The following is a 54,928-nucleotide window of genomic DNA, read 5'->3' on the forward strand; positions in this document are numbered from 1 at the left end:
TGCGGTTTTGCCCATCGTTTGCATGGCTGGTTGGCCGAGCATGGTGGGCGTACGTTGTTCCCGCCTGTTGAAGTGGACAGCGCCGATCCAGCAGCCCTGCAACACTGGCAGCAGCAACTGGAACAATTGACTGGCTCCGTGCCTTCAGCGCACTGGCAGGCACCGGTCTTCGAAAACTGGACGCTGGCGCGGCGCGAGCATTTGAATCCGGGCAGCAGTGGTTCGAAGGTCTACCTGCTGGACCTGGCAGCGCCGACGTCAGCGAGCTGGCAGGCGGGTGATCTGGTCGAGGTGATGCCGCGCAATGCGGCGCAGGTCATTGAGCCCTTTCTCGCCGGGCTGGGTGTCGATCCTGGCGCTTCGGTAACTGTGGATGGCTTGCAGGAGCCGCTCGTGCAGGCGTTAGCGACTCGCCAACTGCCGCACAATCGTGCGCATCTGGTGGGCCTGCACGCGCAGGCGCTGATCGATGCGCTGGTGCCGGTATCTGCTCGTGAGTATTCGATTGCTTCGATTCCGGAAGACAGGCGTCTGCAACTCATCGTGCGTCAGGAAGTTCATCCTGACGGCAGTCTGGGGCTGAGCTCCGGCTGGCTGACCACCCATGCCGACCCCGACAGCGCGATCAGCCTGCGTTTGCGCCGCAACAGCAGCTTCCATTTGCCTGTCGATTCCGTCCCGCTGATCTTGCTGGGCAATGGCACGGGGCTGGCCGGTTTGCGCAGTCTGCTCAAGTCTCGCATTGCCCAAGGCCAAGTGCGTAACTGGCTGCTGTTCGGCGAGCGTAACCGCGCCCACGATTTTCATTGTGGCGCTGAGCTTGAGGGTTGGCTGGAGGCTGGTCATCTGACTCGTCTGGATCTGGCCTTCTCACGTGACCAGGCGGAGAAAATCTACGTGCAGGATCGCTTGCGCGAAGCGGCCGATGAACTGCGTCTATGGCTCGACGAAGGGGCTGCGATTTACATCTGTGGCAGCTTGCTGGGTATGGCGGCGGGCGTGGATCAGGTGTTGAACGAGGTGCTGGGCGAGCAGGCGGTCGGCGAATTGATCGAGGAAGGGCGTTATCGGCGGGATGTGTATTAAGCATCGCACGATAGTTGAGGGTATCGTTCCTCACGCTCCAGCGTGGGAATGCCTTGGGTGACGCTCTGCGTCACAAATCTGCGCCGCACCGCACACTCAAAACCGGACGCAGAGCGTCCAGAACTGCGTTGTGGGCACGATAGTCTTCTAGCTTCTAGCTTAAGCCGCTACAAATTGCTCGGCATAGTGGCAGGCCACCTGACGGTTATCCACCAGACGCAGCTCCGGTACGTCTGTTGCGCAACGTTCCGTCGCGTAAGGGCAGCGCTTGTGGAAGGCGCAGCCGCTTGGCGGGTTGAGCGGGTTGGGCAGCTCGCCGACGATCTTGATCTTCGGTTTGAGCGGGTCCGGGTGGATGGTCGGGGTCGCTGACAACAGTGCCTGAGTGTAAGGGTGCAGCGGACGGTTGTAGATCTCTTCCTTGGGACCCATTTCCGCAGGCCGGCCCAGGTACATCACCAATACCGTATCGGCGACATGACGCACCACCGACAGGTTGTGGGAGATGAACACGTAGGCGGTGTTGAATTCCTGCTGCAAATCCATGAAAAGGTTCAGCACCTGGGCCTGAATCGACACGTCCAGCGCCGAAGTCGGTTCGTCCGCGACCAGCACTTTGGGCTGCAGCATCATGGCCCGCGCCAGCGCGATACGCTGACGCTGACCGCCGGAAAACATGTGCGGGTAGCGCTGATAGTGCTCGGGGCGCAAACCGACCTGAGCCATCATCGCCTGCACTTTTTCCCGACGTTCTGCCGCCGACAGTTTGGTGTTGATCAACAGCGGCTCGCCGAGCTGGTCACCGACTTTCTGGCGTGGGTTGAGCGACGCGTAAGGGCTCTGAAATACCATCTGCACGTCTTTGCGCAACTGCTTGCGCTCGGACTTGCTGGCACCGGCCACTTCCTGACCGGCGATTTTCAGCGAACCCGATGAAGGCTCTTCAATCAGTGTCAGCGCGCGGGCCAGCGTCGACTTGCCACAGCCGGACTCGCCGACCACAGCCAGGGTCTTGCCGGCTTCCAGTTCGAAGGACACACCGTTTAGCGCGCGCACCAGCGCTGTGCCTTTGAACAGGCCTCGGGAGACTTCGTAGTGACGGGTAAGGTCGCGGGCGGTAAGTACGACGCTCATTACGCCACCTCCTGATTCAAGGGATAGAAGCAGCGCGCCAGGCTATGGGCCTTGGGGTCCAGGCCAGGACGTTCGGTCCGGCAGTTGTCGCGCACATACGGGCAGCGCGGTGACAGCAGGCAACCCTGTGGCCGGTCATAGCGACCCGGAACCATGCCCGGCAGCGTGGCGAGGCGTTCGGCGCCCATGCTGTGCTCGGGAATAGCGGCCAGCAAGGCTTCGCTGTACGGGTGGGCAGGGACCTCGAACAGCCCCGGCACCTGACCGACTTCGACGGCCTGACCGGCATACATCACACAGACGCGCTGGGCGGTTTCAGCCACTACCGCCAGGTCGTGAGTGATCAGCACCAGCGCCATGTCCTGCTCTTTTTGCAGGCTCAGCAACAGCTCCATGATCTGCGCCTGAATGGTCACGTCCAGCGCGGTGGTCGGTTCGTCGGCGATCAGCAGTTTCGGTTCGCCGGCAATGGCCATGGCAATTGCCACACGCTGGCTCATGCCGCCCGACAGTTGATGCGGGTAGGCATTCAGGCGCGCAGCCGCGCCAGGGATTTCGACCTTTTCCAGCAGTTCCAGCGCGCGCTGGCGTGCCGCCTTGCCTGACATGTTCAGGTGCTGGCGCAGCACTTCCTCGATCTGGAAGCCCACGGTGTAACTGGGGTTCAGCGCGGTCATCGGGTCCTGGAAAACCATCGCCAGGTCTTTGCCGATGATGCGACGACGCTGCCGCGCGTTCAGCTTGAGCAGGTCCTTGCCGTCGAAGTTGAGCGCGTCGGCAGTGATGATGCCGGGCGAATCGATCAGCCCCATCAGCGCCATCATGGTCACGGATTTACCGGACCCCGATTCGCCAACGATGGCCAATACTTCGCCTTTTTCGACGCTCAGGGACAGGCCGTCCACAACAGGTACGGCCTTGGCGTCGCCGAAGCGGACGTTGAGATTCTTGATTTCAAGAAGTGACATGCGAATCTCCTCAGGCGGCGTTCTTGAGTTTCGGGTCCAGCGCATCGCGCAGACCGTCGCCCATCAGGTTGATTGCCAGCACGCTGAGCAAAATGGTCAGACCGGGCAGGCTGACGACCCACCAGGCACGTTCGATGTAGTCGCGCGCCGAGGCGAGCATGGTGCCCCACTCAGGCGTCGGCGGTTGTACGCCAAGGCCCAGGAAGCCCAGCGCTGCGGCGTCGAGAATGGCCGAGGAAAAACTCAGCGTTGCCTGAACGATCAGCGGTGCCATGCAGTTGGGCAGCACGGTGATGAACATCAGGCGTGGCAGGGTGGCACCGGCCAGACGCGCAGCCGTCACGTAGTCACGGTTCAGCTCGCCCATTACCGCAGCGCGGGTCAGACGTACGTAGGACGGCAGCGACACGATGGCGATGGCGATCACGGTGTTGATCAGGCCAGGGCCGAGAATTGCCACGATGGCTACAGCCAGCAGCAGCGATGGCAGGGCCAGCATGATGTCCATCAGGCGCATGACCGAAGGGCCTAGCACGCGCGGGAAGAAGCCCGCCAGCAAGCCCAGCAGGATGCCCGGGATCAGCGACATGACCACCGATGCCAGACCGATCAGCAGCGACAGGCGCGAACCCTGGATCAGACGCGACAGCAGATCGCGGCCCAGTTCGTCGGTGCCGAGGATGAATTGCCATTGACCGCCTTCAAGCCACACCGGAGGTGTCAGCAGGAAGTCACGGTATTGCTCGCTCGGATCATGGGGTGCAACCCACGGGGCGAACAGGGCGCAGAACACGATCAGGATCATGAACAGCAGGCCGGCAACCGCGCCTTTGTTCTTCGAGAACGCTTGCCAGAATTCTTTGTACGGGGATGGGTAAAGCAGGCTTTGATCGACTGCTACCGCAGGAGTAGGGGTGCTCATATCGATGATCTCAGCGCTGATGACGGATGCGTGGGTTGGCAAAGCCGTAGAGGATATCCACCACGAAGTTGACCAGGATCACCAGACAGGCGATCAGCAGAATGCCGTTTTGCACGACCGGATAATCCCGGGCACCGATGGCTTCGATCAGCCACTTGCCGATACCGGGCCACGAGAAGATCGTTTCGGTCAGTACCGCACCGGCCAGCAATGTGCCGATTTGCAGGCCGAATACGGTCAGCACTGGAATCAGCGCATTGCGCAGGCCGTGAACGAATACCACGCGCGCTGGCGACAGGCCTTTGGCCCGTGCAGTACGCACGTAGTCTTCACGCAGTACTTCGAGCATCGATGAGCGGGTCATCCGGGCGATTACCGCCAGCGGGATGGTGCCCAGCACGATGGCCGGAAGAATCAGGTGATGCAACGCATCGAGAAACGCGCCTTGTTCGTCACTGAGCAAGGTGTCGATCAGCATGAAGCCGGTGACTGGCGGAATGTCGTACAGCAGGTCGATTCGCCCGGAAACCGGGGTCCAGCCCAGTGTTACCGAGAAGAACATGATGAGGATCAGGCCCCACCAGAAAATCGGCATGGAATAACCGGCGAGGGAAATCCCCATGACCCCATGGTCGAACAGGGACCCTCGCTTGAGTGCGGCGATCACCCCGGCCAACAGGCCGAGAATACCCGCGAAAATCAGCGCCGCCAGCGACAACTCCAGGGTTGCCGGGAACAGCGAGGTGAATTCGCTCCAGACACTGGTACGCGTACGCAGCGATTCACCGAGGTCGCCGTGGGCGAGCTTGCCGATGTAATCGATGTACTGGGCATACAGTGGTTTATTCAGACCAAGACGTTCCATGGCCTGAGCGTGCATTTCCGGATCGACCCGGCGCTCACCCATCATGACTTCGACCGGGTCGCCCGGAATCAGGCGAATCAGGGCGAAGGTCAATAAGGTGATGCCGAAGAAAGTGGGTATCAGCAACCCCACTCGGCGGGCGATAAAACTAAACATCTTGGTGTGTACCTCATCAGCCGGTTAGGCGTGCTCCGGCGAGTCTCGGGTTATGAGCTCGCCGGATTATTTTTCTACTTCACCTGGGTAGTGGCGAAGTTGTTGGTTGTGAGCGGGCTGATTTGGTAGCCCTCCACATTTTTACGCATGGCCGTGAACATTCTGGTGTGAGCCATGCTGATCCACGGCTGATCCTTGTTGAATATTGCCTGAGCCTGCTCATAGAGCGCTGCACGCTCCTGCGGGTTCACTGTTTCGCGAGCCTTGTCGATCAGCGTCTGGAATTCGGCATTGCACCAGCGTGCATAGTTCTCGCCGTTTTTCGCCGCTTCACAACTAAGCATCGGGGTCAGGAAGTTGTCCGGGTCGCCATTGTCGCCTGCCCAGCCGGCAGACACCATGTCATGTTCGCCATTCTTGGCGCGTTTGAGCATTTCGCCCCATTCCATGACGCGAATGTCGATCTTGATGCCGATCTTTGCCAGATCGGACTGCATCATTTGCGCACCGAGCATCGGGTTAGGGTTGGTCGGACCACCACCGTTGCGGGTGAACAGGGTGAACGTAGTGCCCTCCGGAACACCTGCTTCCTTCAGCAAGGCGCGTGCCTTGTCGAGGTCACCCGGCGGATTCTTCAGGCTGTTGTTGTAACCCAGCAGGGTTGGCGGATACGGGTTGACCGCTACCAACGCATTGCCCTTGCCGAACACCGCGTTGACATAAGCGTTCTTGTCGAACGTCATGTCAATGGCTTTGCGGACGCGCACGTCGCTCAGGTACTTGTGCGTGGTGTTGATAGCGATGTAGCCGGTGGTCATGGCCTCCATTTCATCGATTTTCAGATTCGGGTCTTTCTTGATGCTCGGGACATCGTCCGGCTTTGGATACAGCGCGATCTGACATTCGTTGGCCTTGAGTTTCTGCAGGCGCACGTTGTTGTCGGTGGCGATGGCCAGAATCAGTGCTTCGGCAGGCGGCTTGCCGCGGAAGTAATCCGGGTTGGCCTTGAAGCGTACCTGCGCATCCTTGGCATAGCGCTGGAAGATGAACGGGCCGGTGCCGATTGGCTTGCTGTTTAGATCGTTGGTCTTGTCGGCTTTCAACAACTGGTCGGCATATTCCGCCGGGTAGATAGAGGCAAACGCCATGGCCAGGTCGGCCAGGAATGGCGCTTCGCGACGGGTCAGGGTGAACTTGACGGTGTAGTCGTCAGTTTTCTCGACGCTTTTCAGCAGCTCTTTGAAGCCCATGCTTTCAAAGTAGGGGAAGCCGACGCTCGACTTGTCATGCCACGGGTGTTTCGGGTCCAGCTGACGCTGAAAACTCCAGAGCACATCGTCGGCATTCATGTCGCGGGTCGGTTTGAAGTAGTCGGTGGTGTGGAACTTGACGCCTTTGCGCAGGTGGAAAGTGTAGGTCAGACCGTCCTCGCTGATGTCCCAGGATTCAGCCAGCGCTGGAATAACTTCCGTAGTGCCGGGTTTGAAATCCGCCAGGCGATTGAATACGGTTTCAGCCACGGCGTCGGCCGTCACGGCTGTTGTGTATTGCACCATGTCGAAGCCTTCGGGGCTGGCTTCGGTGCAGACCACTAGGGGTTTTGCCGAAACACTGACGGCGACGCTGAGCAGGGCCAGGGCGATCGAGTTGCGTAGCGATAACAGTTTCATTGTGAACCCTCCATAGAGTTGACGCCGATGGTGATGTTCTGGCGCAAGGCTGTTGCCTTGCACCAGAACGGTTTTCAGCGAATCAAAGAATGTTGAACGGAACGGTGGTCACCAGACGGAATTCGTTGATGTTGCCATCAGCCTGATTCTCGCTGGCGCGGTGTGTGGTGTAAGTGGCGCGGATGGCAGTGGCCTTGAGCGGGCCGGACTGCACGGAGTACGACGTACCGATACCGTATTCGTAGTGAGTCTCGCCGTCCATTGCGTTTACGCCGCTCGCTGTCCGAACGCCATTGATTGTCTGGACGTCGCCGTAGACGTTGCCTTTATATTTGGTACCGTCGATGTCCCAGCCGCGCGCCTGGTAAATGTTGAACTTCAGGCCCGGCACGCCATATTCGGCCATGTTCAGTACGTAGGCGATCTGCAGGGATTTCTCGTTCGGGCCGTTGAAGTCCGAGAGCAGGGAGTTGGCCAGGAAGATTGCGTTGGTGTCGTGCGCATAGTCGAAATACTCATCGCCAGACACTTGCTGATAGGCAAGGCTGATGCTGTGAGCGTTATGCGTACCGGTGAACGACAGGCTGTAGGTATCGTTGTCGATAGGGCCCTGTTTGCTTTGACCGGAGTCCTTGGTCTTGTAGTAGTTCAGGTTGGTGCTGAGCGCCAGTGCCTTGCTGTCACCCAGTTCGTGGGTGAAGCCGAAGTAGTACTGGTGCCAGAAATCTTCCAGATTCGATGCATAAAAGCTGGTAGTCAGGCTGTCGGTCGGCTTGTAGTCAGCGCCGAACATGTCCAGGCGGTCGGCGGTCTGGCTGCGATCACCGTACTCGGAGCGGAACTTGTCCAGACTCTGTTCCATACGTGGCGATACGCGGTCGAAGCTACCGGCTTGAAACGACAGGTTGTTGAGCTCGTCGCTCTGTACGGCAACACCCTGGAAGCTGGAAGGCAGTGCGCGGTTGCCAATGAAGGCGATGACCGGGGTGTTAACCGATTGGCGACCCATGGTCAGGACCGTGTTGGAGACTCGCGCCTTGACGTTGCCCAGGCCCATTTTGCTCCACTGACCGACTGCATCGCCGTCACGGTGGGCCAGGGTCCGGTTGGAACTGCCTGCAAAGTCATCGGTGTCACGGTCCAGCGCAATGGCGTTGTACAGTGCCAGCTCGGTGGCGAAACCTACAACACCCTGCGTGTAGCCCGAGGTGTAGTTGACGATGGTGCCCTGCTGCCAGTTGATACGACGCGAGGTCTGCTCAGCGATGCCGTTGTCGTTGTAGCGGAAAACCTCGCCACGACGCTTCAGTTCGTTGGCGTACCAGTTGCGGGTCGTGCCGGTCAGGTGTTGATCTTCGATAAAGCCGTTGGCGTCGGCCTGTGCGTTCTTGGAGCTCAGCTCGGTCGGTATGAACGCCTGGCTGGCTGGTTCTGCCTGAACCAGTGCGCCGAACGACGAGAGAGATAAGGCCAATAACGCAGTACTTGTTGTTTTCACGATGTGCAGCTCCCTTTATCACTTTTTTATATGCCAGTTCTTAAGCCTGGCTTTTGGTGGTGCAGGGCTTTGGGCCCTGCGTTGTTATCGGTATAAACGCGCAAGTGTTGGCTCTCGCCGTGACACAAGACGGCGAGGGCATGCGGAGTTTCTGATCAGTCGGCGATGCTGACGCCTGAAAAGTTGTTGCGACCAAACGGGCTGACGTGGAAGTCCCTGACCTCGGCGCGCAACGGCTGATTGACCGTCGAGTGGGCAATCGGTGTTATCGGCACCTGTTCCTTGAGGTAGCGTTGCGCCTGTTTGTACAGGTCGGTGCGCTGCTCGCGGTCGGTGACAGCGACGGCGGCCTTGACCAGCTGGTCGTATTTTTCGTCGCACCACATCGAGTAGTTGTTACCGCCAATGGCGGCGCAGCTGTACAGCGTGCCCAGCCAGTTGTCCGGGTCACCGTTGTCGCCGGTCCAGCCGATCAGCGAGATATCGTGCTCACCGTTCTTGGTGCGCTTGAGGTATTCACCCCATTCGTAACTGACGATCTTGACCTTGATGCCGACCTTGGCCCAGTCGGCCTGAAGCATTTCGGCCATCAGTTTGGCGTTGGGGTTGTAAGGACGCTGGACCGGCATGGCCCAGAGGGTCAGTTCGGTGCCTTCCTTGACGCCAGCCGCGCGCAACAGGGTTTTGGCTTTTTCCGGGTCGTAAGGTGCGTCCTTGATGCTGTCATCGTAGGACCACTGGGTCGGCGGCATGGCATTGACTGCCAGCTGCCCTGCGCCCTGATAAACCGCATTGATGATTGCCTTCTTGTTGACGGCCATGTCCAGCGCCTGGCGCACTTCCAGCTTGCCTAGCGGCTCGTGGCGTACGTTGTAGGAGATGTAACCAAGGTTGAAGCCCGGCTTCTCGATGATCTGCAGGCTTTTGTCTTCCTTGAGGCTGGCAAGGTCTGCCGGGCGCGGGTTGACCGAGACCTGGCACTCGTTGGCCTTGAGCTTCTGCATGCGGGCAGAGGCGTCGGTCACGATGGCGAAAATCAACTGGTCGATCTTCACCCGGCTCGGGTCCCAGAACTCCTTGTTGCCCTTGTAACGAATCTGCGAGTCTTTCTGATAGCGCTGGAACACGAAAGGCCCCGTGCCAATCGGTTGCTGGTTGATGTCGCGCACATCACCCTTGGCCATCAGTTGTTCGGCGTATTCGGCGGAGAGGATGCCGGCGAAGTTCATGGCGATGTTCTGGATGAACGCTGCATCGACCGTATTGAGGGTGAACACCACGGTCAGCGGGTCGGTCTTCTCGATGGACTTGATCTTTTTGTTCAGGCCCATACTGGTGAAGTAGGGGAACTCGGTCGGGTAAGCGACACGGAACGGATGATCGGGCTTGAGCATGCGATTGAAGGTGAACAGCACATCGTCGGCGTTGAAGTCACGGCTGGGCTTGAAGTTCTTGTTGCTGTGGAACTTCACGCCCTCGCGCAGGTGAAACGTGTAGACCAGGCCGTCTTCCGAGATGTCCCAGGAAGTCGCCAGCGCTGGAACCACGGTGGTGTCGCCTTGCTTGAATTCGGTGAGTCGATTGTAGATCGGCTCGGATGCATCGTTATCGGTGGAGGAGGTGTATTGCGCACCATCGAAGCCAGCCGGACTCGCTTCGGAGCAAAACACCAGATTGCTTGCCGCCTGGGCAAACGGGGCCAGTGCCAACAGTCCCAGGCACGACGTCATCGCAAGAGTTTTACGCATGATGATCCCTATCCTCGAAGGATGAGCCGAGGCTCGAATGTCTAACTGGCCCAAAGGCGTCGCCCCACGCAACTTCGCACGACATGCCCGGCGCACCTGTACACGAAGCGACGGGCTTCCTGCCATTGCCGCTGCCCTTCGACGGTAAGTCGTCAGAGGTCCGCGGTATATAGGCTCGAAGGCTGCAAAGCTCGTAGGAAATATCTTAGTGATAGTAGAAGAATGCCGTTATCGGCACTTTTTCAACCCATCGCTCGGGGCTTAATATTCAAGTAGAGCGGTTTGCTGCGCCGGATGAGCGGCGCAGCAAACTGTCACTTTTACTTGCCGCTCACGCTCACACCGTAAAAGGAGTTCAAGCCAAACGGGCTGATCTTGAAGTCCTGCACGCTGGTGCGCATGGGTTGATAGACCGTCGAGTGCGCAATAGGCGTCATTGGCACGGCGTCTTTCAGGAGGTGTTGCGCCTGTTTGTACAGCTCGGTGCGCTTGGCCTGATCGGACGTTTCCTTGGCCTGATGGATCAGCGTGTCGAACGGCTTGTCACACCATTTGGCAAAGTTGTTGCCATTCAGTGCGTCGCAGCCGAACAGGGTGCCGAGCCAGTTGTCCGGGTCACCGTTGTCACCGCTCCAGCCAATCAGCATGGCGCCGTTCTCGCCATTCTTGGCGCGCTTGATGTACTCGCCCCATTCATAGCTGACGATCTTGGCGTTGATACCGATCTTCTTCCAGTCGGACTGGAGCATCTCGGCCATCAGTTTGGCGTTGGGGTTGTAAGGACGCTGAACCGGCATCGCCCACAGTGTGATTTCGGTGCCTTCCTTGATGCCCGCTTCCTTGAGCAGCTCGCGAGCTTTCTCGGGATCGTACTTGGCATCCTTGATGGTGGTGTCATAGGACCACTGGGTCGGCGGCATGGCGTTGACCGCCAATTGACCTGCACCCTGGTAAACCGAGTCGATGATCTGCTGCTTGTTGACCGCCATGTCCAGCGCTTGGCGCACTTTCAACTGAGCCAGGGGATTTGGATGGTCTTCGCCCTTGATCTCAGGCATCACGTTGTAGGCGATGTAACCAAGGTTGAAGCCAGCCTGATCAGGCATCTTCAGGTTTTTGTCGGCCTTGAGTGGCTCAAGGTCGGCAGGACGTGGGTAAGCGGTGATCTGGCATTCGTTTTTCTTGAGCTTCTGCATGCGCACCGAGGCGTCGGTGGTGATGGCGAAGATCAGATTGTCGACCTTGACGTCTTCAGGCTTCCAATAGTCCTTGTTGCCGGTGTAACGAATATTGGAGTCTTTCTGGTAGCTCTTGAACACAAACGGACCGGTGCCGATCGGCTGCTGGTTGATCAGCTCCGGCTTGCCTTCCTTGAGCAGCTTGGCGGCGTACTCTGCGGACTGGATGGACGCGAAGCTCATGGCCATGTTCTGGATGAACGCAGCGTCGACTTTGCCAAGAGTGAACTTGACGGTGTGGTCGTCGACTTTTTCGATCTTGGTGATGTTGGTGTCCATACCCATATCAGTGAAGTACGGGAATTCGGTCGGATACGCTTTGCGGTAAGGCATGTCCTTGTCGATCATGCGATTGAACGTGAACAGCACGTCATCGGCATTGAATTCACGGGTCGGCTTGAAGTAGGGCGTGGTATGGAACTTGACGCCTTCGCGAAGGTGGAAGGTGTACGTCAGGCCATCATCAGAGATGTCCCACTTGGTTGCCAGACCGGGCACCACGGCGGTGCCGCCGCGTTCAAACTGGCTCAGGCGGTTGAAAATGGTCTCTGCTGCGGCGTCGAAGTCAGTACCTGTGGTGTATTGACCCGGATCGAATCCGGCAGGGCTGCCCTCGGAGCAGAACACCAGATTCGAAGCTGCGTGAGCGAAAGGAGCACTGGCGAGCAGGCTGGCGCCGACCAGAAACGGAATGACCGCGTGTTTGAGCATGGTTGCCTCAGTTGTTGTCATTTTGATTAGAGGGAACGACCTCGTGAGCCGATCCATCCGATACTTATGCAGGGGCCATACCCAAAGCAAGACAGTGACGCCAAAGAAGCGACAAAGAGTGGCACGATCGTACAGGAATGTCGCGAAAGTGTAATTTTCGACCCTGTTGATCGTTTGCGTGTCGTTTTTTGAAACGTTTCACGCACCGTTAAGGCGCAACCGGGTGAGAAAAATGCACCCGGTTGGAGCCATGTTGTTACTTCACTGTTCCCAGGCTGACACCATAGAAGGGTGTCAGACCGAATGGGCTGATCTTGAAGTCCTGCACTTCCTGGCGCATCGGCTGAAACACCTTCGAGTTGGCAATAGGTGTGATCGGTACCTGCTGCTTGAGAATGTGCTGGGCCTGCTGATAAAGCTTGATGCGCTCGTCGCGGTTACTGGTCAGCTTGGCCTGCTGCACCAGCTTGTCGTAGGCCGGGTCACACCACTTGGCGTAGTTGCTGCCTTTGACGGCTGCACAGCTGTACAGCACACCTAGCCAGTTGTCAGGGTCGCCGTTGTCACCGGTCCAGCCGTAGATCATCGCGTCATGCTCGCCTGCCTTGGCGCGCTTGATGTATTCGCCCCACTCGTAGCTGACGATGTTGGCCTTGATGCCGATCTTTTCCCAGTCGGACTGAATCATCTGTGCAGACATGCGCGCATTGGGGTTCGAGGCGCGCTGTACGGTCATGGCCCACAGGTCGATTTTCGTGCCCGGCGCCACGCCTGCTTCCTTGAGCAGTTGTTTGGCTTTGGTCAGGTCGTGCGGGGCGTCCTTGATGGTCGGATCGAAGCTCCACTGACCCGGCGGCAGGGCATTTTCAGCCAGCTGCCCGGCACTCTGGTAAACCGCTTTGATAATCGCTGGTTTATCGATAGCCATGTCTAGCGCCTGGCGCACCTTAAGCTGGTCCAGCGGCGGATGCGTAACGTTGTAGGCCAGGAAGCCCAGGTTGAAGCCCGGCTGGCTGAGGACCTTGAGTTTCGGGTCCTTTTTCATTTCTTCGATGTCCTGCGGACGCGGATAGCCGCTGACCTGACATTCGCCAGCCTTGAGCTTCTGCATGCGCACGGCGGCATCGCTGCTGATAGAGAAGATCAGATTGTCGATCTTCACGTCCTCGGGCTTCCAGTACTCGGTGTTGCCCGCGTAACGGATCTGCGAGTCTTTCTGGTAGCGTTTGAAGACGAACGGGCCAGTGCCGATCGGCTTCTGGTTCAACTCCTCGGCCTTGCCTTCCTTGAGCAACTGGTCGGCGTATTCGGCAGACTGGATGGACGCGAAGCTCATGGCCAGGTTTTGCACGAACGCAGCGTCAATGTTGTTCAGGGTGAACTTGACGGTCAGCGGGTCGACTTTCTCGACGCTCTTGATCGTTGTGTTCAGGCCCATATCAGTGAAGTAGGGCGACTCGGACGGGTAGGCCTTGCGGAACGGATGGTTGGCGTCGAGCAGGCGGTTGAACGTGAACAGCACGTCGTCCGCGTTGAATGCGCGAGTAGGAGTGAAGTAGTCCGTGTTGTGAAACTTCACGCCGTCGCGCAGATGAAACGTGTAGGTCAGGCCATCCGGCGAGACGTCCCAGCGAGTAGCCAGGCCTGGCTCCACTTCCGTGCCGCCACGCTTGAATTGGGTCAGGCGGTTGAAGACGGTTTCGGCCGAGGCATCGAAGTCGGTGCCGCTGGTGTACTGACTGGGGTCGAAACCGGCCGGGCTGGCTTCCGAGCAATACACTAGTGTGCTGGCCGCCTGGGCCAGAGGTGCGCAGGCCAGCAGAGCGGAGGTCAGCAGCAGCGGTTTGAAGAGTGTGTGTCCCATGGATCCCTCGCGTAGTGCTGCGTTCTCAATATCGGACGCAGAGCGTCGGTAACTGCATTCCCACGCAGAGCATGGGAGCGATAGTTGTGCTGATTGAGCTCCGGTTTCCGGGCTCGGAATAAATGATGACCGTTTCTCAGGGAATCGCGACTTCAATCACGCCATCGGCTGCAACGCTGACCTGGCTGGTGCCCGCTTCGACATCGGGTGTTGGCGCTGAGTCTTCCCGCGAGGATTTTGCCATCATCATCACCGGTGCGCGCAGATACGGCTGCGGGTAGCCCGAGGTGTTCAGGTTCAGGTTAACCAGCTTGTAACCCGTGCCGCCCAAGGCTTCTGTGACCAGTTGCGCTCGGGCCTTGAACGCAGTTACGGCGTCCTTGAGCAGGGCGTCTTCGCTGGCCTTGCGGGTCGATGGCGAGATCGAGAAGTCCATGCCGCCCATTTTCAGATCCGTCAGCAGCTCGCCGGTCAGCTTCGAAAGTACCGCAAAGTCCGCACTTTCCAGACGCAGCTCGGCGCGTTCACGCCAGCCGGTGATCTTCTGCCCTTTGTCGTCGTAAACCGGATAGCTGTTGCGGCTGCCCTGACGGATCTTCACATCCTTGACCTGCCGCGCCTGGCCCAGCGCCTTGTTCAGGGTTTCAGTGATCTGTGCCGCCAGTTTGGCCGGGTCGCTGTCCTGCGCTTCGGTATAAAGGGTGACGAGCATCAGGTCGCGCTGGACTTCCTGATTGACCTCGGCACGCAAGGAAATCTGGTTATAACGGGCTTCTTCAGCCAGAGCCGGCAGGCTGGACAGGGCAGCGGCCAGCGCGACAAGCGTGGCAGCAGGGCGAAGATTGAACATGAGAGCTCCTTGTTATCAAACGGCCTGCGACACGTGTCGCTCGGCGCAAAGTGTTCTGACTGTAGCGCTTTGGCCCGGTTCCTGCGATGCCGGGCTGCTCCGGTGTGCGGTGCGTTGACGCACTTTTCCAGTTTTGCCTCTCGCTTGGTTATACTCGCTGCGATCCGCCTGGAGCACTCATCAGGAGAGCTCATGCTCGCCCCCGTTCAAATGCTTTCAGCCACACGTCAAAACCTGTGGCGCCTGACATTCATCCGTATTCTGGTGCTGGCCGCGCAAGCCGGCTCGGTGGGTATGGCCTGGCTGTTCGACTTTCTACCACTGCCGTGGCTGCAACTGTCGATCACCCTGGGCTGCTCGCTGGTGCTGTGCGGGCTGACCGTCATCCGTCTGCGCACCTCGCTGCCGCTCACCGAGCTTGAGTACGCCTTGCAACTGGCGCTGGACCTGCTGATCCACAGTGCGTTGCTGTACTACTCGGGCGGCTCGGCCAACCCGTTCGTTTCTTATTATCTGGTGCCGCTGACCATTGCCGCCGCCACACTGCCGTGGCGTTACTCGCTGATCCTGTCCGGCTTTGCGCTGAGCATGTACACCTTGCTGATGGTGCGTTCCTACCCGCTGGAAACCGATTCCATTGCCCGGGAAAACATGCAGGTCTACGGCATGTGGCTGAGTTTTGCGCTGGCGGCTTCCGTCATCACCTTTTTCGCGGCAAAGATGGCCGAAGAGCTGCGGCGCCAGGAGCAGTTGCGTGCCGAGCGCCGGGAGGAGGGCTTGCGCGATCAACAGTTGCTTGCCGTCGCGACCCAGGCAGCAGGCGCGGCCCATGAACTGGGGACTCCACTGGCGACCATGAGCGTGCTGCTCAAGGAAATGCGCCAGGACCACAGTGACCCTGCATTGCAGGAGGACCTGTCGGTGTTGCAGGAGCAGGTCAAGCAGTGCAAACAGACCCTTCAGCAACTGGTGCGTGCCGCCGAAGCCAACCGGCGCATGGCCGTTGAACAGCAGCCTGCCACCCGCTGGCTGGACGAATCCCTTAACCGTTGGCATTTGATGCGCCCGGAAGTGAGCTACCGCTTTTACCAGCTGGGCAAGGGTGAGGTGCCGATGCTGGCCCCGCCCCCGGACCTGACCCAGGCGCTGCTCAACCTGCTCAACAACGCGGCCGACGCCTGCCCTGATGGCCTTGAAGTCAACCTGAACTGGGACAGCGCAGAAGTCTGTATCAGTATTCGTGACCATGGCGCAGGTGTGCCGCTGGCGATTGCCGAACAGATCGGCAAGCCGTTCTTTACTACCAAGGGCAAAGGTTTCGGCCTGGGTCTGTTTCTGAGCAAGGCCAGCGTCACCCGTGCGGGTGGCTCGGTAAAGCTCTACAGTCATGAAGAAGGCGGTACGCTCACCGAGCTGCGCCTGCCCCGAGATACGCGAGGAGAAGAAGCATGAGTGACGAAGACATCCAGGTCGAAGGCGAAGAGCTGCCGCACCTGTTGCTGGTCGATGACGACGCGACGTTCACCCGTGTAATGGCGAGGGCCATGAGCCGTCGTGGTTTTCGGGTGAGCACCGCAGGTTCAGCCGAGGAAGGCCTGGCGCTGGCGCAGCAGGACATTCCTGAATATGCCGCGCTGGACCTGAAAATGGATGGCGATTCAGGGTTGGTGCTGTTGCCCAAACTGCTGGAAATGGACCCGGACATGCGTGTGGTGATCCTCACCGGGTATTCGAGCATCGCCACGGCAGTTGAAGCCATCAAGCGCGGCGCGTGCAATTACCTGTGCAAACCGGCTGATGCCGATGATGTGCTGGCGGCTCTGCTGTCCGAACACGCCAACCTCGACACGCTGGTCCCCGAGAATCCGATGTCGGTGGATCGCTTGCAGTGGGAGCACATCCAGCGCGTGCTGACCGAGCACGAGGGCAATATTTCCGCTACAGCCCGGGCGCTGGGCATGCACCGCCGGACCTTGCAGCGCAAGCTGCAGAAGCGTCCGGTGCGGCGTTAATGAAGGTTTTTTCATAGTGGCCGTGTAGGCGTTTTTTTGCTTCATTGTGCTCAGGCATCGTACTTTCAAAGAGAGCGAGCCTGACCCACATGAATCGCAATGCTGAATATTCTGCCGTCAACGACACTGTGAAAGGGGCGTTTCTACGCCGCGTCTGGAAGCTGATAACGCCTTATTGGCGCAGTGAGGAAAAGGTCACCGCCTGGCTGTTGCTGGTTTCGGTGATTGCGCTGTCGCTGTTCAGCGTACAAGTGTCGGTCTTCTTCAACAGCTGGTATCGGGATTTTTACAACGCGCTGCAGAATAAGGACCTGGCTGCCTTCACCCACCTGATTCTGTACTTCAGCGGGATCGCCGCGATCGCCATTCTGGCGGCGGTCTATCGTCTGTACCTGACCCAGTTGCTGACCATCCGCTGGCGTCGCTGGCTGACTGAACAGCACTTCGCCCGTTGGCTCGCAGACAAAAACTACTATCACCTGGAGCAGGGCGGGTACACCGACAACCCCGACCAGCGTCTGTCCGAAGACCTCAACGAGTTCACCACCAGCACCCTCAGCCTCGGGCTTGGCCTGATGAGCGCGGTCGTCAGTCTTGTTTCGTTCTCGGTCATTCTCTGGGGCGTGTCGGGCAGCATCGAACTGTTCGGGGTCACCATACCCGGCTATATGTTCTGGGCGGCCTTGCTTTATGCGCTTGTCGGCAGCCTGTTGACGCACTGGATCGGCAAGCGCCTGATCCCGTTGAACAACCAACAGGAGCGCTTTGAGGCGGACCTGCGTTTTGCCTTGGTGCGCGTACGGGAAAACGCCGAAAGCATTGCCTTGTCCGAGGGCGAGCGTAATGAAAACCAGCGCCTTAGCGGGCGCTTCATGATGATCTGGAATAACTTCCGGGCATCCATGAAAGTCCAGAAGCGGCTGACCTTCTTCACATCCGGTTATTCGCAGATTGCCCTGATTTTTCCTTTCATCGTGGCTGCGCCGCGGTATTTTTCGGGCAAGATCGAGTTGGGTGATCTGATGCAGATCAATTCGGCATTTGGCAACGTGCAGGAGAACTTCAGTTGGTTCATCAGCGCCTACAGCACGCTGGCCTCATGGCGCGCCACGTGTGACCGTCTGCTGAGCTTCCGTCAGGCCATGACTGATCATGAAGCGCAGCAACCGGCCATTGAAAGGGTTAACGCTAACGACACGCTGGACCTGCGTGACCTGGAATTGAGCCTCGCAGGGGGGCGTCAACTGTTGAGTGATGCCAATCTGCATATCGGTCCGGGAGAGCGAGTGATGCTCAGTGGTCGCTCGGGCAGTGGCAAAAGCTCGTTGCTGAAGGCTCTCGGTGGTCTATGGCCGCACGGCTCGGGTCAGATTCGTGTGCCCGCAGGGACGGCGCTGTTCCTGCCGCAACGGCCTTATCTGCCCATCGGCACCTTGCGTGAGGCAATGAGTTATCCACAACCTGCGCAGCGCTACCCGGCAGAACGCTTTGCCGATGTGCTGAGCCAGTGCCGTCTGGAGCACCTGATACCGCGACTGGATGAAAGCAATCACTGGCAGCGCTTTTTGTCGCCCGGCGAGCAGCAGCGAGTGGCGTTTGCTCGCGCCTTGCTGGTCGCGCCGAACTGGCTGTATATGGATGAGGCCACCTCGGCCATGGACGAGGATGACGAGGCTGCCATGCACCGCGCAATCATTGATGGCCTGCCCGGTCTGACGCTGGTCAGTATCGGACACCGCAGCAGCCTCAAACGCTTTCATGGTCGGCATGTGCGTATCGAGAACGCAAAACTGCTCGAGCAACCGACACCTACAGCGGTTTGAGGTTGACGCTGTTGGGCGGGTGGCGCTTTTGAGGGTGTGATCATACAACCGCTGAGCTATGATTAGCCCATGTTTAGCAGTCCAGAGATCGATGTTGGATGGAAAATCAAAGCGCTCCGCCCCGCGCCCGTAGAAAACACCGCAGCCTCGCGCAGGAGTTGGTGACTGAGCTGTCCGAGCGAATTCGCAGCGGTCAGCTCAAGCGTGGCGACAAACTGCCCACCGAATCCGCAATCATGGAAGAGCAGGGCGTCAGCCGGACCGTGGTGCGCGAGGCGATTTCGCGCCTGCAAGCGTCCGGTCTGGTCGAGACGCGTCACGGGATCGGCACCTTCGTTCTCGATACGCCAAGCCCTAGTGGGTTCCGGATCGATCCGGCCACCATTGTCACTCTGCGTGATGTGCTGGCGATTCTCGAATTGCGTATCAGCCTGGAAGTAGAGTCGGCCGGGCTGGCAGCCCAGCGCCGCAGTGACGAGCAACTGGCGGCGATGCGTTCGGCGCTGGACGCGCTCAATGAAAGTGCCGCACACGCCACGGATGCGGTGGCGTCTGACTTCCAGTTCCATTTGCAGATTGCGCTATCGACCGGCAATCGCTATTTCACGGACATCATGACCCATCTGGGCACCAGCATCATCCCGCGCACACGGTTGAACTCTGCGCGTCTGGCTCATGATGATCAGCAGCATTACATGGACCGCCTGAGCCGCGAGCACGAGGAAATCTTCGACGCCATCGCCCGTCAGGACTCCGATGCGGCCCGCGCCGCCATGCGCCTGCACCTGACCAACAGCCGCGAACGCCTGCGCCACGCGCATGAAGAAGCCGAGTCTCAGCGGGCCTGACGATTAAAGAGGACGCAGAGCGTCCAGAACGGCATGCGACGCGGAGCGTCGCACGATAGTTGAGATCATCGTTCCGCGCGCTCCAGCGTGGGAATGCCTGTCGTGACGCTCTGCGTCACAAATCTACGCGGCATCGCGTGAGCCAAAAACGGCCCCGGTCCTCTCCCTCTGAAAAAACCCGAAAATCCCTGTTGAGTGATTTTATTATCAGTTGTACGATGACTTACGACATCGGCACTGACCCGGTGATCTTCTAACAATTATGTCCTCCAGGGTGTTCGAATAATGAATCCACAAGAACTGAAGTCCATCCTCTCATCCGGTCTGCTGTCTTTCCCGGTTACCGATTTCAACGCTCAGGGCGACTTCCATCGCGCGGGCTACATCAAACGTCTCGAGTGGCTGGCACCGTACGGCGCCAGCGCTCTGTTCGCTGCAGGTGGTACAGGTGAGTTTTTCTCCCTGGCCGCCAGCGAATACTCCGAAATCATCAAGACTGCCGTCGACACCTGCGCCACCAGCGTGCCAATTCTGGCCGGTGTAGGCGGTCCGACCCGTCAGGCCATCGAGTACGCTCAGGAAGCCGAGCGTCTGGGTGCCAAAGGTCTGTTGCTGCTGCCGCATTACCTGACCGAAGCCAGCCAGGACGGCGTTGCCGCCCACGTTGAAGCGGTGTGCAAGTCGGTCAAGATCGGTGTGGTTGTCTACAACCGTAACGTCTGCCGCCTGACGCCAACCCTGCTGGAACAACTGGCCGAGCGTTGCCCGAACCTGATCGGTTACAAGGATGGCCTGGGTGATATCGAGCTGATGGTTTCGATCCGCCGCCGTCTCGGCGACCGCTTCTCGTACCTGGGCGGCCTGCCGACCGCTGAAGTCTATGCCGCTGCCTACAAGGCGCTGGGCGTGCCGGTCTACTCGTCTGCTGTGTTCAACTTCGTACCGAAACTGGCGATGGACTTCTACCACGCCATCGCCCGCGACGATCATCAGGCGGTCGGTAAATACATCGACGATTTCTTCCTGCCTTACCTGGAAATCCGCAACCGCAAGGCTGGCTATGCCGTGAGTATCGTCAAGGCCGGCGCAAAAATCGCCGGCTACGACGCAGGCCCGGTGCGTGCGCCATTGACCGACCTGACCCCGGACGAGTGCGACATGCTCGCCGCGCTGATGGACAAGCAAGGCAAGCAGTAACACCCCCAGGACGTAACCGCTGAGCGATCAGCGGTTTTGTCGTTGGAATGCATGACCCTTACAGGTGGTAGCTGTCGTCGCCGCGACACTGCCAAGGGGCCTGTAATGCAACACCCAAAAACAGCTTTACCCGCGTAAAAAAATAATCAGTGGGAGCTCTACAATGCAAAAGTCCAAGCCGACGCACGTCCGCTATTTGATTCTGTTGATGCTGTTTCTGGTCACCACGATCAACTACGCCGACCGTGCCACCATCGCTATCGCTGGTTCCAGCATCCAGAAAGACCTTGGCATCACTCCGGTCACTCTGGGCTATATCTTCTCCGCATTTGGCTGGGCCTACGTGGCCGGTCAGATCCCCGGTGGCTGGCTGCTCGACCGTTTCGGGTCGAAGAAAGTCTACGCCATGAGCATTTTCACCTGGTCGCTGTTCACCCTGCTGCAAGGCTATGTGGGTGAGTTCGGCATTTCCACCGCCATTGTCGCGCTGTTCATGCTGCGCTTTCTGGTCGGGCTGGCTGAAGCGCCTTCCTTCCCGGGCAACGCCCGCATTGTCGCCGCCTGGTTCCCGACCGCCGAGCGCGGCACGGCCTCGGCGATCTTCAACTCGGCGCAATACTTCGCCACCGTTCTGTTCGCTCCGCTGATGGGCTGGATTGTTTACACCTACGGCTGGCAGCACGTGTTCGTGGTCATGGGCGCAGTCGGTATCCTGTTCTCGATGATCTGGATGAAGGTCATCTACGGTCCGCGCAATCACCCGATGATCAACGAGGCCGAGTTAGAACACATCTCCAGCAATGGTGCGCTGGTCGACCTGGATCAGGACAAGGGCAAAGGCAAGGAAAAAGCAGCCAGCAGCGGACCGAAGTGGGATTACATCCGCCAGTTGCTGACCAACCGCATGATGCTGGGTATCTACCTCAGCCAATACTGCATCAACGGCATTACCTACTTCTTCCTGACCTGGTTCCCGGTGTACCTGGTTCAGGAACGCGGCATGACCATCCTCAAGGCGGGCATCATCGCCTCGTTGCCAGCTATCTGTGGCTTCATTGGCGGCGTGCTGGGCGGAATCATCTCCGACTACCTGCTGCGCAAGGGCCACTCGCTGACCTTTGCCCGCAAGGCACCGATCATCGGTGGCCTGCTGCTGTCCACCTCGATCGTGACCTGCAACTACGTTGATATCGAATGGGTGGTGGTGGGCTTCATGGCCCTGGCATTCTTCGGCAAAGGCGTCGGTGCACTGGGCTGGGCTGTCATGTCCGATGTTTCACCCAAGCAGATTGCCGGTCTGAGCGGCGGTCTGTTCAACACCTTCGGTAACATTGCATCGATCACCACTCCGATCGTGATTGGTTACATCATCAGCAGCACCGGCTCGTTCAAATGGGCACTGGTGTTCGTGGGCGCCAACGCGCTGCTGGCGGTAATCAGTTACATTTTCATTGTGGGTGAAATCAAGCGTGTGGAATTGAAAGAGCCGCCTGCCAAGGGGCCATTGCTGAACGACTCGGTCAGCGACCTTTCCGAAGCGAAATCCTGAGGAAACCGTGATGAACCTGATTCAACATGCCGATTCGCCGCGCTATATCCGGCTGCATCCGCTGGATAACGTCGTGGTCGTGGTCAACGACCAGGGCGTGCCGGCCGGAACCGAATTCGACAACGGCCTGGTGACTGTCGATAACGTCCCGCAGAGCCACAAGGTCAGCACCGTTGACCTGGCCGTGGGCGAGGCCGTGATTCGTTATGGCCACACCATTGGCTATGCACTGCAACCGATACCGCGTGGCAGCTGGGTCAGGGAAGACCAGCTGCGCATGCCCTCGGCACCTGCGCTCGACAGCCTGCCGATGTCCGACGCGGTGCCCGAGAAACAGGCACCGCTCGAGGGTTACACCTTCGAAGGCTATCGCAACGCCGACGGCACCGTGGGTACCCGCAACATTCTTGGTATCACCACCACCGTGCAGTGTGTGACCGGCGTACTTGATCATGCGGTCAAGCGCATCCGCGACGAGCTGTTGCCCAAGTACCCGAACGTCGATGACGTGGTGGCCCTGACCCACAGCTACGGCTGCGGCGTGGCCATTACCGCCACCGATGCTTACATCCCGATTCGTACTGTGCGCAATCTGGCACGCAACCCGAACCTGGGTGGCGAGGCGCTGGTGATCAGCCTGGGCTGCGAGAAGTTGCAGGCCGGGCAGGTGATGCACGAGGGCGACAGTTCTGTGGACCTGAGCGAGCCCTGGCTGTATCGGCTTCAGGACTCCAGTCACGGCTTCAACGAAATGATTGAACAGATCATGGAGCTGGCCGAGACGCGCCTGCAGAAGCTGAACCTGCGTCGTCGTGAAACAGTACCTGCTTCGGAGTTGATCCTCGGTATGCAGTGCGGCGGCAGTGATGCGTTTTCCGGCATCACCGCCAACCCGGCGCTGGGCTACGCCTCGGACCTGTTGCTGCGTGCCGGTGCGACGGTGATGTTTTCCGAAGTAACCGAAGTGCGCGACGCCATCTATCTGCTGACATCCCGCGCGCAGGATCAGGAGGTCGCGCAGGCACTGGTACGGGAAATGGACTGGTACGACCGTTACCTGGCCAAAGGCGAGGCAGATCGCAGCGCCAACACTACGCCGGGCAACAAGAAGGGCGGGTTGTCGAACATTGTCGAGAAGTCCCTCGGGTCTATCGTCAAGTCAGGCAGCAGCGCCATCAACGGCGTGCTCGGCCCTGGTGAGCGGGTCAATGGCAAGGGGCTGATCTTCTGTGCTACGCCGGCCAGTGACTTCGTCTGCGGTACCTTGCAACTGGCTGCGGGCATGAACCTGCATGTGTTCACTACCGGACGCGGTACGCCGTATGGTCTGGCGATGGCACCGGTGGTGAAGGTCTCGACCCGCACCGAACTGGCTCAGCGCTGGCCTGACCTGATCGACATAGACGCCGGACGCATTGCGACTGGACGCGCAAGCATTGAGGATCTGGGCTGGGAGCTTTTCCACTTCTATCTGGATGTGGCCAGCGGCAAGAAAAAGACCTGGACCGAGCACTACCGGCTGCACAACGACATCACGCTGTTCAACCCGGCACCGATTACCTGACAGGAGCGTCACGAGCGGCATTCCCGCGCTGGAGCGTATGGAACGATAATTTCGCAGCTATCGTGCCGACGCTTTGCGTCGGTATGCCATTCTGGACACTCTGCGTCCGATCCAGGACATGACGCACAATCCGAAAGATTCTCTGAACTTTAGGCCGCTTTCCGGCCTCTTCTACAGTAGGGCAGCCGGTCTGGCTGCCTTCGTTGATGGTGCAGGAGATTTCAAATGGGTTGGATATCGGAAAATCATTTGTGGCTGTTTGCAGCGCTGACTGCTCTGATCGTGATTTCAGACATTTGGGCAGTCATGCGTATCCGCAAGAGCAAGACGCAATCCAGCAACAAGCTGATGTGGATCATCGTTGTTGTTGCCGTGCCGATTGTTGGCGTATTGGCCCTGCTGGTCGCTGGCCCGCGCCATGTGGACACGCCTGCCAGGCCTGAGCAGCAAAGCACCAAGTACTGACCCCGCCTTCTGGAAATACCCCACCCACGGGTGTGGGTATTTCTCTTGCAGACCGCTCATTCCCGTTTCGCAAACATTCTTTTCACAAAGATGGGCTTGTGGCTGGCAAAAATAAAAATCTCTGCAATTCTTCTGTCATGGTGGGGTGTTTACATGCTCGCCATCCAGACCCGAACAAGGAGAGAGCACATGTCGATCATTACCAAGTGGGCGTTGCAGGCGGTTGCATTGTTCGTGCTGGGCTGGGTGGCAACGACGACAGCGAATTGGAGCAACAATATGGCCAATGGTACGGGCAATGATCGCCTGGCGGAGTTGAGCGCTGGTGTCTTGAGCAGCCCGGTCCTGACTGCTTCTTCGTCGCAAAAGGTGCAAAGCGAGTAACCCGGCCTGATTGATAGTGGCGCGTTGGTACTTTTCTGCAGGCAAAAAAATGGCCCACAACGGGGTGGGCCAAATGGGATTCATCAAAGGAGTAGGGTCAATTTACGCAGCCGGACGTGAAGAGGATGTGAAACGGATGTCATGGAAACGAGAAGTGGTGTAACAGAATGAAAGGCATTGTGACGGGATGAAACAACGTTGCCAGTCGCCTGACAACGCGGTCTCGAATTATTCAGGAGCGGGTTCTGGAGCCTAGCGGGCCATTGCGCTTGAGTGTCTTTCAGGTGCTACGCGTCGTGCCAGATGAGGCAACGAATGAGGTGCATCGATCCTGGATTTCATGCGATCGGCGAATTCTCTGGCTTCCTGCCAACTCCGGCACTTGACCGGGTATTCGTCCAGTTTTACAACCCAAGCAGCCCCATGTACACCTTCTTCAATTCGGATGAGCATTGTTGGCATCTCCTGTCAGTGAGGGTAAGTCTGTGCCGGGTCATCGGCGCGAAAGCAGACGGACGAAATCCTGCGCCGAAAATCGGTATCGAGCTACAAAAAATTACAATTCCCGATGAATGCGCGCCGTTCGCAACTGAACAGGTACGGGCGGCTTTTCAGGTTTTGCCAAGCGGGCAGCCTGACGCAAAAATGTGACAGGCTGATGGGCGTCAGGATCAGAACGCCAGCTTGAAGCCGATCATGCCCAGCATGATGGCCAGGAAAGGCCGCAGCAGGTCGTCGGAAACGCGGCCCGCCATGTGGCTGCCCAGGTAAATGCCGGGCAATGAGCCCATCAGCAGCCAGCCCAGCAATTCCCAGTTCATGTTACCCATGCTCGCGTGGCCCAGACCTGCAACCAGCGTGAGAGGGACGGCGTGGGCGATTTCCGTGCCTACCAGACGCCGGGTCGGTAGCAGCGGATAGAGGATGAACAACGCCACGGTACCCAGCGCACCTGCACCAATGGAGGTCAGTGCGACCATGGTGCCGAGGATCAAACCGGTGATGACCGTTAATACGGTCAGGCTCGTACCGCTGAAAAACGAATGCCCGTCCCCGCGACCATGAGCGAAGGCCAGCAGCTTTTTCTTGAACAGAACGGCCAGGGCAGTGAGCAGCAGCACAAAGCCCAGCGCCTGCTTGATGATCGCGTTCAGGGCCTCAGGTGCGGTGTGCAGCGTGCTCAGGAACCACAGCGTCAGGAGCACGGCAGGGACGCTGCCCAGGGTCAGCAGACCGGTGACTTTCCAGTCGATGTTGTCATTCTTGCGATGTACCAGAACCCCGCCGGATTTGGTAATCGCCGCATACAGAAGGTCGGTGCCGACCGCCGTGGCCGGGTTGATGCCGAACCACAACAGAATGGGCGTCATCAGCGAGCCACCGCCGACCCCGGTCATGCCAACGATAAAACCGACTACCAACCCTGCAACTACAAACCCCAGACCACCCGCTTCCATAACCAACCCATTCAAGCAAACGCATCAGGCAAAAAGTGGCGGGCAGCATAACGGCTTGTGTTGCAAACGGTTATGAAGAAGTGTTCTAAGGTTATAACCGTTTGTCGCGGATGACGGCGGCTTCGGCGGCTTCAGTGACCGTTTGCAGGCGGCGGTCAGGGCCTAGCCAGTTCAGTACGGCGTCGGCTTCCATAGGCTTGGAAATCAGATAGCCCTGACCCTCGTCACAACCCCATTGCTTGACCAGACGGCGAATGTCGTCTGTTTCGATGCCTTCGGCCACCACGCAATAACCCAGCTTCTTGGCAAGACCGATCAGTGCCTTGACCAGACGCTGATCGGTCTTGTCGGACGCCAGATTGCGAATCAGCGACTGATCGAGCTTGACGGTGGTTGCGGGCAATTGCCGCAGGTAGTTCCAGTTGCTGTAGCCCGTACCAAAGTCATCGATCGCCACATCCATGCCCATCTGCCGCATGCGTTCCAGCTGGTGGCGCACTTCGGCCGGGTTGTGCATCAACGCGCCCTCGGTGAACTCCAGCTCAAAGCGCGTGGGGTCGATCTTGTGCTGACCCAGCAGGCGGATCATCCGGTCAGTGAAAGCCGGACCGGTGAGGTCTTCCGGGGTGACGTTGATCGCAATACGGAAATCGAAGCCCTGTTGCTGCCAGCGGGCGGCCTGCTCGATTGCGCTTGTCAGCACCCACAGACTCAGCGGACGCATGAGTGCGGTTTTCTCGGCCAGCGGTACGAATTCGGCAGGCCCGATGGGACCGAGCGTCGGGTGGTTCCAGCGCAGCAAGGCTTCTACCGAGGTGCACAGGCCGGAGGCGAGGTCGATGCGCGGCTGGTAGACCAGGCGCAGTTGATCATGCGAGTGCACCGCGCTGGTCAACGAACTGAGCAGTTTGAAAGCACGTTGCTGAGCGGCATCGAAGTGCGGCTCATACATCGCCCAGCCCAGATTCCGGTCGCGAGCATCATCGGCAGCGCTGATGACCATGCGCATCCAGTCCTGCTCTTCGGTCGGGTCGCGGTTCAGGGTGACAACCCCCAGACCTACCTGCATCTGCACCGGAATGCCCCGGCATTCCACGGGGGTCTCGAAGTCTTCGAGAATGGTCCGAAACAGATGATCAGGCACTCGGTCTCCGGCCAGCAGAAAGCCGAAGCGGGTAGGGCTGACCTTGTACAGCGAACAGGTTGGCGGCAGCAGATGCTCCAGGCGGCTCTTGATTTCGGTCACCAGGTCCTGAGAGAAGCTGTAGCCCAGAGCCTTGACAATGTCGTTCAGGAACGCAGAGGTGATCATGTCCACCACGACCAACTGATAATCAACGCTCGATGCCAGTGCCTGATGGATGTCTTCCTGCAGGCGTGAGCGGTTATACAAGCCGGTCGGCTGGTCAATGAAGCAACTGAGACGCAAGCTGACTATGCGTTTCATGACCAATGAGGCGAAACGCTTGAGCATCTGCGTCTGATGCTCGCTCATCGGTTCACGCGGCTTGGTGTCGATCACGCACAGGCTGCCCAGAGCGATGCCGTCATCGGTAATCAGCGGGGCACCCGCGTAGTAGCGAATATCGGGGTGGCCGGTCACCAGGCTATTGTTCACGAACCGGTCGTCGAGGGTCGCATCCGGAATTTCGAACAACGTGTCGGAAAGGATCGTGTAGGCACAGAACGAGACGTTGCGTGGCGTTTCCCGGGCACTCAGCCCCACTCGGGCGCGAAACCACTGACGGTGTTCATCGACAATCGAGATCAACGCAATCGGCGTCTGGAAGAAATCGGCGGTCATTGCCACGATTTCATCGAACACATCGTCGGAGGTGTCTTCAAGCACGCACAGCTCCCTGATGCGCAACAGACGTTGCGTTTCATTCAGCGGAATGGGGGCACTGGCGTTCATAAAATTCTCGATGGGTGTTCGGTGATGACTATATGACATCACGAGACTGACTTTAACAGATGAAAAAATTTCAATTACAGGCGAGGTACAGGTTGATCGGCCACAAACGGTTATTTTTGAGCGCTATCGGTCTTGCAGCCCCATAAAATAAAGGGCCTGCTCTTTTGTATTCTGAGTGTTACAAACATTGCCATTCGTCGTTTGGTTGCAAATGAGCAAAACGCTCATGGCTCGGTATGAACGAAGCACGGCTTTCACTGTGCGCTTCATTTGCGGTTTATCTGCCCAGGTACGAAAAATGAACATCAAGGTTCGACCCGCACGTACAGCAGACGCTGGCGCCATCAGTCGAGTGGTGCTGACTGCCTTGCGTACCAGCAATGCCAGGGATTACCCGGCCAGTGTGATCGAGCGCGTGCAACTGAGTTTCAGCCCGGCTGCCATTGAGCGGCTCATGCAGCAACGTCGGATGTTTGTGGCGGTGGCGGGGGAGGTGGTTGTCGGAACTGCCAGCCTGGAGGGTCAGGTGGTGCGCTCGGTGTTTGTCGACCCTGACTGGCATCGTCGGGGCATCGGGCGTTTGTTGATGGCAGAGCTGGAGCATATCGCCCGTGGGGCAGGCCTGGAGCTGCTGATTGTGCCGTCATCCTTGACCGCGCAGGAGTTTTATACAGCGCTGGGTTTCAGGTTGGTGCGAGAGCATCAGGAAGGGGAGGAGCGCACATTGATCATGGAACGGCAATTGCGCACCTGAGGCATTCCATGCCTTAAGCAGTGACTTCCTGCATTTCCTGCAGTTGGTAGTGCGCGTACAGCGTGCTGGCGATCAACGTGCAGAAGACTTTCAGGGTATCGAGCGTATCGACGTCGTCGAGTGGCGTCGGCACGTTGTCCAGACCGCACAGCGTGCCGAAAAAGTCTCCGTTGGGGAAAATGATCGGCAACGAGAAATAGCTCTGAAAACCATAGAGTTTCGGGATGGGGTGCTCTGCGTAGACCGCATCCGTGGCAACTTCGTTGATCACGATAGGACGCTTGTGCTGGCGTAACTCATTGCACAGCGTGGTTTCCAGTTTGAGCTCGTGACCGGCCTCCAGTCCGAACTTGATCTCGTCGTACACAGCACATGCCGTCCAGCTGGTTTCGGTTACTTTGGCAATTGCCGCGAATCTCAGGCCGGTCAGCCGGGTCACCAGCCTTAAAAGGCTGGAAGTGGCCTCGATCTCACTGATGACTGCCAGCTCTGCTGAAGTCAATTTGTTGTTCAAAATGCGTCACCCTGGTCATAAAAGCACTGATGCAGCCTTGGCAGTACGCCTGGCGCTGCCGATCTTGTGCAGGAAGTGATCGTGCCATACCTGATCGTGGCTTACATGAAATATTGTGTTCCTCGCCTCCAACTATTTAACGAGTTTAATGCCCTTGTCAACGTTAAGGACTTACCCAAGAGGTGTGTACTAGTACATGTGTACTATAGGGATCCCATTTTTGCGTTGATAAAATCGCAGGTTTGCCAGCGCATGGAATGCCTGAAAACACTTTGAAGGTGTATGCAGACAGTTTCCTATTTCAGCCGGATTGACCGGAACCCCTTACTGCGAGCATTGAACACCATGCACAAGACGACCCTGGGCTTCACGGTTGCCATGATTTCCACGCACTTGTATGCAGGTGGCTTTGCGCTTAACGAGCAAGGCATAAGCGGCATGGGCACAGCGTTTGCGGGTCGGGCGTCTGCCGCCGAAGATGCCGGCACGGTATACGGCAACCCGGCAGGCATGGCGCGTCTGGCCGGCCAGCAGGTCACCGGTGGCGCTACCTTTATCGATGCATCGACGGATATCAGCCGGGCGAGTGGACGTTCGAGCGGCAGCAACGATGGCGACATGGTGCCATTCAAGGCCATCCCGTTCGGTTTCTATACCCGCAGGCTGAATGAACACTGGGCCATTGGCCTTGGCGCGTACGTGCCGTTCGGCCTGGCGACGGATTACGAACGCGGTTTTCAGGGGCGCGCCTTTGCCAGCAAGAGCGATGCAAAAGTTCTGACCCTGCAACCGACATTGAGTTATGCCTTCAATGACAGGGTATCGGTGGGCTTCGGGCCGACCATCAATCAGTTTGCCGGCTCGCTGGAGTCGGACCTGACGCTTAACCCGGCCATCGCCGACAGTAATGTGAAAGTGAAGGGCAAGGATGTCGCGCTGGGCTTCAATATCGGCGTTCTGGCCAGCCTGACTGATACCACGCAGGCTGGTCTGACCTACCACTCCAAAGTGCGCTATGACCTTGATTGCCATACCGAGGTTGCCACAGGTGCCGGTACGCCAGCCCAGTTGCTGAACAGCAATCGCTATGACTGCTCGCTACAGGTCGATACTCCTGAATCCTACGAGTTGTCAGTCACTCAGAAGCTCACCGATGCCTGGACACTTTATGCGGGAACGACCTGGACGCGCTGGAGCCGCATGAAGGACCTGAGTTTCAGTACCGAGAACATCAGCCCCGCGCGCGGTGGGATACTGGCTGCGTCCTTGTCTGGCGCTATCGCAGGCGGGCTGGACTGGCACGATACCTGGGCCTATGCGCTCGGCACATCGTATCGACTGAATTCACACTGGTCGTTGCGTACCGGCATCCGTCTGGATCAGTCACCGACCAGCAATACCAATCGCTCGCCACGCACACCGACCGGCGACCGTACGATCTTCAGTGTGGGCGCGGGTTATGACGTCAGCAAAGAACTGACCCTTGATGTTGCCTACGCCTATCTTAAAGAAGAAAGTGTTGATGTCAGCCGTGCCAATGCGCTGGCCAGTTACAGCGCGCGCTATCAGAACCGCGCCAGCTTTTTGGGTGTGGGGGCGACTTACCGTTTCTGAGAAAGTTGTAAGCCTGCAGAGGCAGTACATCCGTACTGTTACTAGTACATCCGTACTATGGCTGGCCCTGGGTCGGCCACTTAAGCTAATGCGCTGAATAACACCCTGACTTGTCGATGGCAGACGACGTTTTTATAACGTCGCCGGCCGCGCGTGCGCGACCGTAAAGGTCTTGCAGTGGTGTAAACGGATCACTCACAACAGACTTGTTTTCAGAGGGAACGCGCATGGGTATTTCTCGCCATTTGGCAAACATAAGAGGGTTGGCGGCGATTACGCTAGTCATAGCAACCATGACGGCCTGTTCGACCGGTGGCAGCAACCCGCTCGATACCCTGACCGGTGATTACAAATATGCGCCTGACTATATAAGGGCCAACATCATTGCCCGAAAGTCGACCAAGGAACAGATTCGCCAGGCGTTTGGTGCGCCTTATTCGGCGCAGGACAATGTGTCCGATAACAGCTCCGAGTGGTACTACGACCGTAACGAATCAGGTCTTAACTCATTGACCAAGATGGCGGTCAAGTACTCTAACCGATATGGTTCCGGAGACGCGGCATCCACCTTGCTTCAGGGGCAATCGCGCATGGGCGATGCACAGGAAATAATGGGCGACGCAAGCACACTGAGCGGCACGCAAGCTACCGGAAGAAAAGCGTCGATTACGCGCATCTTCATCAAGTTCAAAGGCAACGTGGTTGAACGCTTCACAACGGATTGACCACAGCCTGCTGCCCAACGTCTGAAAGCAGCACATTCCAATGGCTGTCAGTACACCGCCGAACCGGCCTTGAAACTCAACAACAGCGAGCGCAGTTCGACCGGCCTCACCGGTTTTGAAAGAACGGGGATATCCGGATCGTTCAGTGTCTGCCGAACGTGCTGAAGCTCATGGCCGGTAATCACGATGGCGGGTATGCGCCTTCCCTGCAGCCCGCTCAGGTAGGCAATGCAGTCGGCGCCCGACGCCGTACGATCCAGATCGAAGTCAGTGACTACCAGATCACAGTCGACACTGATCTCGGGGATGCTGCTGAAGGTCTGGACCTCGCAGCCCCATCTGCGTAGCAACATGGCGGTGGCTTCAAGCACGTTGCGATTGTCCTCGATCAGCATGACGCGCAGACCGGAAAGCAGGCGAGTATTCCAGTTGATTTCGATGTTGTTCACCGGCTGGCTGGCGGCCACCGCTTTCAGGCCGCTGACGGTTACCGCAGTGCCACGCTCGGGCACTGAACTGATATTGACCCGCAGGTTCATGAGCCTGGCGATACGGCTGACGATACTCAGCCCCAGGCCAACACCTTCAATGTCGCGGTCACGCTTCTCGCGGACGCGATAGAACTCGTTGCACAAGTGCGGCAAGTGCTCGGAGGGTATGCCGCGGCCCCGATCATAAACACCAATGCTGACGGTGCCTTTTTGCCGGCGACAGCCAATCAGAATCGGTTTGCCCGGTGCGTATTTGAATGCATTGGAAACAAGGTTCTGCAATAGCGTGCGCAGCAAGGCGGGGTCGGTCCAGACGTGATGGTTGCCGCTGTGTACGCGAATATCCACGCCAGCCCAGGTAGCAGCCTCGCTGTTCTGCGCGGCCAGCCCGTTGAGCAGTGCATCCAGGTCGACTGATTCGGGACGCGGTGCGACTTCGCCCTGGTTGAGGGTGTAGATGTCCAGCAACGAACGAAACAGTTGTTCTACCGCACTCAACGCCCGGTCGATGTTATTCACCAGACGTTGTTCGTTATCGCCCAAAGGCGCATCGCGCAGGCAGGCGGTAAACAGGCTGATGGAGTGGATCGGCTGGCGCAGGTCATGGCTGGCCTGTGCCAGAAACCTTGACTTGGCCTGATTGGCCGCCTGGGTTTCTTCAAGGGCCATGTGCAGTCGGCCAAGCAGAAAATAGACAAACAGCGGCAGGACCAGCATGGTCAGGATCATCATGACGGCCACAGCATGGTGCTCACGCAGAAACGGCGTGAGCACGATGATGATCATCAACGAAATCATGGAAAAGCCGGTTGCCAGCAGCAAGTAGTTGCGCCCGTAGCGCATGCCATAGCCGACCGTCATGCTCAGCATCACCGAATACACCGGCAACATGGCCTCGCCGCCAACCGAGATCGTCACGATTCCCGCCAGATTATCAGTCACCAGGGCAAACAGGCGTCGTCTGCCAGAGGCACCCGGGCGCTGGGCAATGCGTATGATCAGCCCTACTGTGACGACGCCGAAGCCCATGCAATAAGCCAGGATCACAAACAGCTTGTTCTCTGACATTTCCCCCATCCCGTACGCGATCAGTGCGTAAAGGATCGAGGTGGCAATGACCGCCATGCGCAGTAGCGCCTGAGTCATTTCCAGATCTATTCGTTTGGGCAGTAATGACATGGCGGCTACCGTCTCAGTGCTGTTTGCCGGCCAGGCTGGAAAACTGTGCAGCGGCAGCCGATCGGGTGGGCACACCAAGCGCCTTGAGCAGGCTGGAGACATGAATACGCACGGTAAAGGGTGAAATACCCAGATCCCTGGCGATTTCCTTATTGGTTTTTCCGGACGCCACAAGCCCCAGTACTTCTCTTTGACGTGCGGTCAGATGGCTGATTGCGCCAGTGTCCAGATCACTCAGTAACGAACCTTCGGGCTTGTACTTGACCACCACTTCGCCATCGCGAATGGCGATGATGGATTCGGCAATTTCCAGGGGGTCTATATTTTTGCCAATGAAGCCATCCGCACCCTGAGACATGACCTGTGAGATGGTGTCCAGATCATCGACCATCGAGACCACAATGATTGAAGTGCGTTTGAACTCGCTGCGCAGGCTGCCGATGGTCTGTATCGAAGTGAGCCCCGGAAAGCGCAGGTCGAGCACCAGGGTATCGACCTCATCACCCCGGCGTGCGAGGGTGAGTACTTCATCCAGATTGCCTGCTTCTTCGATAATCGCTTCAGGTATCAGCCGCTCGATAGTACGCAGCATGCCCTCACGAAACAGTGGGTGATCGTCGGCCACGATGATTCTGCACGGCATACCTCATACTTCCCGTATTCAAGTAGCGCGCATCATACCTGATAGAACGTATTTGTATCGTTAATGAAACAAATGAAGTGCAACTTTAATGGCGGTCGAGTGCTGGCATTTTGTTATTGTTTTTTTGCCAGAAATGGCACTAGTGCTATAAAAAGGTGCAGCAGACGAATCCGCTGCCTTGCCGCCATGCCGATAGTTATGGATCCCGTTTTGCCTCATGTCTTGAAGCGCAGTACAAGATCATTCAAGTTGACTGCCAACTGCGAAAGTTCGGTACTGGCAATCAGTGTTTGCCGGGTGCCTTCACTGCTCTGTACGGCCAGATCACGGATGCTGATCAGGCTTCTGTCGACATCACGCGCTACATGCGCCTGTTGCTCGGATGCTGCAGCGATCTGCAGGTTACGGTTATTGATCTCCAGTACCGAGTCGGTGATCTGGCGCAGCGATTGCCCGGCGTCTTCTGCTGTCTTGCGAGTGCTGTGGACTTCCTGAGTACTCTTCTGCATGGACTCGACCGTGGCCGAAGAACCGGCCTGAATTGCCGAGATCATCTGTTCGACTTCCTGAGTGGACGTTTGTGTGCGATGCGCCAGCGCGCGCACTTCATCAGCCACCACGGCAAAACCACGACCTTGTTCACCGGCACGCGCGGCTTCGATGGCTGCGTTCAATGCCAGCAGGTTGGTCTGCTCGGCAATTCCGCGAATCACGCCCAACACTTTGCTGATGTCCTGCGCCTGGCCGGCCAGGGCAGTGACTTGTGCAGAGGAGCCCTCGACCAGGCCGGTCAGGTTCTGCATGGCGGTCAGGGTTTCGGTTACGCGCTGGTTGCCCAGGTCGGCGGAGAGGCTGGATTGTTGGGCAGCCTGGGAGGTAGACGTAGCATTACGAGCGACCTCTTCTACGGCAGCACTCATTTCGTTTACAGCAGTGGCGGCCTGTTCGATTTCGCTGTTCTGTTGTTGCAGTGTACGGTCGGCGCTTTCGGTGATTGACGTCATCTCGACGGCAGCGGTGCTCAGTTGGGCGGATGCTCCGGAAATCTCATGAATGGTGGTACGCAGGTTCCCCGTCATGGTGTTGAGGGCCGTCATCAAGCGTGATGCTTCGTCGCTGCCGGTAACGCCCAGTTGCCGGGTCAGGTCGCCTGAGGCGATGTCTTCTGCCAGTTTGAGAGAAGCATTGAGCGGATCGACAATACTGCGTGTCAGGGTAATCGCCAGAACCACGGTCAGAAGGGACGCTGCAATAACAACGGTCAGCAATACATTGACGCTGTGGTTGTACACGTCGGTGGCATCTTTTCCGGAGCTCACGGCTTCTTCAGCGTTGTGCCCACGCAGCGTGGTGAGTTTTTCCTGATAGGCAGTGGCGCGCTGAACCTGCTCTGAGTTCGCAAAGGAAACAGCTTTTTCATGATCGGAGCTGTCCATGGCGATGATCTGTTTCACGCCGTCGATGTAGGCCCCCATCTTGCTGTTGGCGTCTTCGAATTGCGCACGGTCGGCTTCGCCCGAAATCAGGTTTTTCCGATAGAACTCGCTGTTCGACCGGAGCGCCTCTATCGCTTCCCGGGCTTTGGCTTCTGCTGTGCTGTGCACGGCGGGATCGGTACTGGCGAGCATCCTGATGCTTTCCAGACGAGCATGAAGCAGGGCGATCTGAATGTCGTCGACGACCTGAATGCTGGGCAACGAGTTTTCTTCGATGTTCTGCTCGGCCGTGCGCAGGTGGTCGATCTGCACGTAGGAGAATCCTCCGAGGCCGATCAGCAGCAAGGTAATAACGCCAAAAAACAGGGATGCCCTGCGTGAAATATTCAGCGATCTGATGTTCATGGTTGCCTCCAGCGGCAAAACAGGCGGAGGGACAATACGTTCCTTTCCGATAACTGTTTTTCTGCTGAAGCCGTGGGAGCTTTAATTAATAGCGATGAAAGTTATTTCATGATGAATGTAATGTTGTTTAGGGTTTGTTAAGTAATGGTCTCGAAAACTTCCCGTCACACAGTGAATCCTGTCAACGGTTTACACGATTCACTGTTGTTAAAGTATTAACTCTAGTGGTGTGGTTTTTCGAGGTCTGCATTCATTGGGAGCCTGCTGGCTAAGCCGCTGACTGAGTAGCGGTCACAGGCAATATGTCCAGAAAACCGGCTATGCAGCCCATGCAGGCCATTCTTTCTTCCACATGGGGCATGTGACTGGACTCTCTGAACTCCGACGCGCGAACGTCAGGGATGTTCTCCACGTAAGGTTTCACCACGAGTGGAGTGGCTTCGTCATAAAACCCCGAAATCACCAAGGTCGGGACCTTGATGTTTTCCAGCCTGTCGACAATGGTCCAGTTCTTCAAAGTGCCGATAACGTGAAATTCGGTAGGGCCATTCATGGCGTGATACACGGTCGGGTCCGCGTCGATCTGGTCGAAGGTGCGTTTCACCTCGTCCGGCCAGGGTGTGATGCGGCATACATGACGGTCATAAAATGCCCGCGATGCTTCCAGGTACTCCGGGTCAGTCAACGTTCCCGCTTGTTCGTGCTTGAGCAATGCAGCTTGCACAGCTGCGGGCAAAGCCTCGCGCAGTCGGTTGGCCTCGCTTACCCAGGTACGCATGTCTGCCGGGGAGTTGGCGACAATCAGCGCTTTCAGGCCTTTGGGCTGGAGCACCGCATGTTCCGAAGCCAGCATGCCGCCCCACGATTGGCCCAATAACGCGTAATTGTCTTCGATGCCCAAGTGGGCAAGCAGGTTGTTCAGCTCTCTCAAGAACAGATCGACTGTCCAGAATTCGCGACTCTCATGGGGCAGGCGAGTCGATTTTCCATTACCCAACTGGTCGTAATGGATCACGGCCTGAGTGTTACTGGCGAGGTCCTTGAACGAGTCCACGTAATCATGGGTACAACCGGGGCCGCCGTGCAGAATGACCAACGGTGTACGCGGGCCTTGCAAGTTGCCGGTGACGCGATACCACGTCTGATAGTCGCCGAACGGCGCAAAACCTTCCTTGATCGTCATGTCTGCCATGTCGCCGGTCCCTGCTGGATAGTTCGGGGCACCATAGCGCTGCGCGTGGCATCTTAAAACTATAGAAAATGATAGGTTTTGGCTGATAAACCGGTCAGTGGTCGAGTAAACGGTAGTGAACGGCACGCACGACCGCCTGCACACGGTTTTTGGCCCCCAGTTTCTGCATGGCCGAATTCAGATGCAGCGTTACCGTGGCGACCGAACGGTTGAGCTGATCGGCGATTTCTCTGGCCGTCAGCCCTTCGGCAGACCAGCTCAGGCATTCACGCTCGCGGCGGGTGAGCTTGATCGCATTGCAGGAGCGCATCTTCTGGTCAAACAGCGGATAGGCGACTTCCTGAAAGGCATGAGCCAGCAGACCGAACTCGGCCAGGCTCTGCCGGGCATCTTCCAGCGCCGCGTCGCTGCTGTCGGAACACAGGCCTGTCAGGGTGGCGAAACCGCCCTTGGGCATGTGGATAGGTACTGTCACGCCACACGTCATGTGTGAGTCATGCAGATAGCGCACCACCGGCTTGTGCATGTCGGTAATAAAGGTTTGCAGAACCGTTTCGGCCTTGGGCTGGTATGACCATACGAAAGGCGAAACGCTGGCCACGGCCAGGTGTTGCACCGGGTCGATCTGGTAGTACCCCTGGCTGCACCAGAGTGCGTGCCAGTCGGCGGGGGTGTTGCGCAATGAAAGCAACGAAGGTGTGATCAGTGCTCCATCATGGGACACGGGCACCGGGCTGTAATCGTAAATCACTGCATCGAATCCTAGATCCGAGGCCAGTAACAGTGCGCAATCCATTTGCTGATCCACTGTAGATGCCGATTGCAGACGCGAATTGAAATCCGACAACCTGATATGCATGGCTTGACCTCCTTTGTCATTGAGCCGGTGTGGGGGTCTTAATATAGCAATTAGCAAGGACAGTGCCACGCCTGCGTCCAACCGGCTGTCAGTCGTGTAAAACCTATAAGAATTGCTAGCTGTTTGCCATGGCGCTGCGCGATAGGGTTGAGGCCATGAGCGACGTCCGCAAAGGTGAGGTGCGATGGGGTATGCGAGCAAGGCGGATGAGCGCAAAACAATCAAAGTCGACGGATGGTCAATGTTCGACTACAACTTCGCTCTGCCCTTTTGCGTGAAAGGGGTGGCGGCGTACTTTCCGGTCCTGCTGAATTTTCTGTCACAGCATCGGGGCGTCTGATGAATCTGGGTCGTTATCGTTTCATCCTCCAGCGTCCGTTGCAGTTGCTGCCGGTGCTGTTCGGCATCAGTCTGGTGACCTTCATTCTGGTGCGCTCGATCCCCGGCGACCCGGCGCGCATTCTGCTGGGCGCACGTTCCACACCGCAGGCACTGGCCAACATCCGCGCCCAGTACGGGCTGGATGAACCCCTGTGGACACAGTACGTGTACTTCATGAAAAACCTCTTGCAGGGCGATATGGGCAAATCGCTGCTGTACAAGATCGATGTGCTCAAACTGATCGTTACCCGGCTGGAGCCCACTGTGTTTCTGGTGTGTGGCAGCGTCCTGCTGGCTCTGCTGATCGCCGTGCCGTTGGCCACGGTCGCTGCACGCAACAAGGGCAGTTGGGGCGATAACCTGATTCGTGTCTTCACCACCACGGGGTTGGGCATGCCGGCATTCTGGCTGGGCATCATGCTGATCCTGCTGTTCAGTGTGCAGCTTGGCTGGTTTCCGGTGTCCGGTTACGGCAGTGACTGGCTGGACAAGGCCCACCACATGGTGCTGCCGTGCCTGACCATCGCCCTGGCTTTGTCCGCTGTGCTGATTCGCAACCTGCGCGCGAGCATGCTCATGGAACTGCAGGCTGATCACGTTACTGCGGCGCGGGCACGCGGCGTCAGTGAGGGCGCAGTGTTTCGTCGTCATGTATTGCCCAACTCGCTGGTGCCGTCGATCAATCTGCTGGCGGTGAACATCGGCTGGCTGATCAGCGGCACTGTCGTTATCGAAAGCCTGTTTGCCATCCCCGGCATCGGCCAGTTGCTGGTGCGCGGCATCTTCAGTCGCGATTACATGGTGGTGCAGGGGGTAGCCATGGTGCTGGCCTGTGCCACGGTAATCGTCAACTTCCTCGCTGATGTGGCCACTGTCGCGATAGACCCGAGGGTGAACATCAAATGACCGTCGCCCACGCCCACCTGCGCCCACACTGGCGTTCAAGGCTACGCCTGCGCTTGCGCAATGGCCGGCTGGCGATGCTGCTGGGTGCCTCATTGCTTGGCGTGTGGCTGCTGCTGGCGCTCTTCGCGCCGTGGCTGGCACCTTATGACCCGATTTACCAGAACACCGAACTGCGCATGCTCGCACCGCACCTCGCGCATCCGTTCGGCACCGACAATTTTGGCCGCGACATTCTGTCCAGAGTCATCTGGGCGGCACGCATCGACCTGCAGATCTGTGTGCTCGGGGTGGTTTTCCCATTCATCATCGGCACGTTTGTCGGCGCATTGTCGGGCTACATCGGCGGGCGCTTCGACAACCTGTGCATGCGCGTAATCGACATCGTTCTGGCCTTTCCGTTTCTGGTGCTGATGCTGGCGATCATTGCGATTCTCGGCCCTGGCCTGAGCAGTTTCTACATCGCCATGGCGCTGGTGGGCTGGGTGTCTTATGCACGGCTGATCCGTTCACAGATTCTGGTGCTCAAGGAAAGCGATTTCGCCCTGGCGGCCAGAAGTCTGGGGTTTGGTCACCTGCGCATTCTGTTCCGCCATCTGCTGCCCAACGCGATGTTCGGCTCGATTGTGTTTTCCATGTCTGACGCTGTTCTGGTGCTGCTCAGCGGTGCGTCGGTCAGCTACCTGGGGCTGGGTGTACAGCCACCCTTGGCGGAGTGGGGCACCATGGTCGCCGAAGGGCAGGCGTTTCTGACGTCTGCGTGGTGGATCTGCACCTTTCCGGGGCTGGCCATCGTGACGCTGGCCATGGGCTTCAGCCTGCTGGCGGACGGCGTTGCCGAAACCCTGGGGGAGCGGCAATGAGTACGCCGGTGCTGACAGTCCGCGAGATGAGCGTGATTGCGAACAATCGTGGCCGCGAGGTAACGCTGGTCGACCGGCTGTCGTTCGATCTGCAGCAGGGCGAGATTCTCGGGCTGGTCGGTGAAAGTGGCTCTGGCAAGACCATGGCTTGCCGGGCATTGATGCAACTGATGCCATCGCCGGACCTGCACGTGCGCGGTGGTTCGGTGCTGCTCAATGATGTCGACCTGTTAAAGCTGGATGCAACTGGCATGCGCTCCATGCGTGGGCGGCGGATCGGCATGATCTTTCAGAACCCCAGCAGTCATCTGGACCCACTGATGCGTATCGGCGAGCAGATTGCCGAAGGTTTTCGTCTGCATCAGGGCGCTTCGAAACGTGAGGCACGGGCGCAGGCGATTGATCTGCTGCGTCAGGTCGGCATTCCCGACCCGGCTTCGCGTGTGGATAACTTTCCCCATGAGTTTTCCGGCGGCATGCGCCAGCGCGCCATGATTGCCGTGGCGCTGGGCTGCGGGCCGCAGGTGCTGATCGCCGACGAACCGACCACCGCGCTGGACGTGACGGTGCAGGCGCAAATCCTGCGGCTGTTACTGGACCTGCGTGACCGTCACGGGCTGTCGTTGATCATGATTACCCACGACCTGGGCGTTGTAGCGCAAACCTGCGACTCCATCGCGGTGATGTACGCCGGTCGATTGTGTGAACACGGCAGCAAGCGCGACGTGCTGGCCCGCGCCCGCCATCCTTACACCCGCGGCCTGATCGACTGCCAGCCCGCCAGCAGCGCGGGCAGTGGCCTGCTGCGCACCATTCCCGGACAGCCGCCATTGCTCGATGCGCTGCCCGTCGGCTGCCGTTTTCAGGCGCGCTGCGGCCATGCGGGCGCAGGCTGCGTCGAGACGCTACCCCTGATGCGGTCGATGGGTGTTGCCCACCAAGCGGCCTGTCACTACCCGCTGGCAGACTCCCGAGAGGCCGTTTCATGAGCGGCTCCGTGCTGTTGAACGTCAACGATCTGGTGGTGCGCTTCCCGGCCCCCGGATCAGGTTTCATGGGCCTCAACAAGCGTTGGGTGCATGCCGTCAACGGTGTGTCGCTGAGCATTCGTGCAGGTGAAACGCTGGGCCTGGTGGGCGAGTCTGGCAGCGGCAAGAGCACGCTGGGGCGCGCGATTCTGCGTTTGAACGACATTACTTCCGGGCAGATCGTCTTCGATGATGTCGACATGGCCCAAGGCAGTGGTATCAGTCTGCAGCGTTTGCGCAGTGAAACAGCAATGATCTTTCAGGACCCGTCTTCCTCGCTCAACCCGCGCATGACCGTCGGTGCCACGCTGGCCGAGGTGCTGAAAGTGCAATGCAAGGTCAGCGCATCCGAGATTCCGGCGCGGGTCATCGAGTTGCTCGACATGGTCGGTCTGCGGCCAGAATTTGCCGAACGCAAACCGGGCGCCTTGAGCGGCGGACAATGTCAGCGTGTCGGTATCGCCCGCGCGCTGGCCATCGAGCCACGGCTGATCATTGCCGACGAGTGCGTGGCGGCACTGGACGTGTCGATTCAGGGGCAGATCATCAACCTGCTGCTGGAACTGCGCCAGCGTATGAACCTGGCGATTCTGTTCATTGCCCACGATCTTGCCATCGTGCGCCGCCTGTGTGACCGGGTGGCGGTGATGTACCTGGGCAAAATCGTTGAAGAGGGCCCGGTCGAAGAGGTCTTTCTCAAGCCGCGTCATCCCTATACCGCGGCGCTGATCCAGGCTATTCCGGAGATTGATCCGGATCGTCCGCTGCCCGGTGAACCCTTGCAGGGCGAGCCGCCCAGCCCCCTGAGTTTGCCCGCTGGCTGCGCCTTTCATCCGCGTTGCCGGTTTGCCAGACCGACCTGCTCCAGCGTCGCGCCACCCACCCGGCATGTCGGCGAGCAGCGCTACGACTGTGTACTTGATGAACCCGTTTTTTGATCCAGACCTACAACAAACATCTGTCCCGACACCGGCAAGGAGTTCATTTGTATGAAAGCTCGACCAATGAAAATGCTGACCGTCGCCATGCTGGCGGCCTGTTCCCTGGCAGCGGGAGTGGCGGAAGCCGCGGGCGTGCTGACCATCGGCCGTCGTGAGGACGGCACCACCTTCGACCCGATCAAAAGCGCGCAAAACATCGACAACTGGGTATTTTCCAACGTTTACGATGTGCTGATCCGGGTTGACGACAAGGGCACCAAGCTGGTGCCAGGGCTGGCCGAAAGCTGGTCGATTTCGCCCGACGGGCTGACCTATACGCTCAAGATACGCCCGGCCAAATTCTCTGATGGCTCGGAGCTGACCGCCAGCGACGCAGTATTCAGCCTGCTGCGAATCCGCGACGACAAGGGCTCGCTGTGGAGCGATTCCTACAAGATTATCGACAAAGCCGTCGCAACAGATCCGCGTACGCTGGTCATCACCCTGAAGAACCCATCGGCCTCGTTCCTCTCGCAACTGGCGTTGCCCAACGTGTCGATTCTCTCCGAGAAGGCCATGAAGACCCTGGGTGAAGAGGCCTACGCCGAAAAGCCTGTCGGTTCGGGAGCCTTCACGGTGAAAGAATGGCGGCGCGGTGACCGGGTGATTCTGGCGAAAAACCCCAACTTCTGGGAAGCGCCGAGCGTTAGTCTGGATGGTGTCGAGTGGATCTCGGTGCCGGATGACAACACCCGTATGCTGATGGTCCAGAAGGGCGAACTGGATGCAGCGATCTATGTGCCGTTCTCCCGTGTCGAAAACCTGAAGAAGAACCCTGATCTGGTGGTCCACCTGGACCCGTCCACCCGTGAAGATCATTTGTTGCTCAACCATGAGCACGGCGCATTGGCCAAGCCTGAGGTACGCCAGGCACTGGACATGGCGATCGACAAGAAATCGCTGGTCGAGGCCGCCACCTTCGGGCTGGGCACAGTAGCCAATTCCTACATTCCCAAGGGCGCGCTGTATCACTACGCCGATAACCTGCAACGCCCGTATGACCCGGTCAAGGCCAAACAGATGCTGGCGGATGCCGGTGCGGCAGACCTGAAGCTCAACTATGTGGTCAACGCTGGCAACGAAGTCGACGAGCAAATTGCGGTCATGCTGCAACAGCAACTGGCCAAGGTTGGCGTGACCACGACGCTGCAGAAAGTCGACCCGAGCCAGAGCTGGGACATGCTGATTGCCGGGGACTACGACATCTCCGTGATGTACTGGACCAACGACATCCTTGACCCGGATCAGAAAACCACCTTCGTGCTTGGCCATGACACCAACAACAACTACATGACCCGTTACAAGAACGAGAAGGTCAAGGAGCTGGTTGCTGCTGCACGGGTTGAAATGGACCCCAAAAAGCGTGAGCAGATGTACATCGACCTGCAGAAAATGGCCAAAGCCGACGTCAACTGGATCGACCTTTACTACAGCCCTTACATCAGTGTTTCACGCAAAAACGTCGAGCACTTCGGCCAGAACCCGCTAGGCCGGTTCACGCTTGAAGAAACCGTCAAGAAGTGAAGCGGGCAGGGCTGTTGTCTGGCAGACAGGAGCCCTGATTCCTCAAGCTATGATGGGCATGCGCGTTAATTTGTATCCTCAGGTTTACCTGCGCTGTGGCAGGCTCTGCGAGTGGTAAGGTTGCGGCCTTTTTGCGCTGTACCCTGCGGAGCCCTGCATGCACAACCTCACCCCCCGTACCGAATCCCCGAGCGCGCTGGCGTTCATCAAGCGCTTTTTCGCCGCTGAGGCCGCTGGCGGTCTGATCCTGATGGCGGCTGCGCTGGCAGCCCTGATCGTCGCCAACTCGCCGCTGGCCGACAGCTACTTTGCGGCGCTGCATACCGTGCTCGCCGGGATGTCGGTAGCGCACTGGATCAACGATGGCCTGATGGCAATCTTCTTCATGCTGGTGGGTTTGGAGATCAAACGCGAAATGCTGGCCGGTCAGCTTGCATCCTGGAGCCAGCGCGCCTTGCCGGGCTTCGCAGCGCTGGGCGGCATGGTGGTTCCGGCGTTGATCTACGTGGCATTCAATTGGGGCCAGTCAGACACCATTGGCGGCTGGGCCATTCCGGCAGCGACCGACATCGCATTCGCCCTGGGCGTGCTGTCATTGCTGGGCAAGCGTGTGCCGTTGTCGCTGAAGATATTCCTGTCGGCACTGGCAATTCTCGATGACCTCGGTGCTGTGCTGATTATCGCGCTGTTCTACACCAGCGATCTGTCCATTCCCATGCTGCTGGCTGCACTGGGCTCCATCGCCGTGCTCGTCGCGCTGAACCGTCTGGGCGTTAAAAAGCTGCTGCCTTACCTGATTGTCGGCGCGCTGTTGTGGTTCTTCATGCTCCAGTCCGGTATTCACGCCACCTTGGCGGGCGTAGCGCTGGCACTGTGCATTCCGCTCGGCAAACCCGATGAAGAAGCCAGCTCGCCGCTGCTGCATCTGGAAGAAAAACTGCACCCGTGGGTGGCCTTTGCCGTCGTACCGGTCTTTGGATTCGCCAATGCCGGCGTTTCACTGTCAGGCATCACTGTCGACAAACTGCTGGACCCGGTGCCGTTGGGCGTCGCGCTGGGGCTGCTGATCGGCAAACAGGTCGGCATCTTCGCCCTCGCTGCACTGGCCATCCGCGCCGGCCTGGCTCGCTTGCCGGACGGCAGCAACTGGGGTCAGCTTTATGGTGTTGCGGCGCTGTGCGGTATTGGCTTCACCATGAGCCTGTTTATCGGCGCACTGGCCTTCCCGGGTGCGCCGGAGCTGGTGGATGAGGTCAAGGTGGGCGTACTGATCGGGTCGGTGTTATCGGCGTTGCTTGGGGTTGTGGTGTTGCGCAGGTTTGGAGCGAGGGGGTGAGCGTAGGGGACGATAATCTCAACTATCGTGCGACGCTCCGCGTCGGAATGCCGGTCTGGACGCTCTGCGTCCTCTTCGCGACGTAAACCGTCGCGAACTGCATTCCCGAAGTAATGGACGTCACAGTCAATCATATAGCCAGGAGTAGATTGAGAAATGTTGAAGCTGATCAGTCAGCGCAATTGTGCGCCTTCGCTTGAGGACCCGAAACACGATGTTTACCTATTCAGCGTCGATACATCCGGAGCCGATAAACCGTTCTGTTTTGAACAGTCAATTGGCGGTGGGCACGCTGAGCGGGGTGGCTGCATATTCCTGAATCTGGACGGGCTTGAGAAATGGCCCGGTGATTGGCGAGTTCATCTGGAGAAGTCCGGTTGCGGCTGGGTAGCGGAGTTGATGGCGGGGGCGCAAACCGACCAGCAAGCCGTGAAGTTGATTCTGGATCAAGTGACCATTACCTGATCGCAATCTGACGGTTCAGAAACCGCACGGCATGTCGATAAAGAAGTGCCATGCCAGGGACTCGGCAAATCTGACTTTATTTCGAGAGCCCGGTGCATGTTTCACTTATTCCGACCACGTCGTGACAGAAAAGCCCTTCAACAACTTATTGCCTCTCTCAAGGGGGCTGGCGAGCCGGTTGTAAGAGGCTGCGCTGAAGAGAGCAGCGTACTTGAGTGCTGGAGTTCGCTGAGTACCCAGCGTCGTCTTGACGAGCAACGTATCGCCGATCTTGAGCAGGAACTGGAAACCGCCCGCCACCTTCTGGGTGAAGCCTCTGCTTCGGCCGCCGCTTATGAGACCCGCTTTGATCTGGTCAACCGTGCGTCGAGCGAGGGCCTCTGGGATATGGAGGTCGTAGCAGGCGATCCGGTCAACCCGAACAATCGATTCTGGTGGTCGCAGCAACTTCGCACGCTTCTCGGTTTTAACGACGAGCGAGATTTCCCTAACGTACTGGCGAGCTGGGCAGACCGGCTTCATCCGCAGGATAAACAAGCCACGCTCGACGCATTTGCCAAGCATCTGAATGATCGCTCGGGTAACACGCCGTACCGGGTCAAGAATCGTCTGGCGATGAAGAACGGCACTTATCGCTGGTTCTATGCCCAAGGCGAAACGTTAAGAGACGCACGCGGAACGCCGCTGCGTGTCGCCGGCTCGCTTCGTGATATTCACGATGAGCTTGAACGTGATCTGGAACACGATGTGATCATTACCCGATTCGAACTGGCCCGGGAGATGCTCTCCGACGGGCTCTGGGACATGGAGGTCATTGCTGGCGACCCGGTCAATGCGAGAAACCCGTTCTGGTGGTCTCCACAGTTCAGGCGGCTTTTGGGTTTCGAAACAGTCGAAGAGTTTCCTGACGTACTGGATAGCTGGGCATCACGGCTGCACCCTGACGACAAGGAGCGCAGTCTGACGGCATTCGGTGCGCACTTGAATGACCGGACTGGCAAGACGCCGTTCGATATCGAGTACCGCCTGAAGATGAAAACCGGCGAGTACCGCTGGTTCCGTGCACGCGGCCAGACTCGTCGCAATCCCGAAGGTGTTCCGCTGAGGGTGGTCGGTGCGTTGGTGGATGTGCATTTGAAGCATGAGCAGGATGCTCTTCGCGACACCGAAGCACAGCATCAGAAAAACCTGGAAGAGAACATCACTCAACTGACCCAGATAGTCGGCACTATCCAGAGCATTGCCAGCCAAACCAACCTTCTGGCGCTCAATGCCGCGATTGAAGCTGCACGTGCCGGGGAAGCTGGGCGGGGCTTTGCGGTGGTAGCTGACGAAGTGCGCAAGCTGGCGACTCGAACGACCGAAGCGACGGAGCAGGCGGCAAGCATGATGAGTCGCTGATAAAACCAGCCTTCGCTTTTTGATAGCCGTAAAAAAAACGCCTCCGCAAGGGAGGCGTTTTTTCAACTCAGCACATCAAACACATCAAGCCAGGTCGAAGCGGTCCAGGTTCATCACCTTGGTCCATGCGGCCACGAAGTCTTTGACGAACTTCTCGTTAGCGTCCGAACTGCCGTACACCTCGGAAATCGCACGCAGTTGAGCATGGGAGCCAAATACCAGATCGACACGGGTGCCGGTCCATTTGACTGCGCCGGTTTTGCGGTCACGTGCTTCAAAGGTGTCGTTGGCACCTGAAGTCGCTCTCCACTCAACGCCCATGTCCAGCAGGTTCTTGAAGAAGTCGTTGCTCAGGGTTTCCGGCTTGTCGGTGAAGACCCCGTGCTTGCTCTGACCGACGTTAATATTCAAGACCCGCAGGCCGCCCAACAGCACAGCCATTTCCGGTGCAGTCAGGGTCAGCAGTTGCGCCTTGTCGACCAGCAGCGATTCTGCCGAGACCTTGTAGTGCGCCTTCTGATAGTTGCGGAAGCCATCGGCGATCGGCTCAAGGAAGCTAAACGACTCGACATCCGTCTGCTCCTGCGATGCATCGGCACGGCCTGGTGTGAACGGCACCGTGACGTGCTGGCCAGCGTTCTTCGCAGCCTGCTCGACACCTGCACTACCGGCCAGGACGATCAGGTCAGCAATGGAAACCTGCTTGCCACTCGACTGAGCTGCGTTGAACTCGCTCTGAATACCCTCAAGCGTCTTCAGTACGCCCGCCAGTTGTGCAGGCTGGTTGACCGCCCAGTCCTTCTGCGGAGCAAGACGCAGACGACCGCCATTGGCACCGCCGCGCTTGTCAGAGCCACGGAAAGTAGAAGCGGCTGCCCATGCGGTTGAAACCAGCTGCGAGACAGAAAGCCCCGAAGCCAGGATCTTGCCTTTGAGCGCGGCAACATCCTGATCATCCACCAACGCATGATCAACATTCGGAATAGGGTCTTGCCACAGCAGCTCTTCGGCCGGTGTTTCCGGGCCCAGGTAGCGCGCGAGCGGGCCCATGTCACGGTGAGTCAGCTTGAACCAGGCGCGGGCGAACGCGTCTGCCAGTTGCTCAGGGTTGTTCAGGAAGCGACGGGAGATCTGCTCGTAAGCTGGATCGAAGCGCAGCGCCAGGTCAGAGGTCAGCATGCTTGGCGCATGACGTTTCGATGGATCGTGGGCATCCGGAATCTTGCCCGCGCCTGCGCCGTTCTTCGGCGTCCACTGATGCGCGCCTGCCGGGCTCTTGGTCAGCTCCCACTCGAAGCCAAAGAGGTTTTCGAGGTACTCGTTGCTCCATTTGGTCGGAGTCGAAGTCCAGGTCACTTCCAGGCCGCTGGTGATGGTGTCGCCACCCTTGCCGCTGCCGAATTTGTTTCTCCAGCCAAGCCCCTGTTCTTCAAGACCCGCTGCTTCCGGCTCCGGACCGACGTTGTCGGCAGGGCCTGCGCCATGAGTCTTGCCGAAGGCGTGACCACCGGCGATCAGCGCTACGGTTTCTTCATCGTTCATCGCCATGCGACCGAAGGTTTCACGGATATCCCGCGCCGAGGCCACCGGATCCGGCACACCTTCAGGGCCTTCAGGGTTCACGTAGATCAGGCCCATCTGCACAGCGGCAAGCGGGTTTTCCAGATTGCGCTCACCGCTCGCGGTGCGGCTTTCTTCGTTAGCGTGATTCTCCGGCTCGGCGACCAGCGTGCCGTCGCCCGGCTGCTGCATTTTCTTCTGTGCGCCGTAGCGCTCTTCGCCACCCAGCCAGGTGGTCTCGGAGCCCCAGTACACATCTTCTTCCGGTTCCCAGACATCCGGGCGACCACCGGAAAAGCCGAACGTCTTGAAGCCCATCGACTCCAGCGCGACGTTGCCGGTAAGCACAATCAGGTCGGCCCAGGAGATCTTGCGGCCATACTTCTGCTTGACTGGCCAGATCAGGCGACGTGCCTTGTCCAGACTGACGTTGTCAGGCCAGCTGTTGAGCGGCGCAAAACGTTGCTGACCGGCACCTGCACCGCCACGGCCATCGCCTGTACGGTAGGTACCGGCGCTGTGCCAGGCCATGCGAACGAACAGCGGACCATAATGGCCAAAGTCGGCCGGCCACCAGTCCTGCGACCGGGTCATGACGTCGCGCAGGTCTTGTTTGACCGCTTCGAAGTCAAGGCTCTTGAACTCCTTGGCATAATCAAAGCTCTCGCCCATCGGGTCGGAGAGTGAGGAATGCTGATGCAGAATCTTCAGATTCAGCTGCTTGGGCCACCAGTCACGGTTGGTGGTGCCGCCGCCAGCAGCGTGGTTGAAGGGGCATTTCGATTCAGTTGACATGCTTGATACACCTTTTTGTCATTTGCATCCGGCCATCCAGCCCACTCGCGGGGCTTCAGACAGTGATGACGGAACTCCATAGCACTGGGTTCGTACCGGCCGCTCGATCAACGATCAGGCCAGTAGCGATCATTGGATTGCTGCGATACGAGCCCACAACGTGCACAGAAAACTTGAGCTCATTCTTATCTCCTTATCAGGGTAAAACCGCACGGCCTTCGCCGATGCTCTTGCAGATTAGCCTTCTTCGTGGATATTTCTAATAGAAAGAACGTTATGGGTTGATAGGCAAACTCTGGCAGCGCTGTCATCTGATCAGCGAAATGCTCTGTTAATCTGCTCCGCCATTGGAATAACAGGCCGGTCTTAGCCAGTGATCACGATTCGCAGCATGACAATCAATGATTACGAATCGGTCATCGAGCTGATGCGCAACACACCGGGCATCTCCCTGCGCGATGCCGATTCGCGTGAATCGACGGCACGCTACCTCGACAGAAACCCCGATATGAGCTTCGTCGCCGAGGCGGAGGGGGCTGTGTGCGGTTGTGTCATGTGTGGGCATGACGGCCGCCGGGGTTATCTACAACATTTGATTGTGCTGCCGGAGTATCGTGGACAGGGGATAGCTCACGAGTTGGTCGAGCGCTGCCTTCAGTGTCTGGAAGCGCTGGGAATTTATAAGTGTCATCTGGATGTGCTGAAGGGTAATGAGGCGGCTGGCCGATATTGGTCAGGGCAGGGGTGGACATTGCGAGAGGATATTGACCGCTATTCGATGGTTCGGCAGGGCGGCGAGAATACTTGAGAGGACCGAGCGCTATGCATGGGTATTAGCCGATTTCACCCCTTGGTTCTGCTTTTCCACACTTCCAGTACTCGCGGAAACTATCCTGCCTTCAAAGGCAATACATTGTCTGCCGCTCCGTTTGGCGTGATACAAATTTTCATCAGCTTCTTTCAACAGGTCATTGACGTTTTTTGACCGAGCCAAACTCGCAATACCTGCACTGAATGAATAGGGCACTTTCGCTGTTTGGTCTTTTTGGGCGAGCATCAATAAATGTTCCATTGCCGCTATGGCGTCTGCTGCGTTTGCTGCGGATAACATCACGCCAAACTCTTCTCCCCCCAGGCGACCAAAGCTGACCAGCCCCGTTGTGTTTTTTATGAGTGTTGCGAAACATATAAGGACATTGTCACCCACGTCGTGGCCATGGTTGTCGTTGATGCTTTTAAAGTTATCCAGATCAAGCATGGCGAACCACAGCGAGGACGTGTCATCTGACGTCAGTGCGTTGTCCAGGCTGGCGACTAAAGCACGGCGATTTGGGGCGTTCGTCAGCGTGTCGGTTTCGGACAGCTTCTGGTAGCGATCACTCGCCGCCATGGTCTGCATGACCAGGCTAAGGAAGGTTGCATTCAGGGAGCCGCCCAACAATGTCGAACTGATCAGGAAAACATAAAACAGAGGCGCATGGTGGACGCCGACCGCCGTCAGGTCCGTTTGCCACATGATCAGCCAGATCAGAGCAGCCGCAGCGACGTAGTCAATGAATTTGACGAAGAATACGCTCATTCCCGTGATGAGCAGGGAAGTGACAACCAATCCCCACATCGACGCCTCTACGCCCATGCGTTCGATCTGTACCTTGAACAGAACGGTAAGTGAGGTCATGTAGATAATGCCGAACAGGCGCCACGTCGTCATGCTTCTGCTGTTGGAAGTGACAATGATTGACAGCGTCGCCCCCGCCAGAGCGCAATAAATAAATATATCCAGTGATTGCTCAATAGACGGATTCACATACCAGCTGATAATCCAACTGAAAAGGCCGATCAATTGAGACAGCTTCAAGGGTATGAAAATAGAGTCTTTCAGGTTTCTTCTTTGTGGCATGTGCTGTTTTCCATACCTATGCCAGGCGAAGCGTAATCGACGGCACATGCCTTGGTCGAGATGCGTGATGATATATTGCCAGTATACGTGATCAGTACTCGAGAGCGATGGCCGCTTGTCTTGCTGGGACAGCGAGTGGGCCTACACCATGACTCGACGGGACGCTTTCTATTTGAAGCGAGCAGAGTTTTTATGAAGCTTGAAAGCAGTTTGGTAGCTTCGCTGTATTAATCACTCAAACTCCTTGCTGCCGGAATGAAACTTGCCTTCACTTAGCCTCATGACCTTGAAACGTATTAAAGGGCAAGGCCGATGAGTAGTCGTGATGTGGAGATGAACAAGGCTTCGATTGAGGCGGCACCACCACCTCACCTGCGGCGTTTTCAAACTTGTGACATCGACGAGCATGGTCGCAATCTCAGCGGCTGGCAGGTTCGTTACGACCAGGTGACGCCCGGTGGCTTTGAAGGAGAGCTGACGGAATTCCGTTCGGACTGGCTGCAACTGGTCCGCGACCGCTCTAATCAGGCCCTGGTCAAGAGTGGTACAGCCTGGGAGGGGGCGATTATTTTCGCCTTGCCGTTGAGTGCCAACGGTCCTGCGTTCTGTGCCGGGCACACGCTTCCAGAGTCAAGCATGATCGTCGCGCACGGCGAGAATCTTCCGGAATTGAGTACCCCGCTGCAACTGGATGCACTGGGCATTGCGATTGAAGAGAGTGCCCTGGCTCACGCGCTGGAACGTCAGGGCAGCCGTTTTGAAATTACCGATCTTCCCAAGTGTTACCGTTTGACCGATCCAACGGTTCGCACGAGGTTCACTGCGCTGTTCGATAACCTGTTGAATGGAGAGCAGGCGTGCCTGCAGAAGCTTGAGCACGAGTCGATCCGGCGTGGCATTCGGGATGCCGTAATGTTGCAGGTGCTGGAACTGGTGGCACCTGATCAGGCGCCGCCGCTAAATCCCACGGCGCGCAAGAGAATGGTGGATCGGGCCCGCGATTATGCCTTGGCGCATCTGGATGAACCGCTGTCGATTCTGGATGTGTGCAACCACATCGGCACCAGTCGCCGCAAACTTCAGTACTGTTTTCAGGAGACGCTGGGCATCAACCCAGTGGCTTTTCTGCGCACGTTGCGCCTCAACGCAGCGCGGCGCGAGTTGCGCGAAAGCAGCCGGATCGAACTCGTGCAGACGGTCGCCGCGCGCTGGGGGTTCTGGCACTTGAGCCGGTTTTCCAGTGACTACCGGACACTGTTCGGGGAAACGCCCTCGCAGACCTTGCAGCGCAAACATCTTTGCTGAAATCGGATAACGGCATAAAGCATGACTCAATAGCATGACCCCACCACCTTCGTGGTCAGGGGCATGCGATGAGTCATAACAATAATTCCAATATCAGACGCTTCACTTTCTTGACGCTCGGCTTGATGAGCCTTGCTGCCACGGTTCAGGCAACTGAAAACGGAGCACCGACTACCTCCTTCGGTGTTTACGATTTCGGTGCAGGCATCCTGCCTCCGTCGACCCCCGTGGGTACGCTGGGAATGCGCGTGGCGTTCTATTCGACCAACGTGCAGAAAGACCGCCACGGTCGCTCGCTGGACAACAATTTTTCCCTGGACGTTCTGTCCATCGGCGTTGCGTACTTTCGCATGACCGATTACAGAATACTGGGTGCGCGCTATGGCTACAGCGTGGCGGTGCCCTTCTTCCAGATGGATGCCTCGTTCCGGGTCCAGACGCCTGGCGGCCCGCTGGACCTGAAGGCGGATCCGTTCAGGATGGCCGACATTTCGGTGTCACCGCTCATACTGCAATGGGACCTTGCCCCCAACCTGTTCGTGAACGCGCGGATGCAGATTCAGGCACCTACCGGCGACTACGACAAGAATCGTCCTATTTCGCCGGGGCTGAATCACTGGACGTTTTCTCCCACCGTCAACGCGACCTACATCAGCGACAGCGGTTTTGAGGTGTCCAGCAGCTTTCAGACTGACATCAACACCCGCAACCCTGCGACCGACTACAAGAACGGTATCGAATACCGTCACGAGTTTGCCGTGGGCCAGCACGTAGGTCCTTTCACGCTGGGGATGGGCGGGTTCTATTATCGGCAATTCTCCGATGACGATGCGCCAGGGCTGGAAACCGGCAACCGCGCCCGAGTGGTCGCAGCCGGCCCAGCGATCAGCTACTTTACGCCCGGCATGCCTGCGGCGTGGTTTCACATCTACAAGGAATTCGGCGCACGCAACCGCACCGAGGGTTACACCGTGGCGTTACGGGTAGGTCACAGTTTCTAAAAACGGTTGCAAGCTCGGCGATCTTGTTTCCATTCGAATTCAGGCCATCAGGAACCTTCCCATGAAAGACATTCAAACGTTGTTGAACGATGAAGACGCCACCGGCCTGGCCGAGTGGGTCAGGCGCGGCGAGGTTCAGCCGATCGATTTGCTGGAGGGGGTGATTCAGCGCATCGAGCACGTTGAGCCGCAGCTCAACGCCGTCGCCGAGCGGCTGTATGACTCGGCTCGCAGCGCGGCACTGGACGCTGCAACAAGCCAAGGCGTTTTCGCAGGTGTGCCAACGCTGATCAAGGACCTGTTTACCCCGGTCCACGGCGCGCGAATGAGCAATGGCTCGCTGGCCATGGGCGAGTTCCGTGCCCCCTTTGAAGCCGAAGTTGTCAGCCGCCTGAGGCGTGCCGGTTGCGTGCTTGCCGGGACGACCACTGCACCGGAATTCGGCACATCCTATTCCACCGAGTCCACACGCTTCGGCGCGACCCGCAACCCGTGGAGTCTCGAACATAGCGCCGGTGGCTCAAGTGGCGGAGCGGCTGCACTGGTGGCCGCACGGGTAGTGCCTTTTGCCCACGGCAACGACGGCGGCGGTTCGTTGAGAGTGCCTGCATCCTGCTGCGGCGTATTCGGCTTCAAGCCCAGCCGCGGCCTCATGCCTTCCGGCCCGATGGTCGGCGAGGGCTGGGCAGGCCTGAGCACCGCGCACGCCATCACCCTGACCGTACGTGACAGCGCAGCCTTGCTCGACGCCACAGCAGGCATGGACCTCGGCGCGCCTTACGCCGGCCCGGTTCAGAGCCTGTCTTACGTAAGCGCCGTCCACCGCGACCCCGGAACCCTGCGCATCGCGCTCATCGAACAATCAGGCACTTGGCCAACCTCGGCTGAGAGCCTGGCCGCCGTGCGAGACGTCGCGCAGTTATGCGAGTCACTCGGGCACCGCATCGAACCCGTCAGCCTGCCAGTGGTGTTGCCGGAATTCCTCGACCACGTCTTCACCATCATCGGCGCGAACACCCGCAACCACGTCGATATGTTAGGCCGCATGCGTGGCTTTGACGTACAGGACGCCGAACTGGAAGCGCGCACACGCATCATCCTGCGCGACAAAGGCGGCGTCAGCGGCGCGCAATACGCCGCCGCCGTCGAATGGATACACGCCCTGGGCCGCCAATTGGCGACATTCATGCAAGATTACGACGTTATCCTCTCGCCAGTGCTGACACGCGAGCCGGCACGCATTGGCGAGCTTGTGGTGCCGGACGAAAGCCTGAGCCTTGAGGACATGATCGAGCGGTCGCATCGGTATTCGCCTTTTGCAGCGTTGTTTAATGCGACTGGCCAACCGGCGATGTCGGTGCCGTTGTCCTGGAGTGCGGCGGGGCTGCCGATGGGGGCGCATTTTGCTGGGCGGTTTGGGGAGGAGGGGGTGTTGTTGGGGTTGGCTGGGCAGTTGGAGCGGGTGAGGCCTTGGCGGGGGCGGGTGCCGGGGGTTAGTGGGTGTGGGGGGTGAGGTGTGCTGGATATGGGGGCTGGGTTGGCTATCGCTATGGCATACGCTCTGTGGAGGCCTGAAGGTTGAGTGTGTGCGATAGGCTTTGAGCTATGCGGCTCTCCGTCGCGGAGTTCGTTCAAGTGTCCTAACGGCGTTAGATCAATCAAGTACAAAAAAGACGCCGTGGCAGGCTGTGTGAAAACGCAGTTTCGGGGAGTATCAGTTTTTTTGTGTTCGGGCTGGTTAGGGCCTGCC

At 58.2% G+C, this 54,928-nt stretch carries 44 protein-coding genes and 4 pseudogenes; 26 read left to right on the forward strand and 22 right to left on the reverse strand.

Annotated elements, in window-relative coordinates; genetic code table 11:
• Positions 1-1,086: pseudogene (locus tag AO068_RS18900) on the forward strand (flavodoxin); the annotation flags it as partial.
• A gap of 159 nt (positions 1,087-1,245) precedes the next feature.
• Here AO068_RS18900 and AO068_RS18905 read toward each other — a convergent pair.
• From AO068_RS18905 to AO068_RS18950, 10 genes are all read right to left on the reverse strand, one after another.
• Entirely contained in the window at positions 1,246-2,220 is a 975-nt protein-coding gene (locus AO068_RS18905) for a peptide ABC transporter ATP-binding protein (RefSeq protein WP_002555196.1), read from the reverse strand.
• Positions 2,220-3,188 (reverse strand): ABC transporter ATP-binding protein, encoded by a 969-nt coding sequence (locus AO068_RS18910; RefSeq protein ID WP_002555195.1) that lies wholly within the window; start codon positions 3,186-3,188, stop codon positions 2,220-2,222. The genes AO068_RS18905 and AO068_RS18910 overlap by 1 nt, the downstream gene beginning before the upstream one ends.
• 10 nt (positions 3,189-3,198) lie before the next feature.
• On the reverse strand, positions 3,199-4,110 hold the full coding sequence (locus AO068_RS18915; protein ID WP_002555194.1) for an ABC transporter permease subunit: 912 nt from the start codon (positions 4,108-4,110) through the stop codon (positions 3,199-3,201).
• A 10-nt stretch (positions 4,111-4,120) separates the two neighbouring features.
• Entirely contained in the window at positions 4,121-5,131 is a 1,011-nt protein-coding gene (locus AO068_RS18920; protein WP_058409152.1) for an ABC transporter permease subunit, read from the reverse strand.
• A gap of 74 nt (positions 5,132-5,205) precedes the next feature.
• Positions 5,206-6,801 (reverse strand): ABC transporter substrate-binding protein, encoded by a 1,596-nt coding sequence (locus AO068_RS18925; RefSeq protein WP_058409153.1) that lies wholly within the window; start codon positions 6,799-6,801, stop codon positions 5,206-5,208.
• Positions 6,802-6,883: 82 nt separating this feature from the next.
• Complete coding sequence (locus AO068_RS18930; RefSeq protein ID WP_058409154.1) at positions 6,884-8,299, reverse strand: OprD family porin; 1,416 nt, start codon at positions 8,297-8,299, stop codon at positions 6,884-6,886.
• A 155-nt stretch (positions 8,300-8,454) separates the two neighbouring features.
• Positions 8,455-10,047: an ABC transporter substrate-binding protein gene (locus AO068_RS18935; RefSeq protein WP_058409155.1), complete on the reverse strand. Its 1,593-nt coding sequence runs from the start codon at positions 10,045-10,047 to the stop codon at positions 8,455-8,457.
• Between the two features lie 320 nt (positions 10,048-10,367).
• On the reverse strand, positions 10,368-11,996 hold the full coding sequence (locus AO068_RS18940; protein ID WP_058400643.1) for an ABC transporter substrate-binding protein: 1,629 nt from the start codon (positions 11,994-11,996) through the stop codon (positions 10,368-10,370).
• A 256-nt stretch (positions 11,997-12,252) separates the two neighbouring features.
• Entirely contained in the window at positions 12,253-13,860 is a 1,608-nt protein-coding gene (locus tag AO068_RS18945) for an ABC transporter substrate-binding protein (RefSeq protein WP_058409156.1), read from the reverse strand.
• A gap of 136 nt (positions 13,861-13,996) precedes the next feature.
• Positions 13,997-14,710: an SIMPL domain-containing protein gene (locus AO068_RS18950; RefSeq protein WP_005745322.1), complete on the reverse strand. Its 714-nt coding sequence runs from the start codon at positions 14,708-14,710 to the stop codon at positions 13,997-13,999.
• A 192-nt stretch (positions 14,711-14,902) separates the two neighbouring features.
• On the opposite strand from AO068_RS18950, the gene AO068_RS18955 reads away from it, so the two are divergent.
• The 9 genes from AO068_RS18955 to AO068_RS18995 all read left to right on the forward strand — a co-directional run bounded on the left by AO068_RS18955 (position 14,903) and on the right by AO068_RS18995 (position 24,552).
• Positions 14,903-16,162, forward strand: a complete 1,260-nt coding sequence (locus AO068_RS18955) for an ATP-binding protein (protein ID WP_058400645.1) — start codon at positions 14,903-14,905, stop codon at positions 16,160-16,162.
• Complete coding sequence (locus AO068_RS18960; RefSeq protein WP_002555185.1) at positions 16,159-16,722, forward strand: response regulator transcription factor; 564 nt, start codon at positions 16,159-16,161, stop codon at positions 16,720-16,722. Before AO068_RS18955 ends, AO068_RS18960 begins: the two co-directional genes overlap by 4 nt.
• A gap of 89 nt (positions 16,723-16,811) precedes the next feature.
• Positions 16,812-18,545, forward strand: coding sequence for an ABC transporter ATP-binding protein/permease (locus tag AO068_RS18965; protein WP_058409157.1), 1,734 nt, complete (start codon positions 16,812-16,814; stop codon positions 18,543-18,545).
• 98 nt (positions 18,546-18,643) lie between these two features.
• Positions 18,644-19,393, forward strand: coding sequence for a FadR/GntR family transcriptional regulator (locus AO068_RS18970; RefSeq protein ID WP_002555183.1), 750 nt, complete (start codon positions 18,644-18,646; stop codon positions 19,391-19,393).
• A 285-nt stretch (positions 19,394-19,678) separates the two neighbouring features.
• The gene (gene kdgD, locus AO068_RS18975) at positions 19,679-20,590 is read left to right on the forward strand and encodes a 5-dehydro-4-deoxyglucarate dehydratase (RefSeq protein ID WP_044309446.1); all 912 of its coding nucleotides are present in this window, start codon (positions 19,679-19,681) and stop codon (positions 20,588-20,590) included.
• Positions 20,591-20,753: 163 nt separating this feature from the next.
• Entirely contained in the window at positions 20,754-22,139 is a 1,386-nt protein-coding gene (locus AO068_RS18980; RefSeq protein ID WP_058400647.1) for an MFS transporter, read from the forward strand.
• A 10-nt stretch (positions 22,140-22,149) separates the two neighbouring features.
• Complete coding sequence (gene garD / locus AO068_RS18985; RefSeq protein ID WP_055006684.1) at positions 22,150-23,703, forward strand: galactarate dehydratase; 1,554 nt, start codon at positions 22,150-22,152, stop codon at positions 23,701-23,703.
• 225 nt (positions 23,704-23,928) lie between these two features.
• Complete coding sequence (locus AO068_RS18990; protein ID WP_055007483.1) at positions 23,929-24,168, forward strand: PLDc N-terminal domain-containing protein; 240 nt, start codon at positions 23,929-23,931, stop codon at positions 24,166-24,168.
• 189 nt (positions 24,169-24,357) lie between these two features.
• The gene (locus tag AO068_RS18995) at positions 24,358-24,552 is read left to right on the forward strand and encodes a hypothetical protein (protein ID WP_058400649.1); all 195 of its coding nucleotides are present in this window, start codon (positions 24,358-24,360) and stop codon (positions 24,550-24,552) included.
• A gap of 252 nt (positions 24,553-24,804) precedes the next feature.
• Here the strand turns inward: AO068_RS18995 and AO068_RS29300 are convergent, their stop codons facing one another.
• From AO068_RS29300 to AO068_RS19010, 3 genes are all read right to left on the reverse strand, one after another.
• Positions 24,805-25,005 carry a hypothetical protein gene (locus AO068_RS29300; RefSeq protein ID WP_080394877.1) on the reverse strand — a complete coding sequence of 67 codons (201 nt, stop codon included), beginning with the start codon at positions 25,003-25,005 and terminating at the stop codon, positions 24,805-24,807.
• A 218-nt stretch (positions 25,006-25,223) separates the two neighbouring features.
• Complete coding sequence (locus AO068_RS19005; protein ID WP_058400651.1) at positions 25,224-26,009, reverse strand: sulfite exporter TauE/SafE family protein; 786 nt, start codon at positions 26,007-26,009, stop codon at positions 25,224-25,226.
• 91 nt (positions 26,010-26,100) lie between these two features.
• On the reverse strand, positions 26,101-27,924 hold the full coding sequence (locus AO068_RS19010; protein WP_058400652.1) for a sensor domain-containing phosphodiesterase: 1,824 nt from the start codon (positions 27,922-27,924) through the stop codon (positions 26,101-26,103).
• 298 nt (positions 27,925-28,222) lie between these two features.
• Between AO068_RS19010 and AO068_RS19015 the strand changes: the two genes are divergently transcribed.
• Positions 28,223-28,678, forward strand: a complete 456-nt coding sequence (locus tag AO068_RS19015) for a GNAT family N-acetyltransferase (RefSeq protein ID WP_058409159.1) — start codon at positions 28,223-28,225, stop codon at positions 28,676-28,678.
• 13 nt (positions 28,679-28,691) lie between these two features.
• Here AO068_RS19015 and AO068_RS19020 read toward each other — a convergent pair whose 3' ends face one another.
• Complete coding sequence (locus AO068_RS19020; RefSeq protein WP_058409160.1) at positions 28,692-29,192, reverse strand: GAF domain-containing protein; 501 nt, start codon at positions 29,190-29,192, stop codon at positions 28,692-28,694.
• Positions 29,193-29,537: 345 nt separating this feature from the next.
• Here AO068_RS19020 and AO068_RS19030 point away from each other — a divergent pair, with 345 nt between their 5' ends.
• Positions 29,538-30,806: an OmpP1/FadL family transporter gene (locus AO068_RS19030; RefSeq protein ID WP_058409162.1), complete on the forward strand. Its 1,269-nt coding sequence runs from the start codon at positions 29,538-29,540 to the stop codon at positions 30,804-30,806.
• A gap of 227 nt (positions 30,807-31,033) precedes the next feature.
• Complete coding sequence (locus tag AO068_RS19035; protein WP_058409163.1) at positions 31,034-31,531, forward strand: hypothetical protein; 498 nt, start codon at positions 31,034-31,036, stop codon at positions 31,529-31,531.
• A 47-nt stretch (positions 31,532-31,578) separates the two neighbouring features.
• Here the strand turns inward: AO068_RS19035 and AO068_RS19040 are convergent, their stop codons facing one another.
• The 6 genes and pseudogenes from AO068_RS19040 to AO068_RS19060 all read right to left on the reverse strand — a co-directional run bounded on the left by AO068_RS19040 (position 31,579) and on the right by AO068_RS19060 (position 37,736).
• Positions 31,579-33,168, reverse strand: coding sequence for a hybrid sensor histidine kinase/response regulator (locus AO068_RS19040; protein ID WP_058409164.1), 1,590 nt, complete (start codon positions 33,166-33,168; stop codon positions 31,579-31,581).
• Positions 33,169-33,214: 46 nt separating this feature from the next.
• Complete coding sequence (locus AO068_RS19045; protein WP_058400657.1) at positions 33,215-33,844, reverse strand: response regulator; 630 nt, start codon at positions 33,842-33,844, stop codon at positions 33,215-33,217.
• 215 nt (positions 33,845-34,059) lie between these two features.
• On the reverse strand, positions 34,060-34,941 hold the full coding sequence (locus AO068_RS29760) for a methyl-accepting chemotaxis protein (RefSeq protein ID WP_404944504.1): 882 nt from the start codon (positions 34,939-34,941) through the stop codon (positions 34,060-34,062).
• A pseudogene (locus AO068_RS29765) lies at positions 34,918-35,685 on the reverse strand (MCP four helix bundle domain-containing protein); the annotation flags it as partial. The gene AO068_RS29760 and the pseudogene AO068_RS29765, both read right to left, overlap by 24 nt.
• Before the next feature lie 268 nt (positions 35,686-35,953).
• On the reverse strand, positions 35,954-36,877 hold the full coding sequence (locus tag AO068_RS19055; RefSeq protein WP_058400659.1) for a proline iminopeptidase-family hydrolase: 924 nt from the start codon (positions 36,875-36,877) through the stop codon (positions 35,954-35,956).
• 94 nt (positions 36,878-36,971) lie between these two features.
• On the reverse strand, positions 36,972-37,736 hold the full coding sequence (locus tag AO068_RS19060; RefSeq protein WP_058400660.1) for a LuxR family transcriptional regulator: 765 nt from the start codon (positions 37,734-37,736) through the stop codon (positions 36,972-36,974).
• A 339-nt stretch (positions 37,737-38,075) separates the two neighbouring features.
• Between AO068_RS19060 and AO068_RS19065 the strand changes: the two genes are divergently transcribed.
• The 9 genes and pseudogenes from AO068_RS19065 to AO068_RS29775 all read left to right on the forward strand — a co-directional run.
• Positions 38,076-39,023, forward strand: coding sequence for an ABC transporter permease (locus AO068_RS19065; protein WP_005745304.1), 948 nt, complete (start codon positions 38,076-38,078; stop codon positions 39,021-39,023).
• Complete coding sequence (locus tag AO068_RS19070; protein WP_058409166.1) at positions 39,020-39,883, forward strand: ABC transporter permease; 864 nt, start codon at positions 39,020-39,022, stop codon at positions 39,881-39,883. Before AO068_RS19065 ends, AO068_RS19070 begins: the two co-directional genes overlap by 4 nt.
• Positions 39,880-40,872, forward strand: a complete 993-nt coding sequence (locus AO068_RS19075) for an ABC transporter ATP-binding protein (protein WP_058409167.1) — start codon at positions 39,880-39,882, stop codon at positions 40,870-40,872. Before AO068_RS19070 ends, AO068_RS19075 begins: the two co-directional genes overlap by 4 nt.
• Positions 40,869-41,849, forward strand: a complete 981-nt coding sequence (locus AO068_RS19080) for an ABC transporter ATP-binding protein (RefSeq protein WP_058409168.1) — start codon at positions 40,869-40,871, stop codon at positions 41,847-41,849. The genes AO068_RS19075 and AO068_RS19080 overlap by 4 nt, the downstream gene beginning before the upstream one ends.
• Before the next feature lie 51 nt (positions 41,850-41,900).
• Entirely contained in the window at positions 41,901-43,415 is a 1,515-nt protein-coding gene (locus AO068_RS19085) for an ABC transporter substrate-binding protein (protein WP_058409169.1), read from the forward strand.
• 157 nt (positions 43,416-43,572) lie between these two features.
• On the forward strand, positions 43,573-44,751 hold the full coding sequence (nhaA, locus tag AO068_RS19090; RefSeq protein ID WP_058409170.1) for a Na+/H+ antiporter NhaA: 1,179 nt from the start codon (positions 43,573-43,575) through the stop codon (positions 44,749-44,751).
• Between the two features lie 156 nt (positions 44,752-44,907).
• Positions 44,908-45,216, forward strand: a complete 309-nt coding sequence (locus tag AO068_RS19095) for a hypothetical protein (protein WP_058409171.1) — start codon at positions 44,908-44,910, stop codon at positions 45,214-45,216.
• A gap of 387 nt (positions 45,217-45,603) precedes the next feature.
• Positions 45,604-46,323 (forward strand): annotated as a pseudogene (locus tag AO068_RS29770) (PAS domain-containing protein); the annotation flags it as partial.
• A 21-nt stretch (positions 46,324-46,344) separates the two neighbouring features.
• Positions 46,345-46,611: pseudogene (locus tag AO068_RS29775) on the forward strand (methyl-accepting chemotaxis protein); the annotation flags it as partial.
• A gap of 90 nt (positions 46,612-46,701) precedes the next feature.
• Here the strand turns inward: AO068_RS29775 and katG are convergent.
• On the reverse strand, positions 46,702-48,972 hold the full coding sequence (katG, locus tag AO068_RS19105; protein ID WP_058409172.1) for a catalase/peroxidase HPI: 2,271 nt from the start codon (positions 48,970-48,972) through the stop codon (positions 46,702-46,704).
• 373 nt (positions 48,973-49,345) lie between these two features.
• Here katG and AO068_RS19110 point away from each other — a divergent pair, with 373 nt between their 5' ends.
• Positions 49,346-49,780, forward strand: coding sequence for a GNAT family N-acetyltransferase (locus AO068_RS19110; protein WP_058409173.1), 435 nt, complete (start codon positions 49,346-49,348; stop codon positions 49,778-49,780).
• A gap of 12 nt (positions 49,781-49,792) precedes the next feature.
• Here the strand turns inward: AO068_RS19110 and AO068_RS19115 are convergent, their stop codons facing one another.
• Positions 49,793-50,872 carry a GGDEF domain-containing protein gene (locus tag AO068_RS19115; protein ID WP_058409174.1) on the reverse strand — a complete coding sequence of 360 codons (1,080 nt, stop codon included), beginning with the start codon at positions 50,870-50,872 and terminating at the stop codon, positions 49,793-49,795.
• 312 nt (positions 50,873-51,184) lie between these two features.
• Here AO068_RS19115 and AO068_RS19120 point away from each other — a divergent pair, with 312 nt between their 5' ends.
• From AO068_RS19120 to AO068_RS19130, 3 genes are all read left to right on the forward strand, one after another.
• Positions 51,185-52,177, forward strand: a complete 993-nt coding sequence (locus AO068_RS19120) for a helix-turn-helix domain-containing protein (protein ID WP_058409175.1) — start codon at positions 51,185-51,187, stop codon at positions 52,175-52,177.
• Positions 52,178-52,245: 68 nt separating this feature from the next.
• Positions 52,246-53,178, forward strand: a complete 933-nt coding sequence (locus AO068_RS19125; protein ID WP_058409176.1) for a SphA family protein — start codon at positions 52,246-52,248, stop codon at positions 53,176-53,178.
• A gap of 61 nt (positions 53,179-53,239) precedes the next feature.
• Entirely contained in the window at positions 53,240-54,691 is a 1,452-nt protein-coding gene (locus AO068_RS19130) for an amidase (protein ID WP_058409177.1), read from the forward strand.
• Positions 54,692-54,928 lie beyond the last annotated feature (237 nt).

This window comes from Pseudomonas sp. ICMP 3272 (assembly GCF_001466905.1).
In the GTDB taxonomy this organism is placed as follows: Bacteria; Pseudomonadota; Gammaproteobacteria; order Pseudomonadales; family Pseudomonadaceae; genus Aquipseudomonas; species Aquipseudomonas amygdali.

What these genes read in the sequence shown, in the direction of transcription:
- AO068_RS18905 (WP_002555196.1), bottom strand. Translation starts at nt 2,220, where the DNA reads ATGAGCGTCGTACTTACCGCCCGCGACCTTACCCGTCACTACGAAGTC.
- AO068_RS18910 (WP_002555195.1), bottom strand. Translation starts at nt 3,188, where the DNA reads ATGTCACTTCTTGAAATCAAGAATCTCAACGTCCGCTTCGGCGACGCC.
- AO068_RS18915 (WP_002555194.1), bottom strand. Translation starts at nt 4,110, where the DNA reads ATGAGCACCCCTACTCCTGCGGTAGCAGTCGATCAAAGCCTGCTTTAC.
- AO068_RS18920 (WP_058409152.1), bottom strand. Translation starts at nt 5,131, where the DNA reads ATGTTTAGTTTTATCGCCCGCCGAGTGGGGTTGCTGATACCCACTTTC.
- AO068_RS18925 (WP_058409153.1), bottom strand. Translation starts at nt 6,801, where the DNA reads ATGAAACTGTTATCGCTACGCAACTCGATCGCCCTGGCCCTGCTCAGC.
- AO068_RS18935 (WP_058409155.1), bottom strand. Translation starts at nt 10,047, where the DNA reads ATGCGTAAAACTCTTGCGATGACGTCGTGCCTGGGACTGTTGGCACTG.
- AO068_RS18940 (WP_058400643.1), bottom strand. Translation starts at nt 11,996, where the DNA reads ATGCTCAAACACGCGGTCATTCCGTTTCTGGTCGGCGCCAGCCTGCTC.
- AO068_RS18945 (WP_058409156.1), bottom strand. Translation starts at nt 13,860, where the DNA reads ATGGGACACACACTCTTCAAACCGCTGCTGCTGACCTCCGCTCTGCTG.
- AO068_RS18950 (WP_005745322.1), bottom strand. Translation starts at nt 14,710, where the DNA reads ATGTTCAATCTTCGCCCTGCTGCCACGCTTGTCGCGCTGGCCGCTGCC.
- AO068_RS18955 (WP_058400645.1), top strand. Translation starts at nt 14,903, where the DNA reads ATGCTCGCCCCCGTTCAAATGCTTTCAGCCACACGTCAAAACCTGTGG.
- AO068_RS18960 (WP_002555185.1), top strand. Translation starts at nt 16,159, where the DNA reads ATGAGTGACGAAGACATCCAGGTCGAAGGCGAAGAGCTGCCGCACCTG.
- AO068_RS18965 (WP_058409157.1), top strand. Translation starts at nt 16,812, where the DNA reads ATGAATCGCAATGCTGAATATTCTGCCGTCAACGACACTGTGAAAGGG.
- AO068_RS18970 (WP_002555183.1), top strand. Translation starts at nt 18,644, where the DNA reads ATGGAAAATCAAAGCGCTCCGCCCCGCGCCCGTAGAAAACACCGCAGC.
- kdgD (WP_044309446.1), top strand. Translation starts at nt 19,679, where the DNA reads ATGAATCCACAAGAACTGAAGTCCATCCTCTCATCCGGTCTGCTGTCT.
- AO068_RS18980 (WP_058400647.1), top strand. Translation starts at nt 20,754, where the DNA reads ATGCAAAAGTCCAAGCCGACGCACGTCCGCTATTTGATTCTGTTGATG.
- garD (WP_055006684.1), top strand. Translation starts at nt 22,150, where the DNA reads ATGAACCTGATTCAACATGCCGATTCGCCGCGCTATATCCGGCTGCAT.
- AO068_RS18990 (WP_055007483.1), top strand. Translation starts at nt 23,929, where the DNA reads ATGGGTTGGATATCGGAAAATCATTTGTGGCTGTTTGCAGCGCTGACT.
- AO068_RS18995 (WP_058400649.1), top strand. Translation starts at nt 24,358, where the DNA reads ATGTCGATCATTACCAAGTGGGCGTTGCAGGCGGTTGCATTGTTCGTG.
- AO068_RS29300 (WP_080394877.1), bottom strand. Translation starts at nt 25,005, where the DNA reads ATGCTCATCCGAATTGAAGAAGGTGTACATGGGGCTGCTTGGGTTGTA.
- AO068_RS19005 (WP_058400651.1), bottom strand. Translation starts at nt 26,009, where the DNA reads ATGGAAGCGGGTGGTCTGGGGTTTGTAGTTGCAGGGTTGGTAGTCGGT.
- AO068_RS19010 (WP_058400652.1), bottom strand. Translation starts at nt 27,924, where the DNA reads ATGAACGCCAGTGCCCCCATTCCGCTGAATGAAACGCAACGTCTGTTG.
- AO068_RS19015 (WP_058409159.1), top strand. Translation starts at nt 28,223, where the DNA reads ATGAACATCAAGGTTCGACCCGCACGTACAGCAGACGCTGGCGCCATC.
- AO068_RS19030 (WP_058409162.1), top strand. Translation starts at nt 29,538, where the DNA reads ATGCACAAGACGACCCTGGGCTTCACGGTTGCCATGATTTCCACGCAC.
- AO068_RS19035 (WP_058409163.1), top strand. Translation starts at nt 31,034, where the DNA reads ATGGGTATTTCTCGCCATTTGGCAAACATAAGAGGGTTGGCGGCGATT.
- AO068_RS19040 (WP_058409164.1), bottom strand. Translation starts at nt 33,168, where the DNA reads ATGACTCAGGCGCTACTGCGCATGGCGGTCATTGCCACCTCGATCCTT.
- AO068_RS19045 (WP_058400657.1), bottom strand. Translation starts at nt 33,844, where the DNA reads ATGCCGTGCAGAATCATCGTGGCCGACGATCACCCACTGTTTCGTGAG.
- AO068_RS29760 (WP_404944504.1), bottom strand. Translation starts at nt 34,941, where the DNA reads ATGACGGCCCTCAACACCATGACGGGGAACCTGCGTACCACCATTCAT.
- AO068_RS19055 (WP_058400659.1), bottom strand. Translation starts at nt 36,877, where the DNA reads ATGGCAGACATGACGATCAAGGAAGGTTTTGCGCCGTTCGGCGACTAT.
- AO068_RS19060 (WP_058400660.1), bottom strand. Translation starts at nt 37,736, where the DNA reads ATGCATATCAGGTTGTCGGATTTCAATTCGCGTCTGCAATCGGCATCT.
- AO068_RS19065 (WP_005745304.1), top strand. Translation starts at nt 38,076, where the DNA reads ATGAATCTGGGTCGTTATCGTTTCATCCTCCAGCGTCCGTTGCAGTTG.
- AO068_RS19070 (WP_058409166.1), top strand. Translation starts at nt 39,020, where the DNA reads ATGACCGTCGCCCACGCCCACCTGCGCCCACACTGGCGTTCAAGGCTA.
- AO068_RS19075 (WP_058409167.1), top strand. Translation starts at nt 39,880, where the DNA reads ATGAGTACGCCGGTGCTGACAGTCCGCGAGATGAGCGTGATTGCGAAC.
- AO068_RS19080 (WP_058409168.1), top strand. Translation starts at nt 40,869, where the DNA reads ATGAGCGGCTCCGTGCTGTTGAACGTCAACGATCTGGTGGTGCGCTTC.
- AO068_RS19085 (WP_058409169.1), top strand. Translation starts at nt 41,901, where the DNA reads ATGAAAGCTCGACCAATGAAAATGCTGACCGTCGCCATGCTGGCGGCC.
- nhaA (WP_058409170.1), top strand. Translation starts at nt 43,573, where the DNA reads ATGCACAACCTCACCCCCCGTACCGAATCCCCGAGCGCGCTGGCGTTC.
- AO068_RS19095 (WP_058409171.1), top strand. Translation starts at nt 44,908, where the DNA reads ATGTTGAAGCTGATCAGTCAGCGCAATTGTGCGCCTTCGCTTGAGGAC.
- katG (WP_058409172.1), bottom strand. Translation starts at nt 48,972, where the DNA reads ATGTCAACTGAATCGAAATGCCCCTTCAACCACGCTGCTGGCGGCGGC.
- AO068_RS19115 (WP_058409174.1), bottom strand. Translation starts at nt 50,872, where the DNA reads ATGCCACAAAGAAGAAACCTGAAAGACTCTATTTTCATACCCTTGAAG.
- AO068_RS19120 (WP_058409175.1), top strand. Translation starts at nt 51,185, where the DNA reads ATGAGTAGTCGTGATGTGGAGATGAACAAGGCTTCGATTGAGGCGGCA.
- AO068_RS19125 (WP_058409176.1), top strand. Translation starts at nt 52,246, where the DNA reads ATGAGTCATAACAATAATTCCAATATCAGACGCTTCACTTTCTTGACG.
- AO068_RS19130 (WP_058409177.1), top strand. Translation starts at nt 53,240, where the DNA reads ATGAAAGACATTCAAACGTTGTTGAACGATGAAGACGCCACCGGCCTG.